This is a genomic window from Cognatilysobacter segetis, from assembly GCF_004359965.1.
In the GTDB taxonomy this organism is placed as follows: domain Bacteria; phylum Pseudomonadota; class Gammaproteobacteria; order Xanthomonadales; family Xanthomonadaceae; genus Cognatilysobacter; species Cognatilysobacter segetis.
Genome location: NZ_SMRQ01000005.1, coordinates 1 through 55,343, shown reverse-complemented (window position 1 = coordinate 55,343; position 55,343 = coordinate 1). Strand labels below are relative to the sequence as shown.

Sequence of the window (55,343 nt, the reverse complement as noted above, 5' to 3'; positions counted from 1 at the left end):
TCGACTTCCGCATCGCTCAGCACGCGCACCTTCTTCGCCGGGTTGCCGAGCCACAGCTCGCGCTCGCCGACCACCTTGCCCGGCGGCACCACCGCGCCGGCGCCGACGAAGCCGTGCTGCTTCACGACCGCGCCGTCGAGCACGATCGCGCCCATGCCGATCAGCACCGCGTCCTCGATCGTGCAGGCGTGCACGATGGCCTTGTGGCCGATGGTGACGTCGCTGCCGATGCGCGTGGCGAAGCCGCCGAGCTTGGCGTGCGGGCCGTCGTGGCTCACGTGCACCACGGTGCCGTCCTGGATGTTGGTGCGGTCGCCGATGCGGATGAAGTTGACGTCGCCGCGGATGACCGTGCCGGGCCAGACGGACACGTCGTCGCCGAGCACCACGTCGCCGATCACGTTGGCCGCGTCGTCGACATAGGCGCGCGCGCCGAGGGTCGGGAGATGGGTGAGATAGGGTCGGATCGCCATGCACGGATTGTAGGCTGTGCGCCTCGATGGCCCGGCCGCGCGCATGAACACGCTGAATCCCGATCTGGTCGCCACGCATGCGCGCCTGCAGGCCGCCTGGCGCGCGCGCAAGCCCGACCTCGCCCAGCGCGCCGCCGACCTGCGCCGCCTGCGTGATGCGTTCCGCGCCCGGCAGCCGGAGATGGACGCCGCGATCCGCGCCGACTTCGGCCATCGCTCGACGCACGAGAACCTGATTGCCGAAACGCTGATCGTGCTGGCGGAGATCGGCGAGGCGCTCGCGCACCTGCGGCGGTGGTCGCGGCCGCGCCGCGCGGCGGTCGGCTGGCGGCTGTGGCCGGCGCGCGCGAAGGTGCGGCCGATGCCGGTCGGCGTGGTCGGCGTGATCGCGCCGTGGAACTACCCGGTGAACCTCGCGCTGGTGCCGCTGGTGAGCGCGATCGCGGCGGGCAACCACGTCTACCTGAAACCGTCGGAACACACGCAGCGCACCAGCGCGTGGCTGCGCGATCTGCTGGCCGACGTGTTCCCGCCCGAGCGCGTGGCGGTCGCGCTCGGCGGCGCGGACGTCGGCGCCGCGTTCGCGTCGCTGCCGTTCGACCACCTGCTGTTCACCGGCTCCACCGCGGTCGGCCGCAAGGTGATGGCCGCAGCGGCGCCGAACCTCACGCCGGTCACGCTCGAGCTCGGCGGCAAGGCGCCGGCGATCGTCTGCCCCGATTACGAGCTCGACACGGCGGCCGCGCGCATCGCCACCGGCAAGTGGTTCAACGCGGGCCAGACCTGCATCGGCGTCGATTACGCGCTGGTCGACCGCCCGCGTCGCGACGCGTTCGTCGAGGCGCTCGTTTCGCAGTTGCGCGAGCGCTACGGCGACATCGCGGACAACCCCGACTACACCCGCATCATCAACGACGCGCAGTTCGCGCGGCTTTCCGGTTACATCGCCGAAGCGCGCGCCGCGGGCGCGACGGTGATCGCGCCGTTCGGCGACGGCGACGCGGCCACGCGACTGCTGCCACCGATGCTCGTGCTCGATCCGCCGGACACACTGCGCGTGATGCAGGACGAGATCTTCGGGCCGATCCTGCCGGTGCTGGCCTACGACACGCTCGACCACGCGATCGCGCACATCGCCACGCTCGAACGCCCGCTGGCGATGTATCCCTTCAGCCATGCGCGCGCGAACGTCGACCGGCTGGTCGACGGCACGCTCGCCGGCGGCGTCACCGTCAACGACACGCTGCTGCACTTCGGTGCCCAAGGTCTACCGTTCGGCGGGATCGGCCCGAGCGGCATGGGCGCGATCCACGGCAAGGCGGGCTTCGACACCTTCAGCAAGCTGCTGCCGGTGTTCCAGCAGCGACGCTTCGCGGTGACCGACCAGCTGCGGCCGCCGTACCGGCGGCTCGACCGCGTGATCCGCTGGCTGGCGCGCTAGCGCCGCAACGCGCCCGGTCGTACGGCGCCGGCGTCAGGCAGTGGCGAAGTCGCGGAACGCCCCGACGGTGCGTGCCACGCCGTCGTCGTCGACGTCCAGGTGCATGACCAGCCGGATCGTCGGCAGGTAGCCGGTCGAGATCGCCACGCCGCGTTGGTGCAGGTGCGCCTTCAGCGCGGCCTGCTGCTCCACCGGCGTGTCGACGAACACCATGTTGGTATGCGCGACCGCCGGCAGGCCGAGCGCGGCGAGCTCACTTGCCAGCGTGGCGGCGCGGCGGTGATCGTCAGCCAGGCGCGCGACGTGGTGGTCGAGCGCATGCAACGCGCCGGCGGCCAGCAGGCCCGCCTGGCGCATGCCGCCACCGCAGACCTTGCGCCAGCGCCTGGCGCGGTCGATGAACCCGCGCGAGCCCGCGAGCACCGATCCGACCGGCGCGCCGAGGCCCTTCGACAGGCAGACCGACACGCTGTCGAAATGCACGGCGATGTCGCGCGCCGGCACGCCGAGCGCGACCGCGGCGTTGTACAGCCGCGCGCCGTCCAGGTGAAGGCGCAGGCCGTGGTGGTCGCAGAGCTCGCGCGCATCGCGCAGGTAGGCCATCGGCAGCACGCGGCCGTGCCAGGTGTTCTCCAGCGCGAGCAGCGTCGTGCGCGCGAAATGCGGATCGACCGGCTTGATCGCGCGCTCCACGGCGTCGAGCGGCAGCGTGCCGTCGGCGGCGTGCGGGATCGGCTGCGGCTGGATCGAGCCCAGCACCGCCGCGCCGCCGCCCTCGAACTTGTAGGTGTGCGCGTCCATGCCGACGATGTATTCGTCGCCACGCGCGCAGTGCGCCATCAGGCCGATCAGGTTCGCCTGCGTGCCGCTCGGGGTGAACAGCGCGGCCTCGAAGCCGAGGTCGGCCGCCACGCGCTGCTGCAGCGCATTCACCGTCGGGTCCTCGCCGTAGACGTCGTCGCCTACCTCGGCGCGCAGCATCGCCTCGCGCATCGCGGCGGTCGGGCGGGTCACGGTGTCGCTGCGCAGGTCGATCGGGGTCATGGCGTCGGGCATCGGGAGGCGAGGCGCGATGATGCCAGCGCATGCGCGCCCTGCGGCTAGACTCCCGTCATGAAGATCGCCAGCTGGAACGTCAACTCACTGAACGTGCGCCTGCCGCACCTGGAGCAGTGGCTCGCCGCCGCCCGTCCCGACGTGGTCGCGCTGCAGGAGACCAAGCTCGAGGACGCGCGCTTTCCCGACACCGCGATCGCCGCCGCCGGCTACCGCAGCGTGTTCTCCGGGCAGAAGACCTACAACGGCGTGGCGATCCTCGCGCGCATGGATTCGCCGGGCGGCGGCGTCATCGACGACGTGCAGGCGGGCATCCCCGGCTTCGAGGACGAGCAGAAGCGCGTGCTCGCGGCGACCGTCAATGGCGTGCGCATCGTCGACGTCTACGTCGTGAACGGGCAGGCGGTCGGCAGCGACAAGTACGCCTACAAGCTGCGCTGGCTCGACGCGCTGCACCGCTGGCTGGAGGATGAGTTGCGCCGGCATCCCCGCCTGGTGCTGCTGGGCGATTTCAACATCGCGCCTGACGAGCGCGACGTGCACGATCCGGTGCAGTGGAACGAGGACCACATCCTGACCTCGCGCGCCGAGCGCGATGCGCTGGACCGGCTGCTGGCGCTCGGGCTGCACGATGCGTTCCGCGCGTTGAACCCGGACGAACGCATGGTCAGCTGGTGGGATTACCGCCAGTTCGCGCTGCGCCGCAACCTCGGCCTGCGCATCGACCTGACGCTCGTCTCCGAAGCCTTGCGTCCGCACTGTGTCGCGGCCGGTGTCGACAAGGAGCCGCGGTTGTGGGAGCGGCCGAGCGACCACGCGCCGGCCTGGGTGCACCTCGCACCCGCCGGTGGGTGAACGGCGCAAATGAAAAAGGCCCGGGGAACCGGGCCTTTTTCATCGAAGCATCAGCCTGCGATTAGCGCACGCGGCCACGGCGGAACATGTTCACGATGGCGAGCAGGACGACGGCGCCCAGCAGCGACATCAGCAGGCCCGACAGCGAGAAGTCACCGCTGTTGATGCTGCCGCCGTCGCCGAGGAGCATGCCACCCAGCCAACCACCGAGGACCGCGCCGACGATGCCGACGACGATGTTCATGAGCGCGCCCTGCTGAGCGTCGGTTTTCATGATCATGCTGGCGACCCAACCGATGATGCCGCCGACGATCAGCCAAATGATGAAGCCCATGGTTTTCTCCTTTCCAGTCAGAGGGTGAATTCGGCACCCCTGCGTTTGGGGGCGAGCTCAGTCTGGAAAGCACGTCGTGACGGCTGTGTATGAATACAGCCGCTTTCCCGCACCGTTCATCCGGCAGTTGTGGGCGATGCGTGAAGCACGCGCGAGCGCATCATCCCTGCAACAGTGCCAGTACCTGGTCGCGCGGAAGCTTGCCCGTTTCGTTGCGCGGCAATGATGCGACGCAACGCAGTCGACGCGGCAGGAACACCGGATCCATCTGCGTGCGCAAGGCCTGCAGGATGGCCTCGGGCGACAACGTCGGCGCCACGGCGAGCGCCGCGATGCGACGCACGCCGTTGGCTTCGGCATCGAGCTGCACGACCACGCCGTCGACCACGCCGGGCACCGCTAGCAGCTTGCGCGTGAGGTCGCCGAGCGAGGCGCGCTTGCCGGCGATCTCGAGCAGGTCGGCATTGCGGCCGCACAGGCGGAAGCGCCCGTCCGGCAGCAGCTCCACGATGTCGGCGAGCGTCACCGGGACGGCGAGGTGCGGCGCATCGACGAGCGTGCCGTCCGGCTGCGGCGACAGACGCACGCCCGGCAGCAGCGTCCAGGCCTCGTCGATCGCCGTGCGGCGGCGCGCGACGATGCAGGTCTCGGTCGAGCCGAACATCTCGCGCACCTCGCAGCCGAACGCGACTTCGGCCGACTGCGCGAGTTCGCGCGGCAGCGGCGCGGTGGCCGAGACGATGCCCGCCAGCGGCGGCATCGCGAAGGTCCGGTCGTCGTCGCGCGCCTGCACCAGCGCGCGCAGGTGGACGGGCGTGCTGACCAGCAACGCCGGCCGCGGACAGTCGGCGACGGCGCGCGCGACGTCCTGCGGGAAGAACGGGCGCGCGGCGTGCACGGCCACGTCGGCCAGCAGCGGCAGCATCACCGACGTCTCGATGCCGTACATGTGCTGCGGCGGCACGGTGGCCACCACCGGCGTGGTCGCGTCGTCGGCCAGTAGCCCGGCCATCGCCGCGACGTTCTGCGCGGTGCTGGTGACGAAGCTCGCCAGCGTCTTGCGGTTGGCCGTGGGGCGCCCGGTGCTGCCGGAGGTGAAGCCGATCAGCAGCGCGGCATCGGCGTCGATCTCCAGCGGCGCGCCGTCGCGTTCGCCAAGCGTGTCGGGCAGTCGCCAGAACGCGGGCGGCGCCGGCAGCAGGTCGCCGTCGCCGATGCAGACCGCGTCGGGGTGCTCGGCGAGCACGGCGTCGACCACGGCCGGCGCACGCGAGGGCGGCAGCAGCGTCACCTGTCCGCGCGCGGCGGCGGCCGCCAGCACGACGATGAAGCGGTAGCGGTCCTCGCAGAGGTTCACGGCGTACGCGGCCGGCGGCAGCGCGGCGGCGACGGCGCGCACGTGGCGCTCGAAGACCTCGCGGGTGATGGCGACGCCCCGCTCCCACGCGACGATGCGCGTCGGCGCACCGGTGGCCAGCGCCTGCCGGCGCGGCACCGCTTCCAGACCCGTTTCCACCACCGCCGACATGCGCAGGACCCACCGCGATTCCCCGCCCGTACTTTACGCTGCGGGACCTGCCCGGTCAGCCGCCATGCCCCACGCCCCCAGCGCCCGCTCCTCCGGCCCGGTCGAGGTCGCCGTCCTGCCGCATCCGGCGGGCGTGCCGGCCGAGGCGCTGGCCCGCGACTGGCTGGCGTCGGCCCTGGGCCTGGCGCCGGCGCGGATCGGCTTCGCGCGCGCGCCCCACGGCCGTCCGACGCTGCAGGTCGACGACCGCGACAGCGACTGGGACTGCAACTGGAGCCACAGCGGCGGACGGCTGGCGATCGCGCTCGGCGTCGGGCTGCGGGTGGGCATCGACATCGAGCGGCCGCGCGCCCGGCCCCGGGCGGTGGAACTCGCCCGCCGCTTCTTCACGCCGGCCGAGGCCGAGGCCCTGGCGGCGCTGCCCGAACCGGCCCGCGAGCCGGCCTTCCTGCGGCTGTGGTGCGCCAAGGAGGCGGTGCTGAAGGCGCATGGACGCGGGCTCGCGTTCGGGCTCGACCGGCTGCGCTTCGAGGGACTGGCGTCGACCCCGCGGCTGGTAGCGGCCGATGCGACGCTGGGCCGGCCCGCGGCCTGGACCATCGAGGCGGTGCCGGCCGACGGCCTCGTCGGCATGCTGGCCTGGTGCGACCGCGCCGCGCTGCCCTAGCCGGCCTGCGCTCGCCCGACCACCACCAGATGCCGTTCGGCGTCGAGCCCCGGCACCGTCAGCGCATGGCTTTCGCGCAGCGCCCAGCCGGGCGGCAGCTGCGCCAGCTCGTCGGCGGGATGGACGCCCTTCATGGCGAGCAGCACCCCGTCCGGCGCCAGCAGGTGGCCGCCGAGCTCGAGGATCAGCGGGATCGTCGCCAGCGCCCGCGCGGTGATCGCGGCGTAGGCGCCCGGCTCGTCGAGCGCCTCGATGCGCGACTCGGCCACGCGCGCATCAGCCAGCCCGAGTTCGCGGATCGCCTGGCGCATGAAGCGCGCCTTCTTGCCGGCGCTCTCGACCAGCGTGACCCGCAGGCCCGGCTTGACGATCGCCAGCGGGATGCCGGGCAGGCCGGCGCCGGTGCCGAGGTCGGCCAGCGCGCCGCCCGAGGCGACCAGCGGGTCGACGAACGGATGCATCGCCAGCGAGTCGAGCAGGTGCTTGGCCACCATCTCGCGCGGGTGGCGGATCGCCGTGAGGTTGTAGGTCGCATTCCAGCGCACCAGCAGCGCCAGGTAGGCCAGCAGCCGCGGGGCGTGCGCGGTGTCGAGCCCGAGCGCGGTCAGGCCGGACTCGAGCATCGGCCGAAGGTCGGGGGGCAGGTCGGTCGCCATCGCGACAGTATGACGGGCGGCGCGGTCCCGACCCGCATGGTGCGGTGCCCGCGCGGTTATCCTTGCCGGTCCGGACCGCCCCGATCGACCGGCGCTCCGGCGTCGGCCGCGTGTCCGACTCTGCAGTCCACCCAGTCGCATCCAGGGGAACGAGCCGAATGGCCCGCATCATCGCGATCGCCAACCAGAAAGGCGGCGTCGGCAAGACGACCACGGCCGTGAACCTCGCCGCCGGGCTCGCCCGCGCGCCGCAGAAGGTGCTGCTGGTCGACCTCGACCCGCAGGGCAACGCGACGATGGGCTCGGGCGTGGACAAGCGCGCGATCGAGGCGTCGATCACCGAGGTGCTGCTGGGCGAGGCCGACGCGAAGAGCGCCATCGTGCGCACCGCCGAGGACTTCGACCTGCTGCCCGGCAACATCGACCTGACTGCCGCCGAGATCCAGCTCATGGACCGCAGCGATCGCGAGCAGCAGCTCAAGGCCGTGCTCGAGCCGCTGCGCGCCGACTACGACTTCATCCTGATCGACTGCCCGCCCGCGCTCTCGCTGCTCACGCTGAACGCGCTGACCGCGGCGGATTCGGTGATCGTGCCGATGCAGTGCGAGTACTACGCGCTCGAAGGCATCAGCGCGCTGGTCGAGACGATCGAGGCCATCCGCGCGCGGCTCAATCCGGGCCTCGAGATCGAGGGCGTGCTGCGCACCATGTTCGACGTGCGCAACAACCTCGCCAACGCGGTGTCGGCCGAACTCATCAACCATTTCGGCGACAAGGTCTTCCGCACCATCGTGCCGCGCAACGTGCGCCTGGCCGAGGCGCCGAGCCACGGCCAGTCGATCGTCGGCTACGACCGCGCGAGCCGCGGCGGCGTGGCGTACCTGGGCCTCGCGGGTGAGGTCGTGCGGCGTACCCGCGAACGCGAACAGGCGGCGAAGAAGAAGGAGGCCGCGGCATGAGCACGGCGAAGAAGCGCGGCCTCGGTCGCGGACTGGAAGCGCTGCTCGGCCCGAAGGCCGCCGCGGAAGCGCCGCAGATCGTCGAGGCGCAGCCCGGCGACACGCTGCGCCAGCTGCCGGTCGACGCTCTGGTGGCGGGCAAGTACCAGCCGCGCCGGCACTGGGACGAGGCCAAGCTCGCCGAACTGGCCGAGTCGATCCGCGCGCAGGGCGTGATCCAGCCGATCGTGGTGCGCGAGATCCGCGACCACGGCGGCAAGACCTACGAGATCATCGCCGGCGAGCGCCGCTGGCGCGCGTCCAAGCTCGCGGGGCTGCCGGAGATCCCGGTGGTGGTGCGCGAGGTCGACGACCGCACCGTGGTCGCGATGGCGCTGATCGAGAACATCCAGCGCGAGGACCTCAATCCGCTGGAAGAGGCGCAGGCGCTGCAGCGCCTGATCGACGAATTCGACCTCACCCATGCGCAGGCCGCCGAGGCCGTGGGCCGCTCGCGCGCGGCGGTGTCGAACCTGCTGCGCCTGCTGGAGCTGCCGCCCGAGATCCGCGTGCTCGTGGAGACGCGCGCGATCGAGATGGGCCATGCGCGTGCGCTGCTGCCGCTGCAGCCGCAGGCCGCGGTCGCGCTGGCCAAGCAGGCGGCGGAGCTGGGCTGGTCGGTGCGCGAGGTCGAGCACCGCGTGCAGCAGCTGATGGCCGGCCAGGTGCCCGGCACGGCCAAGGCGCGCGCCGCCAAGGCCAAGCCGCAGGCCGACATCGTGGCGCTGGAGCGCGAGCTCGCCGAGACGCTGGGCACCAAGGTGAGCGTGCTGAACGGGCGCGGCAACAAGGGCCGGCTGGTCATCCATTACAGCGACCTCGAATCGCTCGACGGCGTGCTCGAGCGCCTGCGCGGCCCCCGCGACGAATAAGCCGCGGCCGGCCGCGCGCCGCCACACCGCGCCGTCCCGTCACGGACATCGGCCGCTGCCGGAACTATCGGCGACAATGCCGCTCCAAACGGGCGCCGCGCCCGGCCGCACGGACGTGGCGAGCCCTCCATCGAGATGCCCATGACGCCTGCCCTGCCGTTGTCCGTCGTCGTTCCCGTCTACAACGAGGAAGGCAACGTCGCGCCGCTCGTGCGCGAGATCGTCGCCGCGCTGCGCGGCGTCACCGACTTCGAGATCGTCTACGTCGACGACTGCTCGAAGGACGGCACGGTCGAGGCGCTGCAGGCGCTGAAGGCCGAGGTGCCGGAGCTGCGCGTCGTCCGCCACGTCACCAACAGCGGGCAGAGCACGGCCACGCGCACCGGCGTGAAAGCCGCGCGCGGGGCGTGGATCGCCACGCTCGACGGCGACGGCCAGAACGATCCCGCCGACATCCCGAAACTGCTGGAAAAGCGCGATGCGGCGGCGGCGGACGTAAAGCTGTTCGCCGGCTGGCGCGTCAACCGCCAGGACACCGGCAGCAAGCGCTGGGCGTCGAAGATCGCCAACGCGATCCGCTCGCGCATGCTGCGCGATTCCACGCCCGACACCGGCTGCGGCATCAAGCTGTTCGAGCGCGAGGCCTTTCTCGACCTGCCCTATTTCGACCACATGCACCGCTACCTGCCCGCGCTGATGCAGCGCGCCGGCTGGAAGACGGTGAGCGTGCCGGTGAACCACCGGCATCGTGCCAGCGGCGTGTCCAAGTACAACAATCTCAACCGCGCGCTGGTCGGCATCCGCGACCTGCGCGGCGTGTCGTGGCTGATCACGCGTTCGCGCCTGACGCGCACCGAAGAGGTCTGAGCCATGGCCTACGACGTGATGAACAGCCCGATCCCGTGGCTGGCCTGGACGGGCCTGCATGCCTCGCCGTGGAAGGTCATCGGGCTGGTCGGCGCGGCGATGTTCGGCGGGCGCTGGCTGGTGCAGTTCGTCGCCTCCCGGCGCGCCGGCAAGCCGGTCATCCCGCGCCTGTTCTGGTACATGAGCGTGGTCGGCAGTCTGATGACGCTCAGCTACTTCCTGTTCTCGCAGAAGCAGGACTCGGTCGGCGTCATCCAGAACCTGTTCCCCGCGTTCACCGCGCTCTACTCGCTCTATCTCGACATCCGCCATCGCGGCTGGCACCGGGACCGGGCCTCGCACTGAAGCCGCCGCCGGGTCGCACCCGGCGCGCGCTGGATCGGGACACCCCGGCTGCCGCGGCGTCCGGCCCGGCTCCCTGAACGCGGTCGACCCTTCCTCCGACCCGTAAGTGCTTGCCCGCAAAGGGATCGGCCGCCATAATGCGCGGCTCGCTGCGTCCACCGGCCCTGCCGGCACCGGACGTCGACCGGAAAGCGCGTTTTCCGCGTCCAGCGAATGCCTGCCCCGCGCAGGTCCCGCCCGTATCGCGCGATGCCCGGATGTCCGGTGCGTCGGGGCCGCCGCCTCCCTGGCCAAGGGAAGCTCAATACCTTTCGAGGTGCGTATGTCCAAGGTCTGCCAGGTCACCGGCAAGCGTACGGTGACGGGTAACAACGTCTCCCACGCCAACAACAAGACGCGTCGCCGCTTCCAGCCGAACCTCCACGAGCGCCGTTTCTGGGTCGCGTCGGAGAACCGCTGGGTCAAGCTGCGTATTTCCGCCAATGCCCTGCGCACCATCGACAAGAACGGCATCGACGCCGTGCTCGCCGATCTCCGCGCCCGTGGCGAGAAGATCTGAGGAGTAGACGACGATGGCTTCCAAGCGCGACAAGATCCGCCTGATTTCCTCCGCCTGATTTCCTCCGCCGGCACCGGTCATTTCTACACGACCGACAAGAACAAGAAGAACACCCCCGGCAAGATGGAAATCAAGAAGTACGACCCGGTGGTGCGCAAGCACGTGCCGTACAAGGAAGGCAAGATCAAGTAAGCCGACAGGCCGAACGATCCGACGTTCCGCGAAGAACCCGCCGCAAGGCGGGTTTTTTGTTGCGGTCGGCGGCGGTCGGCGCGGTTCGACCGATGACTGCGGCCCATTGCCGCGACGTCCGGATCGGTCGTGCCACGGGTGCGTCTCGGGAAACGCGCGTCCGAGCCGTACATCGGACGCCTAGTCCGTCGTCGTCAGCGCTTGCCGGCGCGCCCGCCGCTCAGTGTTTGCGCGGCCCCTTGCGGCGCTCGGCGAACTCCGGGAGCACCTTGTCCGCCGGGCTCAGCGGCGTGACGCTCATGCGCAGCCCGGCCGCGCCCAGCGCGCTCTTCACCTCGTGGAACGTCGCCCACTCCGGCATGTCGCGCAGCGCGCTCTCGACCAGCGCCATGTCGCCGGTCTGCTTGCAGGTGCGGAAATACTCGGTGAGGTCGGCGGTCGAGCGCAGGTAGTCAGCGATGCGTCGGCTCTCGTCCATGGCGGTACCGGGGGGCGGGCGTCGTTCCACGCTACGCCGGCCGCGTCGTGGCGGCGTCGACGCGCCGCGCTCAGTACTGGCGGAGCATTGCCTCGGCGTTGCGCTGGTCGAGCAGGACGGGCTGGCCGGCCTCGGGCAGCGCGGGCGGCTCGTACAGCGTGACGCGGTTGCGCCCGCCCACCTTCGAGCGGTACATCGCCGCGTCCGCGTGCGCGATCAGCGACTCGTAGTCGTAGCCGACCTGGCGCGTGCCCACCACGCCCACGCTGGCCGAGACCGGCAGGCAGCAGCCGGCGGCCTCGGCATCGATGGAGGCGATCGCGCGACGGCAGGCCTCGGCGATGCCGACCGCCTCGTGGACTTCGCAGTCCATCAGCGCCATCGCGAACTCCTCGCCGCCGATCCGGCCGAACAGGTCGGTCTCGCGGCAATGCAGCCGCCCGACCCGCGCGACCTCCCGCAGCACCCAGTCCCCCGACGCGTGGCCGCACTGGTCGTTGATCTGCTTGAAGTGGTCCAGGTCGAACAGCAGCACGGCCACCGGCCGCTGCCGCTGCGCGCACTGCGTGAGCACCGCCTCCGAACTCGCGCGGAAGTGGCGGCGATTCGCCAGCCCGGTCAGCCCGTCCGTTTCCGCCAGCGTGCGGAGCGAGCCGTGCATGCGGCGCGCGCGCCAGCCCCAGTAACCGACCGAGGCGACGAGCACAAGAAGCAGCGCGATCGCGAGGCGCGTGTTCCAGGCGGACGCGGTCGCGGCCTGTTGCTTGAGTTGCAGCAGCCGGTTCTGGCTCTGCAGCAGCAGGATCGACTGGTTCTTCTGGTTGAGCTCGTGCCGGCTGAGCTGGAACGCGTACTCGCGCGCCTTGACGTCATCCAGGCGTGCCTTGTCGGCGTCCGCGTATTGCCGGTATTCGTCAAGCGCGGTTCGATAGTCACCGCGCTTGAGTGCGAGTTCGTAGAGGACATGGTGCGCCGTGACATTCGGCAGCCAACGCGCGTCCTGCCCCTTGATCCGCGCGACCGCGCGCGCATCGCGCTCCGCGGCAGCGAGGTCGCCGACGTCGAGCCTGAGCTGCGCGAGCAGGCCGTGGATCTCGCCGATCAGCCGGGTATAGCCCGTGGCCTCCACCTCCGGCAGGCTCGCATCGAGCAACGCGATGGCCTGGCGCTGCTTGCCTTCCTGCGCCCACCGCTGCGCGAGGATGCTGCGGATGAGGTTGGTCGCGATCGGCTCGTGCGCTTCGGTGCACCGGGAAATCGCGGCTTGCACGTCGGCCGTTTCGTCGATCGGGCGCCCGAGCCCATGCAGCGCTTCGATCTGCAGTTGCTGGGCGAAACATGCGCTGCGCGGTTCGGGCCGCGCTTCGGCGAGCGCACGCGCGTTCTGCAGCCCGAGCTCGTACTGGCCGTACTGGTTGTAGAGGATCGCTGCGACCGTGTATCCGTAATTGCGAACGCCGGCGTCCGAGATGCGCGGCTGGAGCGCGAGCGACTGCTCGAGGTAACGGAGGCCGAGGGAGAAGTCGCGGGTGATCGCCGCGGCGTTGGCAATCAGCAACCCGGCGCGGAACTTGATGTCGGTCTCGGGAGCCTGGTCATACAACGCGACCGCGTCGCCCACCGCTTCGCCGTACTCGCCCTGGATGACGCGCCGGTAATCCTGCAGGTAGCGCAGCCAACGCGATTCGCGCGGCGATAGCTTGGCCGCGTTCGCCTCAAGACGCGACAGGCCCGCGTTGAACGCGACCGTGTCGGAGGAACGCAGGCGCTCGACGCGCGCGAGCTCGTCGCTGAATTTCGAAACGGAGGCGATGCACGTCGGGCTGATCGCCGACATGGCCACCAGGCACACCATCGCCAAACTCGAGCGCCACCGCATGTTGCGCCTCCGGGCCTCCGCCCAGTGTTGGGGCCCCGCACCCGCGGGGCCCCAAGCATAGCCTCAGGCCGCAGCCGCGTCCGGCGACTCCGGCACGTCGGAATCGGGCTCGGCGGGGGCTTCGGCCGGCTCCGGTTCGTTGTCGGGCGACGCCACCAGACAGCAACGCACGGGCTCGACGCCGGCGAGCGTGGCGACCGCAGCCGTGTCCCCGAGCCGCAAGGCACGGCGCATCGCCACCGGTAGTTCGAGAAACGCCGACTCCCCGTCGAGCGCGCCGCTTTCGCCGGCTTGGACCAGCACTTCGATGATGCGAGACATATCCCCCCCCCTGGGTCGTCCACACGATAGGCGCGGCCGTCATCGGCCGCGCCGCCCGAGAGTACGTCAGGAACGAGGCGGCGGACGAGCCGGTTCGCCCGCCGGCCGCCGGTCATGACCGTCTGTCGGTCCACCGCCCGGATCGCAGGCTTGCAGGCGGGTCGAAGTCCAGGTCGCGTTGTCGCGCGACAGGGTCCAGCCGACTTCGCCGGGTCGAAGCCCCGGAACGCGGCGGAATCCGAACGGCGCGAACATCGCGTCGATGACGTGGACGAATCGGCCATCGGGGCGCGAAGCGTCGACGTGCATGAGCCGCATGTCCCCGAACGCATGCGGCAGCAGCGCGGCGATCGTGGCGCCGGCGATTCCACGCCGCTGCGCCGCGGGCAGCAACATGATCCCGAACTCGGCACGCACGCCGTCCCGCAGCAATGCCGTCAGCCCCACCGGCTTCGCCGCGTCGCGCGGTATGACGGCCCAGGCGCGATGCCCCGGCCGTTGACTGCGGTTGTGCCGCAGCACGCGTCCGAAACGCGCGTCGATCGCGTCGGCGTCGAGCGGCGGACCGATGGCGCGCATCACCTCGCGACTGGAATGCAGCGCGTGATAAAGCGCGCGGTCACCCTCGTCCAGCAGCCGGAGGCTGAGCGTGGCCGCGTGCAGTTCCGCGTCACGGCTGGACGCGGCCGTTTCGATGGCCCGCGAGCCGCCGGTCGAGCGAGCCGACGGATGGGCAACGTCAGTCATCGCGCTCGCGGTTTACGTCGCGGACCAGCTCCAGGCGCGGCCGGACGCGTGGGCGCGGCGACGGACCCGCGTCCAGCGCATCGAGCGCATCGAGCGCGGCCCGCATGGCGAGGTCGACGCGCAGCGGCCGCGCGGGCCCGACCGCCAGCGTCGTATGCATGTTCAGTCGCGCGTCCGCGAGCCGTCCCAGCGGCAGGCGCTCGATGCGCGGCGAACCGGTCGCGATCGTGGGCGCTTCATAGAGCACCACTTCGTACTGCGGCGCGTAGACGCGCGCGAGCTTGTCGACCAGCAGCTGGCGATAGCCACGGCCGGTCGCATTGCGGGCGAAGCTGCGATCTCCGACCGACGCCACCTGCCACAGCACGAGCCACGCCGCGGTGTCGACCTGGCGATCGCAGCACAGGAACTGCGTCGCCTCGAAGTGCTGGCAGCCGGTGCGGCCGGGGTCGATGCCGATGTCGGCGTAGAGGCAGTCCTCGGCGGAGATGCCGGGCTCCATCCGGGCGTCGATGCCCTCGCCGCGCACCCGTTCGATCGCCTCGTGCGCGACCTGCGCGAACACGCCCGGATGACCGTAGAACGCCGCGCAGACGCGTCGGCCCGCGCGGACCTCGGCGACGATCGCGCCGACCATCTCCGCGTACGTCGCGCGCCGCGACCTGCCCTCCGAGTAGTAGGGCTGGAGGCTGCGGACGTCGGGATGCATCTCCTCGACCCAACGCTCGACCAGGCCGTCGGACGCGAGCACGAACACGACGTCGGCGTGCTCGATGGTGTGGCGCGAGCGCGGCGTCAGGTGCGCGCCGAGCATCATTCCGAGCCCCACGCAGGCGAGGCTGCCCTGTCGTTCGCTGTGCATGGTCCGCGGCTCCCCTCCGCCCGGCGGACCGTAGCACCGCGGTCAGGCGGCGTCGACGAGCGTGTCGGCGTCCGGCGTTTCGACCACCAGAACGCGCGCCTCGCCCTGGGGCAGGGCGCGGTGCGCGATGCCCGCGCCGCCGCGCCACACGTCGCCGGCCACCAGCCGGGCGCTGCGCTCGATGCCGTCCTCGCGCCACTGCATCTCCACCGCGCCGGCGAGCACGACGAACAGCTCGTCGCCGTCGTTGACGTGCCAGGGGTAGGCGGCATTGGTCCAGTGCAGGTTCGCGGTGAGGCCCCCGAACGCGGCGACGGTGCGCGCGCCCCAGGGACGGTCGGCGGTGAACGCGGCGCCGCGGACGACCGCGACGCTCACCGGCAGGTCGCCGCGGCCGGAGCGCGCGCGGCGCAGCGGCCGGCGGCGTCGCGCGGCGGCGCCTTGCAGCGCGCCTCGGTCGGCAGGCCGTCGATGGGCAAAGGGCCGACGGCATGGGTGCCGGCGAGCAGGCCGGCGAGTGTCCTGAAGAACGCGGAACGGCACATGGCGGAACCTCCTTGGAAGGGAGGCGCAGTGTGTGCCGGCCACGCGGAGGTGATAATCCACCTGTCCGTGGCTTCTTTGTTTCCGCATGCATCCCAATGCCGACCTGCGCCTGACCGAGCGCCTCGCCGACATGGCGGTCTTCGCCGCGGTGCTCGACGCCGGCGGCTTCACCGCCGCCGGGCGCCGGCTCGGCCTGACCAAGGGCGCGGTCAGCAAGGCGGTGGGCCGGCTGGAGCGCCACCTCGGCACGCGCCTGCTGCTGCGCACCACGCGCCGGGTCAGCGCGACCGAGGCGGGCGATGCGCTGCTCGCCTACTGCCGCGAGGTGGTGCAGCAGGCCGACGCCGCGGAGCAGCACCTCGGCCGCCTGCGCGACGTGCCGCGCGGCCTGCTGCGCATCACCGCCACGGTGAGCTTCGGGGTCGCGCGCGTGGCGCCGCTGCTCGCGGGGCTCGCCGAACGGCATCCGCAGCTGCAGGTCGCGCTGCGCCTGGACGATGCCGTGGCCGACCTCGTCGGCGATCGCTACGACCTCGCGATCCGCATCGGCCGGCTGCCCGACTCGGGGCTGATCGCGCGCCGGCTCGGCACGATCCGCGGCTCGATCGTCGCGTCGCCCGCGTATCTCGCACGCCGCGGCGTGCCGCAGTCGATCGACGACCTGCGCGAGCACGACTGCCTGCGCTACGACGAGCACGCGCGCACCTGGTCGGTGCCCGGGCTGGAGCTGCCGATCGGCGCCGGCATCGCGGTGAACAGCACGCTCGGCCAGCTGCAGGTCGCACTGGCCGGCGGCGGCCTCGCGTTGCTGGCGGATTACCTCGCCGATCCGCACGTCGAGCGCGGCGACCTCGTACGCGTGCTGCCCGACCAGGCGACGTCACGCATCGACGTGCACGCGGTGCATCCCTATGCGCGCCACGTGCCGCCGAAAGTCGCCGCGGCGATCGCGTATTTCGCCGAGCACCTCGGCGACGACGTGGTAGTGGGCTGAGGCGCGACGTCAGGGCTTCGGCGGCGTGGCATGCGTGCGCGCGCCGTCCACCAGCGAATCCACCACGCCGGGGTCGGCGAGCGTCGAGGTATCGCCGAGCTGGTCCGGCGTGCCCTCGGCGATCTTGCGCAGGATGCGCCGCATGATCTTGCCCGAGCGTGTCTTGGGCAGCGACGGCGCCCACTGGATGCGATCGGGCGTGGCGATCGCGCCGATCGCGCTGCGCACCGCCTGCACGAGTTCGCTGCGCAGCGCCTCGCTGGGCTCGCGGTCGGCCACCAGCGTCACGTAGGCATGGATGCCCTGGCCCTTGATGTCGTGCGGATAGCCGACCACCGCGGCCTCCGCGACATGCGCATGCGCGACCAGCGCGCTCTCCACTTCCGCGGTGCCGATGCGATGGCCGCTGACATTGATGACGTCGTCGACGCGGCCGGTGATCCAGTAGTAGCCGTCGGCATCGCGCCGGCAGCCGTCGCCGGTGAAGTACATGCCGGGATACGTCGAGAAATACGTCTCGATGAAGCGCGCATGGTCGCCGTAGACCGTGCGCATCTGGCCGGGCCAGGAATCGAGCAGCACGAGGTTGCCCTCGGCCTCGCCCTCGAGCACGCGGCCCTCGGGGTCGACCAGCGCGGGCCGCACGCCGGGCAGCGGCAGCGTCGCCGAGCCGGGCTTGGCCGCGACCGCGCCCGGCAACGGCGCGATCAGGATGCCGCCGGTCTCGGTCTGCCACCACGTATCGACCACCGGACAGCGCGCATCGCCCACGACGTCGTGATACCAGCGCCACGCCTCCGGATTGATCGGCTCGCCGACGGTGCCCAGCAGGCGCAGCGACGCGCGCGAGGTGCGCCTGACCGGCGCGTCGCCCTCGCGCATCAGCGCGCGGATCGCGGTAGGCGCGGTGTAGAAGATCGTGACGCGATGGCGATCGATCACGTTCCAGAAGCGCGAGCTGTCGGGGAAGTTCGGCACGCCCTCGAACACCACCTGCGTGGCGCCGTTGGCGAGCGGGCCGTAGACCACGTAGCTGTGCCCGGTGATCCAGCCGACGTCGGCCGTGCACCAGTAGACGTCGTCCTCGCGCAGGTCGAACACCGCCTCGTGCGTCCAGCTCGCCCAGGCGAGGTAGCCGCCCGTGGTGTGCAGCACGCCCTTCGGCTTGCCGGTGCTGCCGGAGGTGTAGAGGATGAACAGCGGATCCTCCGCGCCCATCGCCTCGGGCTCGCAGGTGTCGGGCTGGATGTCGGTGACGGCATGGAACCAGCGGTCGCGCGGCATCTGCATGTCGATGCCCGCACCGGTATGACGCACGACCAGCACCGTCTCCACCGAATTCGGACCGGGCAGCTTCAACGCCGCATCGACGTTCGCCTTCAGCGGGATGCGCTTGCCGCCGCGCAGGCCCTCGTCGGCGGTGATGACCAGCTTGCTGCCGCAGTCGGCGATGCGGTCGGCGATCGACTGCGGCGCGAAGCCGCCGAACACCACCGAATGCACGGCGCCGATGCGCGCGCAGGCGAGCATGGCCACCACCGCGTCGACGATCATCGGCAGGTAGATGGTGACGCGGTCGCCGCGCCGCACGCCGAGGTTGCGCAAGGCGTTGCCGAGCCGGCAGACGCGGGCATGCAGCTCGCGGTAGGTCACCGACTGCGCGGGCGCGCCCGGATCGTCGGCCTCGAACAGCAGCGCGACCTTGTCGCCGCGCGTGGCGAGGTGCCGGTCCAGGCAGTTCACGCTCGCATTGAGCACGCCGTCGGCGTACCAGCGGATGTGGAAGTCGTCCCGCTCGAAGCTCGTGTCCTTCAGCTGCGTGGGACCACGCTGCCAATCGAGCCGATCGGCCAGGCGCCGCCAGAACGCATCGGGATCGTGCGCGGCCTCCGCGTCGAGTGCCGCGCGCGCGGCGGCGTCGATGCGCGTGCGGGCGGCGAAGGCGGTCGGGACGGGCAGCGTCTCGGGCGTGGACATGCGGGGCTCCTCGCGAATGGCGGGGAGTGTGCCGCAGCGGCCGCGACGGTTACAGCGCGGCGGTCGCGCGACGCGCGCGCAGCAGCTCCAGCACCGAGGGCAACAGGCCGAGCAGCAGCGACGTCGCCACCACGGTCGCGACCACCGCGGGCGGGAAGGCGGGATCGCGCAGGCGCCAGCGCCAGTCCGCGTCGCCCGGCCCGACCAGCCCGCGCAGCACGGGTGCGTAGAGCATCGCCAGCAGCGCCAGCGCGACCCACGGGATGGCGTCCAGCGCCACGTGGATCTTCTGCTCGCCCGGGCCGATGTGGCGCACGCGGTCGGCGAAGCGCGAGTCGCGCCAGGACGTCCACCCGTGCACCAGCACGGCGGCCGCGGCGATCAGGAACACCGGCGCCGTGACCTCGAGGAACAGCACCAGCAGCACCGGGATGCCCATCTGCACGCACATGGCGACGTGCATCCACGACTCGTGCGTGCCGGTATGCAGCTCGATGCGGTCGCGACGGTGCACCCAGACGTCGGCGACGCCCGCCAGCAGCCACAGCGGGTACACGACTGCGCCGAGCAGCGTCCAGAGCATTGCGGGGGTGATGGCGGCCTGCATGCGCACAGCCTCCGCGCCGGCGGGTGAAGCGTCGGTGGCGACGGCTACACGCCGACCGGATAGGTGTCGGGCACACCGCCCGCGTGCGGCCCTTCGAGCGCATCCAGGGCGCGGGTGTGCTCGAACCAGACGTAGGCGTCGAACTGCGCCGGCAGCGACACCTCGGCGTAGTGGCTCCAGCGCTCCGTGTCGGGGCGGTAGATCACCCCGATGAAGCGCTCCTGCCGCTCGGCGGCCAGTGCCGTGTTCAGTCCGGCATCGGCGCCGCGCAGGTGCAGCACGCCGCGCGGCTCGCCCGCGTCGACGAACAGCCGCTCCACGCTGCCCGCCATCGACGGGTTGACCGGCATCACGCGCATCGGCGCGTCCCAGTCGCTGGCGGCGGCGACGGTGCCCGTGTGCGTGCCGAAGCCGATCAGCGCGGCGTCGCGACCGAACTGCTCGCGGCAGAGCTGGCCGAGGTTGAACTCGCCGCGCGTGCGGCCCATCTCGGTGAAGCGCGCGTCGCCGATGTGCGAGTTGTGCGCCCACACCACCGCGCGCGAAGACTCGCCGCGGGCGCGCAGCACCTGCAGCAGCGTCTCGGCCATGTGCGCGTCGCGGACGTTCCACGACTCGGCCGCCCCACGGTACATCGCGCGGTAGTAGTTCTCGGCGTTCGCGACCAGGCGCGCGTTCTGCTCGGCCTCGAACCACTCGGCGCCGTCGCGCTGCGCGAGCTCGACGCGCTTTTCGAGCATTTCCCGCAGCATCGCCAGCACCGCGTCCTCGCACTTCGCGTGGCCGTACGTGAGCGCGGCCAGGCCGTAGTGCGCGGGGTCCTTGACCCACGGCATCAGGCAGCCGTAGCGCTCGCGCGCGATCACGGCGGTTTCAGGGTCGCGCTCGTCGAGGTAGTCGATGACCGCGCGGATCGACGCGTTCAGGCTGTACAGGTCGAGTCCGTAGACGCCCGCGCGGTCGTGCGCGGCGCGCGTCTCGTTGAACCGGCGCATCCAGCGGAACAGCGCGGCGACCTCCGCGTTGCGCCACATCCAGGTCGGGAAGCGCGTGAACGGCGGCTCGGCGTCCTCGTTGGCCGCGCGGTGGCGCACGTGGCGGTCGATCACCGCCGCGTCGGGCCAGTCGGCTTCGAGCGCGACGATGCGGAAGCCGTGCCGCTCGACCAGCCGCTTCGTGATCGCCGCGCGCGCGCGATAGAACTCCGACGTGCCGTGGCTCGCCTCGCCGAGCAGCACGACGCGGCAGTCGGCATAGCGGTCGAAAGTCTCCGCGAACGCGGGATCGTCGATGTCGGGCAGGGGCTCGATGGCCTCGCGCAGCCGCTCGGGAAGCCCGGGTTTCGCGGCGCGCGGCGCGATGTCGGGCGGCGTGGGCGTGCGTGCAAGTGGCGCGGTGTCGGTCTGGCGATGCATGGCGGGTCCTCCACCACCGATGCTCGACCCCGCGATGTCGCGCCGCGATCAATGCGCGCGCGCCAGCGGCCGCAACGCTGCGTCCGTCGCGCGGCACGGCCGGCTTCACGGCGCGCGCCTACGATGCCGGCTCGCCACCGGAGCCGCGCCATGCTCGACCTCTATTACTGGGCCACGCCCAACGGCTACAAGATCCGCCTGTTCCTCGAGGAAACCGGCCTCGAGCACCGCATCCTGCCGGTCGACATCCGCGCCGGCGAGCAGTTCCGGCCCGAATTCCTCGCGATCGCACCGAACAACCGCATTCCCGCGATCGTCGACCACGCGCCGGCCGACGGCGGCGGGCCGCTGTCGTTGTTCGAATCCGGCGCGATCCTGCTTTATCTGGCGGAGAAGACCGGCCGCTTCATCCCGCTGGACCTGCGCGGCCGCGTCGACGTGCTGCAGTGGCTGTTCTGGCAGATGGGGGGCCTTGGCCCGATGGCCGGGCAGAACGGCCATTTCAACGTCTACGCGCCCGAGAAGGTGCCGTACGCGATCGACCGCTACACGCGCGAGACCGCGCGGCTCTATGGCGTGCTCGACAGGCGACTGGCCGACCGCGAGTACGTCGCGGGCGACGCGTATTCCATCGCCGACATGGCGATCTATCCCTGGATCGTGCCGCACGAGGCGCACAAGCAGAACCTCGACGACACGCCGAACCTCAAGCGCTGGTTCGCGCAGGTGGGCGAACGCGAGGCTACGAAGCGCGTGTACGCCGATGCGCAGGCGTCGTACGCGAAGCCGATGACGGACGAGGAGCGGAAGGTGCTGTTCGGGGCGCCGGCGAAGTAAGTCGTGCGCAAGGGCTTCTTGCAGTCTCGCCCAAAGCGAGATCAGATCGGCGCCCGCTTTCCAGTGCTTTGAAGCGCGACGGCAATCGTAGAGACCCCGAAGGGGCGGCCGACACGATGTCGGCCGTCGCCACCCGAGCCATGGATGGCGAGTGTGGCGATCGCGGGGAGCCCGCACGTTGCGGGCTGTAGATCCGTCGAGAAGGGTGCTTTCTTTGGTTACCTTTCTTTGCACCAGCAAAGAAAGTAACTCGGCCGCGTCAGCGGACGAAACTGCGTTGATCGCCGCGAACCGCAGCGACTAGAGAGACAACAAGCTCCCGAACACGCGCCGCCGCCCGCTCAGCGGATCATCAAACCCGATCGACCGTGCAAGAAGCGCAAGCGGCGCACCGTCGCCCGCGACTACTTCCCCATACAACCGATCATGCGCGATCGGCGCCCCCAGCGCCGCCATATGCACGCGCAGCTGGTGCTTGCGCCCCGTGGCCGGCTCGAGCGCGTAACGCCATAAGGTTTCGCTGCGCTCGAGAACATCGATGCGACTGCAACTGTTCGCCATGCCGTCGACCTCGCGCATCGCGGGAAACCGCGCGCCGGGCTCGACGCGACTGCGGCGTTCGAGTGGAAACACGAGATGCGGAAGCGGCGGCGCGATCGCCTCGTAGCGCTTGTCGATCGCGCGACTGCGAAACAGTTCGAGGTAGGCGTCGCGCGTGGCGGCCCGCAGCGAGAACATGACGAGCCCCGCCGTGTCGCGATCGATCCGATGCAGCGGCGCGATGTCGTCGATGCCGAGCCTGCGGACGAGCCGCGCGAGCAACGTGTCGTGGACGAAGCGTCCGGCCGGCATCACCGCGAGCCCGTGCGGCTTGTCCACCACCGCGATGTCGGCGTCGACGTGCAGCAGCGTTTCGATGCCGCTGCACGCCTCCTCGTCCGGCACTTCGCGGTAGTAGAAGACGTCGCCGCCGCGGACGAGCACGGTCGATGCGTCCAACGCGATGCCCTGCGCATCGAGCACGCGGCCGCGCGCGAAGCGCGACGCCCACGCGTCGCGATCGACCGACGGAAAGCGCGCGCACAGCGCATCGAGCACCGTCACGCCATCACCCGGCCGCAGCTGCACGCGGCTCGCGCCGACGCCGTCGATCGCCGGCGGCTTCATTCAGCGCTGCGGCGGCGCGGCGAGTTCGCGCGCGTCGAGCACGCCGTCGTGGTTGACGTCCTGCTTCGCGAATCGTGCCGCGAGTGCGGCGCGATGCTCCGTCAGCGAAATGGGCTTGCCGCGACCGCCCGGCAGTTCGGCCTGCGACACGCTGCCGTCGTGGTTCACGTCCATGCGCTCGAACGCATAGCCCATCCAGGCCTGGAACTCGGCCAGCGACACGCGGCGGTCGCCGTCGGTGTCCATGCGCGCGAGGTAGTCGCCGCTCGACGTCACCGGCCCCGCGGCGAGCGCCGCAAACGACGGGGCCGCGCAGATCAGCGCGGCCCCGAGGTGGCGGATGCCCATGCGCATGTCAGTGCGCGGTGGCGAGCGCGTAGCCCTTCAGGCGCGCGCTGAACTGCTGCAGCGAGGCGATGCCGCTGGCTTCCGCCTCCTGGCACCAGGCATGCAGGCGCGCCAGCGTGGCCTTCGCGTCGTGCGAGCGGTCGTCGAGCACCTGCGCGAGGCGCGCGCGGTACTCGGCGACGGTCGCGAGCTTCGGGCGCTCGGCGAGGAACGCGGCGAGCCGCGCCTTCTTGTCGTCGTCGAGCCAGCGGCCGCCGTCGGCCAGGCCCTTGCGCAGCTTGGACGGCAGCAGGTGGCGCGCCTTCGCGCCGACCGCCGCGGCTTCCTCGCGCAGCGCCGGCAGCGTGACGCCGCGGTAGTAGTCGGTCATCGCCTGGAAGCGGATCGCGAGCAGCGCCTTGAGCGTCTCGCCGTCCGGCATCGCGATGTTCGGGCGCACGTCCAGGCTCGGCGCGACGCGCAGCACCTTGGCCAGGCGCACCGCCTCGAGCGACCTGATCGCCGCCCAGCCGATGTCGAATTCCCACTTGCGCAGCGCGAACTTCGCGCTCGACGGGAACGCGTGGTGGTTGTTGTGCAGCTCCTCGCCGCCGATCCAGACCGCCCACGGCACGAGGTTGGTCGCGGTGTCGGTGGTCTCGAAGTTGCGGTAGCCCCACCAGTGGCCGAGGCCGTTGACGACGCCGGCGGCCCAGAACGGGATCCACGCCATCTGGATCGCCCACACGGCGATGCCCTTGAAGCCGAACAGCGCGAACGACAGGAACAGCAGCAGCGTCGGCCCGAAGGTGGCGAACGGCGTGTAGAGCTTGCGCTCGATCCAGTCGTCCGGGCAGCCCTTGCCGTACTTCTCGATGTCCTCGCGCTGCGCGCGCGCGTCGCGGTAGAGCTCGACGCCGCGCCAGAAGACGGTCTTGATGCCCTTGATCTGCGGGCTGTGCGGATCCTCTTCGGTCTCGCACTTGGCGTGGTGCTTGCGATGGATCGCCGCCCACTCCTTGGTGATCATCGAGGTGGTGAGCCAGCACCAGAAACGGAAGAAATGCGCCAGCACCGGGTGGAAATCCACCGCGCGGTGCGCCTGCGAACGGTGCAGGTAGAGGGTGACGGTGAAGATGGTCAGCTGCGTCGCCACCAGCAGGTAGAGCAGCATCGATCCCCAACCGAACTGCAGCAGCCCGCCGGTCAGGAAATCAATCAGGGAAGAAGACATCGAACACTCCAGGGGGAAGCGGCCGTACAGGCCGTGTCGCGCCAGCGACAGAGCCATCATGCCATCCGCATATGCACGGCAGCCCACCGCAAAATGAGCAGGGGCCAACGATTCACGCATGCGCGGGCGTGAAGGCGGCCGGTGCCTTGCGCGACGCGGCCGGCGTCGCCACCTTGCAGGCGAGCCCCGCCGGATGCCGCGATGCCCGAACTGCCCGAAGTCGAGACCACGCGCCGCGGCCTGGCGCCGCACGTCGAGGGCCGGCGCGTGGTCCACGTGACGCTGCGTCGCCCGGACCTGCGCTGGCCGATCCCGCCCGAGGTCTCGAACCTGCTGCCGGGCCAGCGCATCGAGGCCGTGCGGCGCCGCGCAAAGTACCTGCTGGTCGACACCGCGGCCGGCAGCGCGCTGCTGCACCTCGGCATGTCGGGCAGCCTGCGCGTGCTGCCGGCCGATACGCCGTTGCGCGCGCACGACCACGTCGACCTCGCGCTCGATTCCGGCCGCGTCCTGCGCTTCAACGACCCCCGCCGCTTCGGCTGCCTGCTGTGGCAGCCGGTCGGCGAGACGCACGAACTGCTGGCCGGGCTCGGCCCCGAGCCGCTCTCGGACGCGTTCGACGGCGATTACCTGTACCGGCTGTCACGCGGCCGGCGCGCGTCGGTGAAGACCTTCCTGATGGACCAGGCGGTCGTCGTGGGCGTCGGCAACATCTACGCCGCCGAGGCCCTGTTCACCGCGGGCATCTCGCCGCTGCGCGAGGCGGGCAAGGTGTCGCGCGAGCGCTATCGCCGCCTGGCCGAGGCGGTGAAGGCCATCCTCGGCTACGCCATCACCCGGGGTGGCACCACGCTGCGCGATTTCATCAGCCCCGATGGCGCGCCCGGCTATTTCGAGCAGGAGCTCGCGGTCTACGGGCGCGACGGCCAGCCCTGCCGCGCCTGCGGCCGCGCGCTGCGGCTTTCGACGGTCGGACAACGCGCAAGCGTGTGGTGCCCGGCCTGCCAACGCTGACCGCCCGTCGAACGGGCCCGACCGGCCATGCCTTCCGGGCCACGGCCGGCACGGGACGGCGGCGTATAGTCCGGCCGGAAGGAGCCCTACGTCATGACGGACAGCGCCGAGATCACCCAATGGCTGGACGCCGCGCGCGGAGGCAACCGCGAGGCGCTCGATCGCGTGCTCGGCACCCTCTACGACGAGCTGCACGCCATGGCGCGCCGCCAGCTCGCCGGCCAGCAGGAACAGACGCTCGACGCCACCGCGCTGGTCCACGAGGCCTACCTCAAGCTCATCGGCAACCACGGCGCCGAGTTCGGCGACCGCGCCCACTTCTTCGCCTACGCCTCCACCGCCATGCGCAGCGTGGTGGTCGACCACGTGCGCCAGCGCCTCGCGCAGAAGCGCGGCGGCGACATGGAGCGCGTGACGTCGATTCCCGAGGATGGCGAAGGCGCGATCCGCCTCGACGAGGAGCTGTTGGCGCTCGACGGCGCGCTCGACAAGCTGGCGGCGGTCGACCCGCGGCTGGCGCAGGTGGTCGAGCTGCGCTACTTCGGCGGCCTGTCGGAGCTGGAGATCGCCGCGCTGCAGGACCGCTCCGAACGCAGCATCCGCCGCGACTGGCAGAAGGCGCGGCTGTTCCTGCTGGCCAGCCTGGAAGGCGACGAGCAGGCCGCCTGAGCTTGGCCGTGCGCGGTCGCTGAGCCATGGATCCCGCACGCTGGCTGCGCCTGTCGCCGCACCTCGACGAACTGCTCGAGCTCGACCCGTCCGAGCGCGGCGCGCGGCTCGCCGAAATCGCCGGCGACGACGCCGAGCTCGCGACCGAGCTCACCAAGATGCTCGCACTGGAGACCGGGCGCGACGACTTCCTCGCCGAACCGATCGTCGTGCCGAAGGCCCTGCTGCGCGAGGGCAGCGAGATCGGGCCGTACCGTCTGGAGGAGCTGCTCGGTGAAGGCGGCATGGGCCAGGTCTGGCGCGCGGTGCGCGCCGACGGGCTCTACCAGCGCCGCGTCGCGCTCAAGCTGCTGCGCCCGGGCCTGACCGACCAGAACCTGCGCCTGCGCTTCGCGCGCGAGCGGCAGATCCTCGCGCGGCTCGCGCATCCGCACATCGCCGGCCTGCTGGACGCGGGCGTCAGTGCCGAGGGCGTGCCCTACCTCGCGCTCGAATACGTCGAGGGCGAGCCGATCACGCGCTACTGGAAGCGGCTCGACGTGCCGCTGGACGCGCGCCTGCGCATGTTCCGCCAGGTCTGCGCGGCGGTCAGCCATGCGCATGCCAACCTCGTGGTCCACTGCGACCTCAAGCCGTCGAACATCCTGGTCACGCGCGACGGCCAGGTGCGCCTGCTCGACTTCGGCATCGCCAAGCTGCTCGAGGCCGGTGCGCCGCGCGTCGACCACACGCGCACCGGCGCGCGCGCGTTCACCCTGCACTACGCGGCGCCCGAGCAGATCCGCGGCGCGCCGGTCACGACGATGACCGACGTGTACTCGCTCGGCGTCGTGCTCTATGAGCTGCTCACCGGCACGAAGCCCTATCGCCTCAAGCGCCAGAGCGACGCCGAGTGGGAGGAAGCGATCCTCAGCGTCGACCCGGTGCGCCCGTCGCAGATGCTGGTGCGGCAGGCCGAGCTCGAGTCCGACCGCTTCCAGCGCCAGCAGCTGCGCCGCCGCGCGCGCCGCCTGGCCGGCGACCTCGACAACATCGTGATGCGCACGCTGTGCAAGGAGCCCGACGCGCGTTATCCGTCGGTGGAGGCGCTCAGCGAGGACCTCGCGCGCCACCTCGACGGCCGCCCGGTGCAGGCGCGCTCGCAGGGCCTGCTGTACGTCGCGCGCAAGTTCCTGCGGCGCCACCGCTGGGCACTCGCCGGCAGCACGGCGGCCGTCGTGTTCACCGCGGTGGCGGTGGGCGTGACCTGGCGGCAGAGCCGCGAGGCGATGGACGAGGCGCGCCGCACGCAGGCCATGCGCGACTTCATCGCCAGCGTGTTCGAGAAGGCCGCAGAGACGCGCGCCGGCAGCGCGGTGGACCTGCGCAGCCTGCTCGATGCCGCGGTGGAGCGCGGCGACCGCGAACTCTCGCGCGAGCCCGCTGCGCAGGCCGAACTGTTCGGCCAGGTCGCGCGGCTGCGCATGGGCCTGGGCGACTATGGGCAGGCGCTGACGCTGCTCGAACGCCAGCGACGCCTGATCGAGCGCAATGCCGACGTCCCCGAGAGCCTGCGCATCGAGGCCGGCGCGCTGCGTGGCGACGTGCTGCGCCGCACCGGCGATGCGCGCGCCTGCACCGCCGGCATGCGCCCGCTGATCGCGCTCGCGGAGCGTCGCCAGGCGACGCTGCCGTCGCCGACCGCGGAATTCTTCTCGCAGCTCGGCCGCTGCGAACGCGCGCTGGGCGACGTCGCGCGGGCGCGCATGCTGTTCGCGCGCGCGCTCGCGCTGCGGCAGTCGGTGGACACCCCGGGCGCGGCGGTGGCGGAGATCGAGAGCCGCCTCGACCTCGCCACGCTGCAGGTCGACCAGGGCGAGTTCGACGACGCGCTGCGCACGTACCGCGAAGCGCGCGCCCGGCTCGACGCGGAAGTCGGGCCGAAGCATCCGCTGCAGGTCGACATCGGCCGGCAGATCGCCACGGTGGAACGCCGCCTCGGCCACCCCGGCCGCGCCGAACGCGAGCTGGTCGACACGCTCACCGTCGCGCAGGACGTGCACGGGCCGCAGCATCCGATCACGCTCGCGGTGCGTCGCGAACTGGCCGATGCGCTGATCGACCAGTCGCGCTGGCGCGACGCCGCGCTGCCGCTGCGCACGCGGCATGCGGAACTCACCGTGCGCCTGCCGGCCAACAGTCCCTACCTGCGCGACAGCCACCTCGTGCTGGCGCGCGTGGAATGGCAGCTGGGGCGGCTGCCGGCGGCGCTGTCGTCGCTGCAGAGCGCGCTGTCGATCGACCGCCATCGCGGCGATCCCGATGCGATCGCCGAAAGCCTCGCCGCGCAGGCGCAGGTGCTGCACGAGGCCGGCCGCAGCGCCGAAGCGCGCCCGCTTCTGGACGAGGCGCGTGCGCTGCGCGTCGACCGCCATGGCGCGGCCGACGGCACGGTCGCCGACGTGGACCGGCTGATGGGCGAGATCGACGCCGCGCTCGGCGAACCGCGCGCGGTGCCGGAGCTGACCCGCGCGCTGCATTTCCTGCGGCTCGCGTACGGCATGAAGGATCCGCGCACGCGGCAGGCGCAGCTCGCGCTCGCGCGCGTGCAGGCCGCCCAGGGCGATCCGGTCGCGCTGCGCCTGCTCGACGTCATCGCGGCGTCGGCGCGGCACTCCGGGCGCGCGGAGCCGACCGCGTGGCGCGCGGCCGGGTATGCGGATGCGATCCGCTGCGCGGGGCGGCCGCGCTCGAGCGCCACGCGCCACCTCGCGCGCCTGCTCGACGCCGTGCGCGACGCGCAGCCGGACGGCGGCGTCGTGGTACGGGAACTCGAGCGGCTGCAGCACCAGTGCCAGCGCCCGAGCGTGCAGATCGCGATGCGCGACGCCGCGTCGGGGCCGTGACCGGCGCGATCGTTACGTCCGTTCCAGGGGCAATGGCGCCTGCATCGGATCGATCCGGCCCTCGCCCGCGGTGACCGCCTTGAACTGCGCCCGCGAGACCGAGACGTAGCGTTCGTTGCCGCCGATCTCGACCTGCGGACCGTCCTGCACGGCGCGGCCGTGCTCATCCACGCGCACGGTCATCGTCGCCTTCTTGCCCGTGTGGCAGATCGTCTTGATTTCGTCGATCTCGTCGGCCCACGCGAGCAGGTATTGCGAGCCCTCGAACAGTTCGCCGCGGAAATCCGTGCGCAGTCCGTAGCAGAGCACCGGAATGCGCAGGCGGTCGACGATCTCGGTGAGCTGCCAGACCTGCGCGCGGGTGAGGAACTGCGCCTCGTCCACCAGCACGCAGTGCAGCGGCCCGTGCGCGGCGATGTCGCGCTCGATGCAGCGCTGCAGGTCGTCGTCGCGCGAGAACGCGGTCGCCTGCGAGGACAGCCCGATGCGCGAGGCCACCACGCCGCGCCCGGCGCGGTCGTCGAGCGCGGGCGTGAGGATGTGCGTGCGCATGCCGCGCTCGGCGTAGTTGTGCGCCGACTGCAGCAGCGTGGTGGTCTTACCGGCGTTCATCGCCGAGTAGTAGAAGTACAGCTTCGCCATGCGGGGAGTTTACGCAGCGCCGATGCGGCCGCGAAGCGCGGCCGCCGGCATACCGCCGTGCGCTGGTCAGCGGCGGTCGCCGGCCTTCGGGTTGGCGGGCGCGGGTGCCGCGCCGGGGCGCGTGCGCACGTCCTGCAGGTCGCCGGCGTCGACGCGGCCGCCCGGGTTCTTCCACAGCGCGTCCTGCATGGCCCAGTACTTCTTCGGATCCCAGTAGCTGAAGCTGCGCAATTGCGCGGCATCGAGGGTCTGGTCGCCGAAGCTGCTCGGGATCGTCACCTTCACGTTGCCGGAGAAACCGGTACGGCTCCCGACGCCTTCCTTCGAGGCCCTGCGCAGCTGGTCGGCGAAACGCGGCTTGGCCGCCGCATCGCCGAACTCGGCGTAGATCGCCTGGCCTTCGGTCACGGCGCGCGCGCGATCGGCTTCGGTCATGCGCGCCCAGTAGCGCTCGCGGCGGATGACGAAATCCCTGTATCCGCGTTCGGCGGCGAGATCCATCCACGCATATGCCATCGCCATGTCCGCTGGCACGCCCTGGCCCGCGGCGTACATCTCCGCGATCAGGCCCTGCGACGGCTTGTCGCCGAAGCGCGCGGCGCGGCGCAGCAGCGTCATCGCCTCGTCGTACTGGCCCCGGCGGAAGCGGTCCACGCCGAACAACCGGTACTGGAGGTCCGGATGGCCGCGGAACGCGAATTCGTACTCGAGCGAGCGCGCGTCGGTCGGCGGCGCGGGCTTGGCATCGGATGCGGCGGCGGCGAAGGGCACGATCAAGGCGATCGCGGCGGAGAGCGTCAGTGCGAAGCGGCGCATGGCCATCCAGGGCAGTCGGAACGCGCGCAGTCTAGGGCGACGATCGGGCCTACGACAGCCAACTCATGGGCTAGCCGCGCCGCGTTCACGTTGGCGTTCAGTGCCGCGGCGTGCTGCGACGTCGGGCGCTTACCATGCGCGTCCCCCGGCACCGACCGACCGATGCACGGCCTCAATCCCCAACAGCGCGCCGCCGTCGAGCACTGCGACGGCCCCCTCCTCGTGCTCGCCGGCGCGGGCAGCGGCAAGACGCGCGTGATCGTCGAGAAGATTGCGCACCTGATCGCGACGGGCCGCATGCCGGCCAAGCGGATCGCAGCGATCACGTTCACCAACAAGGCCGCGAAGGAGATGCGCGAGCGCGTCGCCAAGCGCATCCGCGGCGACGCGGCGGAAGGCCTGACGATCTGCACCTTCCATGCGCTGGGACTGAAGTTCCTGCAGATCGAGCACGCGAAGGCGGGCCTGCGGCGCGGCTTCTCGATCTTCGATTCCGACGACAGCGCCGCGCAGATCAAGGACCTGCTGCCCGCCGGCAGCAAGCCCGACGTGATCGACGGCGTGCGCGGGCTGATCTCGCGCGCGAAGAACGCCGGCCTGTCGCCCGAGGAAGCGATGCGCGAGGCGCGCAGCCCGCGCGAGATCGAGGCGGCGACCGTCTACGACCTCTACCAGCAGCGCCTGTCGAGCTTCAACGCGGTCGACTTCGACGACCTGATCCGCCTGCCCGTGCAATTGCTCGAAGCCGACGAGGACATGTGCCTCGCCTGGCGCGAGCGCATCGGCTACCTGCTCGTCGACGAGTGCCAGGACACCAACGACGCGCAGTACCGCCTGCTGAAATCGCTGGCCGGCCCGCGCGGCCTGTTCACCTGCGTGGGCGACGACGACCAGTCGATCTACGCCTGGCGCGGCGCGAACCCCGACAACCTGCTGCAGCTCGGCAGCGACTACCCGACGCTGCGCATCGTCAAGCTGGAGCAGAACTACCGCTGCAGCAACCGCGTGCTGCGCGCGGCGAACACGCTGATCGCGAACAATCCGCACGAGCACCTGAAGACGCTGTGGTCGGACCAGCCCGACGGCGAGCGCATCCGCATCTGGGAATGCCGCGACGCCGCGCACGAGGCGGAGAAGGTGGCGGCGGAGATCCAGTTCATCGCGGCCAGCACGCGCGCGCCGTGGAGCGATTTCTGCCTGCTGTTCCGCGGCAACTTCCAGAGCCGCGCACTCGAGAAGGCGCTGCAGCTGCAGCGCGTGCCGTACCACCTCTCGGGCGGCACCGCGTTCCTCGATCGCGGCGAGGTCAAGGACGTGCTGAGCTGGCTGCGCCTGCTGGCCAACCCCGACGACGACGCGGCCTTCCTGCGCGCGGTGCAGGCGCCCAAGCGCGAGGTCGGCGCGGGCACGCTGGCCAGGCTCGCCGAACTGGCGCAGCACGCGCACATGCCGATGGCGCGGGCGATCGACAACGTCGGCGCGCTCAAGCAGTTGCCGCCGCGCGCGGCGAACGCACTCGACAGCTTCGGCACGCTGGTGCGCCAGCTGCGCGCGAAGTCGCAGCACGCGACGCCGGCCGAACTCGTCGGCGAGGTCGCCGAGCGCAGCGGGCTGCTGGCCAGCGTGCGTGCGCAGTGCAAGGACGAGGCGAGCTTCCAGCGTCGCAAGGCGAACATCGACGAGCTCGCCGGCTGGTTCGAGGGCGCGCGCAATGCGGGCCCGGGCGAACTCGCCGCGCAGCTCGCGCTACTCTCGCATGCCGACAAGGGCGAGGCCGGCAATCAGGTGCGGCTGATGAGCCTGCATGCCGCCAAGGGCCTGGAGTTCCGCTACGTCTTCATCGTCGGCATGGAAGACGGCACGCTGCCGCACGAGGCGAGCCTCGACGAAGGCCGTCTGGACGAGGAGCGACGCCTGCTCTACGTCGGCATCACCCGCGCGAAGGAACGGCTCTGGCTGTCGTATTCGAAACGCGCCGAGCGCTGGGGCGAAGTGCTGCGGCTCAAGCCAAGCCGCTTCCTCGACGAACTGCCGGCCTCGGAGATCCAGCGCGACGGCGCGGACCCCGTTGCGGACGCGGAGAACAAGAAGGCGCGCGCCGACGCCGGCTTCGCGGCGATCCGCGCGCTGCTGGACGGTTGACGTCCCGCGACGCGGCGGGCGTTGACCGCGGGCAAAAGAAAAGGCGGCCCGGAGGCCGCCTTTTCCATCGACGCATCCCTGCGTCGGACTGCATCAGAACTGCACGGAGATCCGCGCGTTGGCACCGTGGTCGCGCGCCTCGTCCGAGTACTGGCCGCTGTAGCCCAGCTCGAGCAGCGTGCGCGGGCTCAGCCACGCGCCGAGGCCGAGGTCGGCCGTCCACGCGTTGTCGGCCAGCGTCGCGCCTTCGACGGTGAACGTGCCGCCGCCTGCCCACATCGCGCGGGTCGGGGACGCCAGATCGCCCGACGCGTGGCGGTAGCCGGCGCCGGCGCGCAGCTGCAGCCAGCCCGGCGTCTGGCCCTGGCCGCCGAGATCCACGGCGAAGCGCGCGCCCGCCGTCGACAGGTTCACGTGGGTCGCGTCGCCTTCCACCGTGAGCGCGGCGCTGCCGCCCTGCTCGGCGAAGCGGTCCGCGTCCACGCGCACGTGCGCGAACTGCGCGTACGGCTCGACCGACCAGTGGCCGCCGTCGAAGCGCCAGCTGCCCTCGACGAAGCCCTGCAGCGTCTTGGCGTCGTGCGTCGAGGTCAGCGTCTGGTCCAGGCCCGGGAACGCGACGCGGCGACGCATGTCGATGTCGTGCGTCGCGTACGCCAGCCCGCCCTTCACGCCGAAGCCGCCGAGGCGGCCGCCGCCGTACACGGCGAGGTGGCGATCCTGCGAGTCGCCGCGGCTGCCGCGGTCGGCCACCGCGAGGTCGTTGCGCGCGCTGCCGAGCAGGCCGCCGACGGTCCAGCCGCCCGCGAACGCGTGGTCGACGCCGACGAACAGGCCGCTGCCCTGCGCCTCGATGCGCGCGGCGTTGCCGTCCGCATTGACGTGGCCACCGGTCGAGAGGCCCTCGGCCCAGACCGACGTGGTGCCGTCGGCATGCGCGTCGGGCGCGGCCTGCGTGAAGCTGCGCGCGAGCGCGGCCTCGCGCACGTGGCGGCTGGTATCGACCAGCACGCCGCGCGTGCTCGCATGCGCCTCGCCGCCGAGCTGGTCGAACGCGACCTGCGCCTGCGCCGGGAACAGCTGGGTCAGCGTGTTGAGCAGCGGCGTGCCGGCGGTCATCGCGTCGGCGGCCGCGCCCACGGCGCGCTGGTTGGCGGTGGTGCCGGCGGCGGCGAAGGCCATGCCGCGGCTGACCGCCAGGCTGAGCGCGTTCGCGCCGTAGCCGAGGTCGAACTTCAGGAACGGCGAGAACGCGCTGCGGTCGAGCGACTGGAACTGGCCGGTCAGGCCGCCCGCGGCGGTGAGCAGCGTGTAGTTCTGGCCGACGAGGTACACGCCCGGCGTGCCGTAGAGGCGCACCGTGCCGCCCTGCAGCTGCGCGGTGCCGGCGACCGCGATGCGGTCGGAGGCGCCGTTCGCACCGAGTTCGGCCTCGAAGACCGAGCCCGCGCCCTGCACGTAGTTGCCGCTGACGTGGAGCGTGCCGATGCTGTTGCCCGGCGCGATCGTGCCGTACACGGCGAGGTCGGCCAGCGTGCCGTGGCCGCTCAGGCGGCCGCCCGCGTTGATGCGCGTCGCCGCGCCCGCCACGGTGCCGTCGACGGTCGCGATGCCGCCGTTGTTCACGGTCAGCGCGCTGCCGCGCAGGCTGCCGCCGACGATCAGCACACCGCCGTCCACGTTGGTCGCGGCCGAAAGCGCGTTGTCGCCGGTCAGTTCGAGCACGCCCTGCTTCACGGTGGCGCCGGCGAAACGGTTGTCGCCCGACAGGCGCAGCCAGCCGATGCCCGACTTGGTCAGGCGACCGGGGCCGCCGATGTCGTTGGTCCAGTCGTCCCAGGCCAGGCCCGACCAGGTCTTGATGCCGCCCGCCATGCGGTTCATGACGACGTCGGTATCGACGCGCAGCAGGCCCGGGCCTTCGATCGCCTTCTTGAGGTCGATCAGGCCCCAGCCGTAGATCTCGTCCACGCCCGCCTCGCCGAGGTCCGTGGCGGTGGTGAGCAGGATGTCGCGGATCTGCGGGTTGTCGAGGTACGGGAAGCGCTCCATCAGCAGTGCGAGCGCGCCGGTGACGTGCGGCGCCGCCATCGACGTGCCGGTCATGTAGCCGTAGCCGTACTCCGGGTGTTCGGCGGTGACGTCGAGGCCGATGACGTTGCCGTCGGCATCGCGCTGCACGGTGCCCTCGATCTCGCCGCCGACGACGGTGGAGGCGATGTCGGTGCCCGGCGCGGTGACGCACCAGTCCTTGCTCAGGCCGCAGATGCTCGAGCTCTCGTCGATCTCGCCGGTGTCGTTGATGTTGACGACGCTCAGCCAGTACTTGTCGAGGCCCTCGACCCAGCGCGGCAGCGTGGCGTAGATGCCCGCGATCGCGCCGTAGTTGTTGCCCGCGGCGAAGACCTGGAGCATGTGGTCGTTGAGCGACGGATCGGCGTAGGTCTGGAAGTACTCCGGCACGCCTTCGAGGTTGTACAGCGCGTCCATGTCGGCCGCGTTGTCCGGTTCCTGGCTCAGGCCCCAGCTGTGGTTGATGGCGCGCACGCCCTGCGCGGCCATCTGCTCATACATGCTCTGCACGGCGCTGCTGTCCGGGCCGATGGCGTAGTTCTGGCCACCCTGCACGCCGAGCAGCGAGTAGAGGTCCTGGTACGTGTTCGAGAACAGGCGGGCCGCGCTGAAGTCGGCGCCGAACGCCACGCCCTGCGTGCCCTGGCCGTCGCGGTTGCCGGCCATGGTGCCGGCGACGTGCGTGCCGTGCGTGCCGTAATGGAAGCCGGCCAGTGACTCGAGGTACTCGGGCACCCAGTCGTAGAAGTAGCCGATGTCCGTGAGGTACTGGACCAGCGCGCGGTCTTCGTCGGTGTACTCGAAGTAGTCCACCGCGACCTGCCCGCCGTTCGAGCGGAAGCACGCGTCGTCGCCGGTGAGTGCGGTGGTGTTGGTGCACAGGCTGCCGTCGCGCAGCAGGTCGGCGATGGTGATGCCGCGCGTCTGCTTGCCGGCGAACTCGTCGTGGCCGAGCGCGACGCCGCTGTCGAAGATGCCGAGGCGGATGCCCTTGCCGGTCAGGCCGCGGGCATAGGCGTACTGCGCATTGATGGCGGCCAGGCCCCAGTCGGCCTGGAATTCGCCGGTCATCCAGCTGTCCGGAGTGCCGGCCTTGCCGGGATCGGCCTGCTGGGCGCCGGCGACCGGCATGAAGCCGAGGGCGAGCGTGGCGGCGACGGCGCCGGAAAGCAGCGAGCGCGCGAGGCCGCCGCGGGCGGTGCGCGTGGTACAGGTCTTCATGGTTTTCCCCTGGTCGTGAAAGCCGGTGGCCGCCGTCCTGGCGTCACCGCGCCGCGGCGTATCCCGCGGTGTCGGCTGTATACGTGGCGCTGACGGGGGCTGTCGAGTGGAATGCGTGACTTGCGGCGCAGTTTCGGTTTCTGGTAGGTCGCGGAGTGGCCGCTCCTCCGAGTGCTTTGCGTTGGAGGGCATTGGAAGGGACAGTGCCGGCTGCTCCAAAGATTCAAGCACTTAGCGTTACTTCCGCCGCTATTGCTTTAGGAATAACGATTTATTAAGCTGTTCGCGTCCGGTTCGACCGGCACTGTCCAATCGTTGTTGTCCCCCTGGCTCCGGCCGGGTTTGGAGGAGGCCTCGCGGCCTCCTTTTTCTTTGCCCGCCGTCCGCCGCGTCCCGGCTGTGGCCTGCGTCCGGGACGCATGAACCCGCTTGGGCATAATGCCGGCGATGGCCCAGCAGACGCCCCTGCCGGTCCCGGACGCGCCCCCACCGCCGCCGCAGCACGACACGACGCCCCCCGACACGCCCGCGGCATCGGCCGTAGAGCCCCCCATGCCGCAACCCGATCCCGCCCAGCCCGATCTTCCCATGCCCGGCGCCACGCCCGCCGACGCGCTGCTGGCGTCCCCGCCGCCGCCACGTCCGCCCCGCGGCGACGCGTCGGCGCGCCCGCTGTGGGCTCGCGTGCTCGGGCGCCTGCTCGCGCCCTGGGTCGCGCTCAAGATCGAGCCGGCCGCACCGGCCGAGCACGTGCCCGAGTGGCAGGGCCGCCCGGTCTGCTACGTGCTCGAGGACTACGGCCTGTCGAACGCACTGATCCTCGACCGCGCCTGCCTCGAGGCCGGCCTGCCGTCGCCGCTCAAGCCGCTGCCCGGCGATCCCACCGGCCGCGGGCGCGCGTACGTCGCGCTGTCGCGCCGCAACGTCGGGCCGATCGCGCCGATCCCGAACATCCCCGGCGTGATCGAGCGGCCGGCGATGCCGAACGGCAAGTCGCACTCCGAATCGCTGGCGCGGCTGATCCAGGCGCACCGCGCCGATCCCACGCTCGACATCGCGCTGGTGCCGGTGTCGATCTTCGTCGGCCGCGCGCCGGAGAAGTCGAGCGGCTGGTTCTCGGTGCTGTTCTCGGAAAACTGGCAGCTGGTCGGCCGCTTCCGCCGCCTGCTGTCGATCGCCCTCAACGGCCGCGAAACCTACGTGCGCTTCGCGCCGCCGGTGAGCCTGCGCGCCATCGCCGACGAGGGCCTGCCGCCCGAGCGCACGGTGCGCAAGCTCTCGCGCGTGCTGCGCACGCACTTCCGCCGTATCCGCACTGCGGTGATCGGGCCGGACCTATCGACGCGGCGCCTGCTGGTCGACCAGGTGCTCGGCTCGCCCAGCGTGCGCGACGCGATCGCCGACCAGGCGCGTCGCGACGGCACCAGCGCCGCCGAGGCCTGGAAGAAGGCGCATGCCTATGCGTACGAGATCGCGGCGGACTATTCGCATCCGGTGGTGCGCTCGGCGAGCTTCCTGCTGCAGCCGGTGTGGAACCGCATCTACCGCGGCGTGCTGGTGCACCACCTCGACAAGCTCAAGGAGGACGCGCCCGGCAACGAGGTGGTCTACGTGCCCTCGCACCGCAGCCACATGGATTACCTGCTGCTGAGCTACCTGCTCTACACGCGCGGCATCGTGCCGCCGCACATCTTCGCGGGCGTCAACCTCAACCTGCCGGTGGTGGGCACGTTCCTTCGCAAGGGCGGCGCGTTCTTCGCGCGGCGCAGTTTCCGCGGCAACGCGCTGTATTCGGCGGTGTTCCGCGAGTACATGGCGCAGCTGGTGGCCGGCGGCTACTCGATCGAGTACTTCATCGAGGGCGGCCGTTCGCGCACGGGCCGACTGCTGCAGCCCAAGGGCGGCTCGCTGGCGATGACGCTTCGCGCCTACCTGCGCGCGCCCACCCGCCCCGTGCTGTTTCAGCCGATCTACATCGGCTACGAGAAGCTGATGGAAGGCCGCAGCTACCTCGACGAGCTGTCGGGCAAGCCGAAGGAAAAGGAATCGATCTGGTCGCTGCTCATGGGCATCCCGAAGGTGCTGAGCAGCAACTACGGCCAGGTGGTGGTGAACTTCGGCGAGCCGATCCGGCTTGGCGACGTGCTCGCGGAGAAGGCCCCCGAATGGGACGGCCGCCCGGTGCCGGAGGACGCCAAGCCCGCGTGGCTGGCGGAGACGGTCGACGCACTGGCGCAGAAGATCCAGGTCAACATCAACCGAGCCGCGGACGTGAACCCCATCTGCCTGCTCGCGCTCGCGCTGCTGTCGACGCCGAAGCACGCGATGAGCGAGGCCGACCTGCTGGCGCAGATCGCGCTGTCCAAGAAGCTGCTGGCGCAGTTGCCGTACTCCGACCGCGTCACCGTGACGCCGCACACGCCGGAGGAAATCGTCGCGCACGGCGAGGAGATCGGCGTGCTGATGCGCGTCAAGCATCCGCTCGGCGACGTGCTGGAGGTCGAGGAGGAAATGGCGGTCCTGCTCAGCTACTTCCGCAACAACGTGCTGCACCTGTTCACCGCGGCCGGCTGGGTGGCGTGCTGCTTCCAGCACAACCGCCGCATGAACCTGTCGGCGGTTCTGCGCCTGGGTCGCAGTGTGTATCCCTTCCTGCAGTCCGAGCTGTTCCTGCCGTGGACCGAGGACGAGTTCGTCGAACGCCTGCGCGCGACGGTCGACGTGTTCGAGGCCGAAGGCCTGCTGCGCCGGCGCGACGACGACGACGGCGAGCAGCTCTCGCGCAGTGCGAGCCAGTCGGACGAGGTGTTCCGCCTACGCGCCATCGGCCACTCGCTGCAGCAGGCGTTCGAGCGCTATTACATCGCCATCAGCGTGCTGGTGAAGAACGGCGCCGGCACGCTCAGCGCGGGCGAGCTCGAGACGCTCTGCCACCTCGCGGCGCAACGCCTGTCGCTGCTGTACGCGCCGGCCGCGCCGGAGTTCTTCGACAAGTCGCTGTTCCGCGGCTTCATCGCCAAGCTGCGGGAGCTGCGGCTGGTGTGGGCGGACGAGAACGGCAAGCTCACCTTCGACGAGCGCCTCGACGCGTGGGCGAAGGACGCGAAGTTCATCCTCGGCCGCGAGCTGCGGCATTCGATCGAGAAGGTGAGCCCCGAGGCGGCGAGCCGGCCGGACCCGGCGCCGGCGCCCTGAGCCCGCTCAGGCCGGCTCGTCGGGAATCAGCGACGACTCCAGCCGCGCGATGCAGTCCTTGAGCTGCAGCCGGCGCTTCTTGAGCCGCGTGAGGGCCAGTTCGTCGCGCACCGGCGCGTGCTTGAGCCCGTCGACGGCGAGGTCGAGGTCGCGGTGCTGCTGGCGCAGGTCGGCCAGCTGGCGGGCGATGTCGGCGGGGTCGCGGCCGTCGTTCATGCCGCGAGCTTAGCGCGCGGGCGGTGGCGGTCGCGAGCAGCCCGGCGACTGAACGCGCTCAGGCCGCGCGACGGCCGCCCCGTAGAATGCACGGCATGAGCACCGTCGCACTGCCCGTCATTCCCCTCGCCGAACCCCTGCCGCCGCGCGCCCGGCGCGCGCAGCACGAGGCCAACAAGCTCGCCAAGCGCCTCCGTCACCAGGTCGGCCGCGCGATCGCCGACTTCGGCATGATCGAGGACGGCGACAAGGTCATGGTCTGCCTGTCCGGCGGCAAGGACAGCTACACGATGCTGGACATCCTTCTGCAGCTGCAGAAGAAGGCGCCGGTGAACTTCGAGCTGGTCGCGGTCAATCTCGACCAGAAGCAGCCCGACTTCCCGGAGCACGTGCTGCCTGCGTATCTCGAATCGATCGGGGTGAAGTACCACATCCTCGAGCAGGACACGTATTCGGTGGTGACGCGCGTCGTGCCCGAGGGCAAGACGATGTGCTCGCTGTGCTCGCGCCTGCGGCGCGGTGCGCTGTACACGTACGCCGAGCAGGAAGGCTTCACCAAGATCGCGCTCGGCCATCACCGCGACGACCTGATCGCCACGTTCTTCCTCAACCTGTTCTTCCACGCCAAGCTGTCGGGCATGCCGCCGAAGCTGCAGAGCGACGACGGCAGGCACGTGGTGATCCGCCCGCTCGCCTACGTCAAGGAAGACGACATCGCCGCGTACGCCGAGGCGAAGGGCTTCCCGATCATCCCGTGCAACCTCTGCGGCTCGCAGGAAAACCTGCAGCGCAAGCAGGTGCAGCGGATGATGGACGCCTGGGAGCGCGAATCGCCCGGCCGCATCGAGACGATCGCGCGTGCGCTCGGCGACATCCGGCCCTCGCAGCTGAGCGACCCGAAGCTCTTCGACTTCCTCGCCCTCGGCCGGAGTGGCGACGCCCCGATGCCGGATGCGCATGCATGGCTCGCCGGCGCGCCCGAGGAGGGCGAAGCCTGACGCAGACCGCTTTTCCAATCTCCGACCGGTGACACCCTCACCGGCCCGAAGGCGGCGCACATGGATGTGCGCCGCGGTCGGCCGAGGCAGGATGCCGAGTCCGACCGCCGGCGATCGTCGATCCGATCGCGACGCTGTAGACCTGATCGGGGAAGGCACTTTCTTTTGGTTACTTTTCTTTGTGCCAGCAAAGAAAAGTGACTCGGGCGCGCCAGCGCACGAAACGCAGTTGATTCGATCCCAAGCGCGTAACCCGCAACGCGTTTCGACCACACGAGAAAACCCCACGCATGTTCTTCCGCAACGTCACCCTCTTCCGCTTCCCCACCACCCTGCAGCTCGAGGCCTTCGACGCCGGCCTCGCCGAATGCGCGCTGCGCCCGGTCGGCCCGATGGAACTCTCCACGCGCGGTTTCATCTCGCCCTTCGGCCGCGACACCGAAGGCCTCAAGCACATGCTCGACGAGGCCTACTGGCTCGCCGTCGGTGGCGAGGACCGCCTGCTGCCGGGCGCGGTCGTCAACGACCTGCTGCAGAAGAAGCTCGATGAGATCGAACAGAAGGAAGGGCGCCGCCCCGGCGGCCGCACGCGCAAGCGCCTGAAGGACGAGCTGGTGACCGAGCTTCTGCCGCGCGCGTTCGTGCGCCCGACCCGCACCGACGCGATCCTCGACATGAAGCAGGGCATCGTCGCCATCGACACGTCGAGCAAGAAGTCCGGCGAGAGCGTGGTCAGCGAGATCCGCAAGGCGCTCGGCAGTTTCCCCGCGCTGCCGCTCAATGCCGAGGTCGCGCCGCGCTCGGTGCTGACCGGCTGGCTGGCCGGCGAAGCGCTGCCGGACGGCCTGTCGATGGGCGATGAATGCGAGCTGCGCGACGCACTCGACCAAGGCGCGGTGGTGAAGTGCCAGCGAATGGAGCTAGAGAAGAACGCCGAGATCGACAAGCACCTGCAGAGCGGCAAGCAGGTCACGCGGCTCGCGCTCAACCTCGACGACCACGTCAGCTTCGTGCTCGGCGAGGATCTCGTCATCCGCAAGTTCAAGCTGCTCGATGGTGCGGTCGATTCGCTGGAAAACACCGAGCGCGAGGACCTGCGCGCCGAGCTCGAGGCGCGCTTCGCGCTGATGAGCCACGAGCTGCGCCGGCTGTTCAGCGTGCTGGAGCCCGCGCTGAAGCTGTCGAAGGTGGAGGCGTAACCGCGCGATGTTCTTCCGCGCACGGCCGCCCCGCGTCGCCACGCCCGCGCCCGTGCGCGCGGCGGTGCTGCCGCTCGCGCTGCCGGACGGCCGCGTGGTCGAAGTGCGCCGCGTCGACAACGCGCGCGTGCGTGGCCTGCGCTTGGCGGTGACCGAGCGCGGCGTCCGCGTGACCGCGCCGCCGCGCGCGAGCGACCGTCGCGTGCGTGCGTTCGTCGAGGAACACGCGGCCTGGCTCGCGGGTCAGGTCCATCACACCTTCGGGGAGGTGCAGCCGCTGCGCGTCGGTGAAAGCAGCACGCTGCCGCTTCGCGGCGTCGACGTGCCGCTGCAGTGGATCGACGGCCGCTTCCTGCGCGTGCAGGCGGGCGATGGCGGCATCGCGGTGACGCTGCCATCCGCCGCGTCGGATGCGTCCGTGCGCAAGGCGATCGGCGACTTCTACCTCGCCGAGGCACGCGCCGACGTCGGCCGCTGGTTGCCGACGTACCTGCCGTCGCTGCCGCGCGCGCCGGCGTCGATCCAGATCCGGCCGCTGACGTCGCTCTGGGGCTCGCTGGCGGCCGACGACCGCATGCGGCTGGACCTCGCGCTCGTGCTCGCGCCGCCGGCGGCCTTCGAGTACGTGCTCGTGCACGAGCTCTGCCACCTCATCCAGGCCAATCACTCCGCCGCGTTCTGGGCGGAAGTCGAGCAGCGCTTTCCGGACTGGAAGGCGCAGCGCGACCTGCTGCGCGCGCGCGGCCGGCCGATCAAGGCCGCGCTGCGGGTGATCCGCGACGCATCGGCGCTGCCGGCGGGGTGAGAGACCCGGCCACCGGACTGACGGTCGCGCGCGACCGGACATGCACCGCAGGCAGTCGAAAGCATGCCGACTGCCGTTGTTCGTAAGCGACCGTCTTCCGCACACGTGCGTCGCTGCGCCTGCGTCCGGCATTTCAGCGGCCTGCGCGCGTGTTGCGTGTCGTTGGTCGGCGCATTCGGCGTTCGTACCGCTGCCGGCCGGCAAATTTGTCCGAAGCGGCGCAGCGATTTCCCGCTGCGCGACGCAAGGACGAACGCAACGATTCAGCTGCGCGCGCGGAAACGTTCATTTGGCGGCAAGCTCGGCCTTTTGTGACGACGGTCACGTGTTGGCACGCGATATGCGAGGAGGGCGTTGCGTCCGCGAAGGGCGCTTTCCTCCCCAGCTTTTCGCTACCTCCAGGAGAACCGCACATGCGCAAGACACTCATTGCCGCTTCGATCGCCGTGGCCTTCGGCTTCGCCGCGCCGGCCTTCGCCCAGGACGCGACCGATTCGTTCAACACGGACAACTCGGCCCACCGGTCGTTCAACACCGACAACTCGATGAACGACTCGCAGAACGACTATTCCGACAACTCCACCAACGACAACTCCGACAACTCGGCGAACGACTCGTTCAACACCGACATGTCGGCGCATCACTCCTTCAACACCGACCAGTCGCTGCACGACTCGTTCAACGACAACTCGACGACGGTGAACACGGTCGTCGCCACCACCGCGCTGGACGGCACGGTGAGCGGCAACGGCTTCGGCTATGTCGGCAACAGCGCCTATAACGAGGGCGACGCCAACGGCGGCCGTGGCGGCCGTGGCGGCAGTGCGTACTCGGACTCGTATGGCAAGGGCTACGGCTCCGGCGGTGAGGCCGAAGGCGCCAACGGCCGCGGCGGCTCCGCCCGCGGTGCGCGCGGCGGCGACGACGGCGGCTCGTATGCCGCCGGCGGCACCAGCAGCGACGACTCCGATAACAGCGCCGTCGGTGGCGGCGACACCACCGCGTCGGTCGGCGGCGCCGGCGGCGCGGGCGGCGGGAACACGGGCGGCGCGGGCACGGGCGGCGGGAACACGGGCGGCGCGGGCTCGGGCGCGGGGACCAGCACCGCCTCGGCGGCGGGCGGCGACGGCGCCGCGGGCGGCATCGGCGGCGTGGCCTCGGCCGACGCGGGTGCGTTCGACATGTCCAACCAGATGAACGGCTCGTCCAATGCGGCCGCCGGCATCATGGTGGTCGGCCAGAACAGCGGTGCGATGTCGCTGATCCAGCAGGGCGTGACGGTGCAGGCCAACCTGAACCTGGGCCACTGAGACCGGGCGTGGATGCGCCGCTCCGGCGGCGCATCGCTTCGGTTCCTTGTCACCGGCGGGGCTTCGGCCCCGCCGGTTCCGTCCGCCGACCGGTGGACACGTTCCCACAGGGAGACAGCCCATGCGGATGTCCACGCCCGCGGTCCTCGCGATCGCCGCCATCAACCTGCTCGCGCTTCCCGCTGCGGCGCAGTCGCTTCCATCGGTGCCGTTCGTGGCCGTCGACGTGCCCGTGCCGACGGTCGACGCCGGCGTCCCCGCGGATGATGCGGTCACCCGCGACGCCACGCTCGGCACCGCCGTGCCCGGCGACGCGCTGGACGACATGCGCGGCGGCACCGAGACCAAGACCACGATCACCAACGTATCCGACGTCAACGGCAACGTCGACGGCAATGCCGCCATCAATACGATCAGCGGCGGCAACCTCATGGATGGCGGCGCGTTCGGCAACGCCGCGGGCCTGTCGACGGTGATCCAGAACAGCGGCAACAACGTGCTGATCCAGAACAGCACCGTGGTCAGCGTGCTGTTCTCGCCCACGCCATGAGGCCGATCCTGCCGCTGCTGCTCCTGCTCGCCTGCGGGGCGCCCGCCACGACGGCGGCCAGCAACCTCGAGTTGCGCGCACCGGGCGCGACCTACTCGGTGCCGGTGACCAGCCTCAAGGAAGCGCGCTTCAGGACGACCGTGCGCCAGCGGTTCGACTTCAGCTGCGGCTCCGCGGCCACCGCCACGCTGCTGACGTACCAGTACGGCCTGCCGGTGTCGGAAGCCGACGTCTTCCGCGACATGTTCGCCAAGGGCAACGTGCAGAAGATCCGTCGCGAAGGCTTCTCGCTGCTCGACATGCGGCGCTACCTCGCGTCGAAGGGCTTCCAGGCCGACGGCTTCAAGCTGCCGCTCGAGAAGCTCGCCGAGGAAGGCCTGCCGGCCATCGTGCTGCTCAACGACAAGGGCTATCGCCACTTCGTGGTGGTGAAGGGCCTGCGCGGCGATCGCGTGCTGGTGGGCGACCCGGCCCGCGGTACGCGCGCGCTGCCGCGACGCCAGTTCGAACGCCTGTGGGACAACCGCCTGCTCTTCGTGGTGCACAACCGCCGCGAGCTGGCCCAGTTCAACCACCCCGCCGACTGGCGCACCGCGCCGCCGGCGCCGCTGGACGTCGGCATCCAGCGCCAGGGGTTGCAGAACATCGTCATGCCGAAACGTGGACCGGGAGACTTCTGATGCGCCTGCCCGCCCTGCTCGCCCCTTTCCTCTTCACCGTGCTCGTGTTCGCGACGCCCGCCCGGGCCGGCGACCTGGGCACGCCCGTCCCCGTCGAACACCTCGACGCACTGCGCGGTGGCTACGCGCTGCCCGGCGGCATGTCGATCGCGTTCGGCCTCGAGCGCACGGTCGCCGTCAACGGCCAGCTGATCGTGTCGCAGCGGATCGACATCCCCGACCTGTCGCGGATGACCGCCGACCAGGCGCAGCAGCTCTCCGCGCTGACGCAGGGCCAGACGATCCAGGTCGGCGGCGGCACGTCGCTGCACCCGGGGGTCGGGTCGCTGGTGATCCAGAACGCGCTGGACGGCCAGCAGATCCAGGCGTCGACGACCCTTCACACGGCCGTGAATACGCTGACCCTGTTGCAGAACCTGAACTTCAACCAGACGTTGAGCGACGCGCTGCGTATCGGCGGGTCGCCGTGAGCCATCGATGAGGACGCCGATGCCGCAGTCGCTCCGCTGTCTCTCCCTCGCCGCCTCCGTTTCGCTCCTCTGCGCGGGCCACGCCCACGCGCAGGACGCGGCACCGGATCGCATCACCCAGCTCGAAAACCTCGTCAAGGCGCAGGCGGCCCAGCTGTCGACGCTGAAGCAGACGCTGGACGCGCAGTCGCAGGACATCGCCGAGCTGCGCGAGCAGTTGCACGAGCGCGAACTCGACGACCTGCGCGGCGAGGGCGCGCAGGCGCCGTCGCTGGCCGGCGCGGCCGCGACCGCGACCGGCGTGGTGTCGGCGGCGGCGACGCTCGATGCGATGTCGCCCGAACCGCAGACGACCGCCGGCGGCGGCAACCTGCCGACGATGAATCCGCAGGCGCAGACGCAGCCGACGCCGGTCGGTCGCGCGCCCACGGAGGAAAGCACGCGCCCGCAGCTCGCGCAGATCTTCGAGCAGCCGGGCGTGCTCACTCCGCGCGGCAGGTTCGTGCTCGAGCCGTCGCTGCAGGTGGGCTATTCGTCCAACGATCGCGTCGCGCTGATCGGCTACACGATCATCCCGGCGATCCTGATCGGCCTGATCGACGTGCGCCAGGTCAAGACCACCACCGCGACCGCCGCACTCACCGGCCGCTTCGGCATCACCAACCGTTTCGAACTCGAGGCGAAGGTGCCGTACGTGTACACGTACACCGACACCATCAGCCGCGAGATCTTCACCGGCAGCGCCACCGACAAGGTGTTCAACAGCGAAGGCAGCGGCATCGGCGACGTCGAGATGACCGCGCGCTTCCAGCTCAATCGCGGCGGCCCCGACAAGGCGTTCTGGGTCGGCTGGCTGCGCTACAAGGCGCGCACGGGCCGCGACCTGTTCGAGGTGACCACGGACTGCGTGACGCGCTGCGTCGAGAACGCGACCGGCACCGGGCTGCCGCTCGAGCTGCCGACCGGCAGCGGCTTCCAGTCGCTGCAGCCGGGCGTGACGTGGCTGTACGCGTCGGATCCGGTGGTGTTCTTCGGCAGCTTCAGCTATCTGCACAACTTCAAGCGCAGCAACGTGTCGCGCACGGTGCTGACCGGCGCCCCGGAAGGGTTCCCGCAGACCACCACCGAGCCGCTGGGCGACATCAAGGCCGGCGACATCCTCGGCTTCAACGTCGGCCTCGGCCTCGCGCTCAACGAGAAGGCGGCGATCTCGATCGGCTACGACCATTCGATCGTCGACCGCACCGAGCAGAACGGCGAGCCGCTGCCGGGCTCGGTGCGCGTCATGCTGGGCACGCTGCTGCTGGGCGGTTCGTACCGCTTCAACGACCGCATGAGCCTCAACGTATCGCTCGGCGTCGGCGTCACGCGCGACACGCCCGACACGACGCTGATGGTGCGGCTGCCGATCACGTTCTGATCGACACGCCCATACGGGCCCATGCGACGCGCGCTTGCCGTGCTGCGACCGACCGTCCGCATCGGCCGGGCCCGCGAGCGTCGGCGGGCCCGCGCCGACCTGATCCGACCAACGGACGAGACGATGAACCGGCCGATTCGGTGCGGCCGGGCGCCGGTCTTTTGCCGTCCGTTACGCGCAAAAACCGATAACGCATGCCGGGAAATCCGCGGTGCACGCTCGCAACGCATGCTCGCGCCGGCCGCTGCCGGGAATCGCCGGATCACCGTGGCTTCACTAAGGTGCATGTTCGCTTACCGACGATTACACTGCGAACGGGATCACAGTTTAGCTTCGCTGTCCGGCCATCTGAGGGGAGACATCCCATGCACGTTCTGATCACCGGAGGCGCAGGCTTCATCGGGTCGCATCTCGTCGACCTGCACCTCGCCAAGGGCGACCAGGTCCACGTCGTCGATGACCTTTCGACCGGCGTGTTCGCCAACGTCGAACCGCACCGGGACAACCCGCTCTTTCGTTTCGACCATGCCGACGTCCTGACCTGGGACCGGCTCGACCATGCGGTCGGCTGGGCCGATCGCATCTACCACATGGCCGCCGTCGTCGGCGTCTACCGCGTCATCGCCGAACCGACCAAGGTGCTCGCCACCAACATCGCCGGCTGCGAGCGCCTGCTGCGCGCCGCGCGCGACGGCGGCTGGAAGCCGCAGGTCGTGCTGGCCTCGAGCTCCGAGGTGTATGGCCACAACGACGAGCAGATCCTGCGCGAGGACCAGGACCTCACGGTCAGCTCGCGCGCCGGCACGCGCTGGGGCTACTCGGTCAGCAAGATCGCCGACGAGGCGCTGGGCATGTCGTATGCGCAGCGTTTCGGCATCCCCGCGGTCATCGCCCGCTTCTTCAACACGGTCGGTCCGCGCCAGGTCGGCCGCTACGGCATGGTGGTGCCGCGGTTCGTGCAGCAGGCGGTCAGCGGTGAGCCGATCACCGTGTTCGGCGGTGGCGACCAGACGCGCTCGTTCTGCGACGTGCGCGACACCGTCGTCGCGCTCGAGAGCCTCGCCACGCGCGCCGGCCGCGACACCGTCGTGGCCAACGTCGGCAACGACCGCGAGATCAGCATCCGCGACCTCGCCGAGCTGGTGATCCAGCGCTCGGGCAGCCGGTCGTCGATCAAGGACGTGCCGCTGCGCGAGGCGTACGGCGAGGACTTCGAGGACATCCGCCGCCGCCGCCCGGATCTCTCTCGCCTGCGCGCGCTCACCGGGTTCAAGCACCGCTACACGCTGGAAGACACGATCGACCACCTCGTGGCGCTCGCTCGCCAGGAGGCCCACAGCCACCACGCCGAGCAAAGGGGACACGATGGCGACCGCACCGTGGTTCGTAATCAGCCCGAATACGCTGCTTAGTGCCATCGGCCTCCTCAGGGGGCCGGACAAGGTCGTCCCCAATCCTGCTTTCGACTGGCGTACCGCCGTCGTGGACGTGGTGATTCCCGCCTATCGCGAAGAAGACAACATCGTGCACTGCCTCGCCTCGCTGGCGAGGCAGACACTCAGGCCGCGCAACATCATCCTCGTCGAGGACGGCGCGAAGGACCTCACCGTGCCGCGCGCACGCGAATACGCCGCGGCGGCGGGCCTCGACCTGACGGTGATCGAACGCCAGAAATCGATCGGCAAGACGCCGACGATCAAGCGGCAGTCGCGCGAGTTCGACTCGGACGTCGAGTTCATCCTCGACGGCGACACGTTCCTCGAATCGCCCGAGTACATCGAGCGCTGCGTAGAGGAGCTCTACCAGGGCGCCGGCATCGCCAGCGCCTGCGGCACCATCCTGCCGATGCGCGCCAAGGACCGGCATGCGCTGTCGGAAACCGACGCGTTCAAGCTCTGGCACGGCGCCCCGGCCTACGACGATCCGCATGCCCGGCGCGGCCTGCTGAACTCGATCTGGTGGGGCGTCACCAACATGTACCGCGACTGCCTGTACCAGTTCCTGCAGCGCTTCGTCTACAAGGGACAGATGGTGTTCTTCGGCACCATCACCAACCCGGTGGGCTGCGCGGTCGCGTACCGGCGCGAGTACATCAAGGACCTGTTCGACAAGTACGAGCCGCTGTTCGGCGACGACCTCACCAATTCCGAAGACATCTTCATCGGCTTCGCCCTCACCAACGAGGGCTACCGCAACATCCAGCTGCAGGACGTGCTCGCGCGCTCGGAGGAACCCGAGGTGCAGCGGCTGCCGCGGCAGACCTACCTGTGGTCGTCCTCGTTCCTGCAGAGCTGCTACTACTTCGACTCGCTGCTGCGAACGCCGTTCCGGGTGTTCCGGCGCGCGGCCACGCGCCGGCGCGACCGCGCGAGCGGCGAAGCGGAGCGGGTCGAGGACCTGCGCATCCACAAGGAGCAGTACCGCCAGCCGTTCGGCGACGCGTTCACCCAGCGCTACGGCCGCCCGATCGGCTGGACGATGTTCCTGTCCGCGTTCGAGAAGATCAGCTTCCCCACCGCGATCATCATCATGGCGATCCTGCGCATGTGGGAGCCGCTCGTGGTCACGATGGTCGCCGAGCTCGTCGTCTCGCTCGCGGTGCTGGTGTCGGTATCGAAGGGCGAGCGGCTGGCCGCCCTGGTCAAGGGCATCCTGGTGACGCCGCTGCGCTACCTGCTGATGCTGTGGGACATGGTGACGATCGGACGCTTCGCGACCGATCTCTGGATCACAGGGAACCGGAAATGGCGCAAGTGACTTCTACCCTCCGCATCCATTCCATCGCGACGGCCGCCGGGCTTCTGCTGGCCTTCGCGACATCGTCCGCATTCGCCCAGGACACCGCGCCGCCGGCCGGCCTGGACCAGCAGGCACGCGAGGCGGCCTGGGCCGGACGCACCGGCGAAGGCATCCGGCTGATGGACGCGTACCTCGCCACGCACCCGGACGATCGCGCCGCGCGGCTCGACCGGGCGCGCTTCCTCGCCTGGAGCGGCGATTACGCGGCGGCGATCGAGGCGCTCGACGCGATCGCGCCGGACTCGCCCGAAGCGCAGGCGCTGCGCGCGCGCATCTACGCGTGGGCGGGTCGACGCAACGCGTCGCTGGCGCTCAACGCCGCGGCGTACGGCGCCGATCCCGCCGACTACGACGCCGCCTACACGCAGGCGCTCGCCGCACGGCAGGGCGAATGGCCGCACGAGGCGCTGCCCGCGCTGGAGGCCGCAGAGGCCGCCAAGCCGGACGGCAAGGACACGCGCGACCTCGCGCGCGCGGTGCGCCTGCCGCTGTTCTCGAGCGTGGCGCTGCCGGTGTCGGTCTATCGCGATTCCGACGACATCGAGATCCGCAGCGTCGGCCTGCAGGCGGACGTGCGCGTCGGCGATCCGTGGCGGCTGCTCGCGGAGGTGACGTCGCGCGAGATCTCCGCCCCCATCGACGGCCCGTGGCGCCCGGTCACCGGCGGCGATTCGGTGGACGAACGCCGCGTGCTGGTCGGCGCGCGCTATGCCTTCTCGCCGGATGCCGCGCTCGAGGTCGAACTCGGCCGCTCCGACATCGATCCGGGCGACGGCGAGACGGTCGGCCACATCGAGTTCGGGCAGCAGGCCAGCGACGCGTTCGGCTGGCGCGTGCGTGCCGAGCGCGACCGCGTGCTGTCCTCGCCGCTCGCGGTCTCGCTGGGCGTGCTGCGCGAGGGCGTGACCCTCTCGGGCAACTGGCGCCCGACGCTGCGCGACAACCTGCGCGGCAACGCCACCTTCGAACACCTCACCGACGACAACCACCGCACCGCGCTCGACCTCGACTACCGCCACGCGGTGGTGCGCAACGGCCGGCTCAACCTGGACATCGGCGGCCAGGCCGAGTGGCAGTCGTACTCGCGCAATCCGGGCGACGGCTACTACAGCCCCGACCGCTACGAGCGCATCGCGCCGCTGGCCTCGGCCTACGTGAAGCTGGGCGACGACGCCGGGCTGTTCCTGCAGGGCGCGCTCGGCGTGCAGCGCGACGAGACCTTCGACAGCTGGAAGCGCGCCGCGGATTTCAGCGCGCAGTTCACCTTCGGCATCTTCAGCCACTGGCAGCTGGTCGCCAGCGTCGGCTACAGCCAGCGCCTGAACCAGTTCGGGCGCTACGAAGGCCGCAGCGTCGGGCTGGAGCTGCGTTACCGCTTCTGCGAGGCGCGGCGCGAGCGCTGCCCGGCCAACGCCGGGCCCTGAGCGGCATCGCGATGCGCGCGCGCCGGACTAGCCGCCCAGATGGCGACGCACGAACCCCGTGACGTGCTGGACGCCGGCTTCAAGGCGCCGCGCCGCGCGGTCCACCCCCGCGTCGTAACGGCCGCTACGCGCGGCCGCGACCAGCGCGAACAACGCCACCAGCAGCACCAGCGCGCCGCCGCGCTGGCGGGTCACGGCGAAACGGCGACGACGGCTGCGATCGTCCTGCTGCATCGGAAGGGCCCGGGCGCACACGGTGCGAAGCACGCAGCGTATCGCGACGGCCGGCACGGGCCGCAAACGAAACGGCCGCCGGAGTCACCGGCGGCCGCTGCGATAGAACGGGTTGGGGCGTGCCTGCCGTCAGCGCAGGCCGCCGGCGAGGGCGTTCACCAGCGAGGCCTGCGTGTCGTCGCCGCTGAAGTCCCAGAGGAACGCACCGGCCAGGCCCTGCACGCGCACGTAGGCGGTCTTGTCGGCGATCGTGGTCGGATCGTCGAAGTTCCAGAACGTCGTGCCGTTGTAGATCCAGTGCGACTTGCTCGAGCTGTCGGTGTACATCGGCCAGCCCAGCGCCTTCAGCACCGCGTAGCGCTCGATACCCGGCTCCAGGCTGCCCGCGGCCGCCGTGCCGGACTGGAACAGGCCGTGGTTGGTGGCGCCGACGTTGGTCCAGCCGCGGCCGTACGACGCGATGCCGATGTTGAGCTTCGTCGCCGGCACGCCGCGCGACAGGAACGCCTGCACCGCGTCGTTGGTGTTGAACAGCGCCGCATCGCCCGTGGCCGGGTCGCTGCTGGAGTTGAACAGCGCGGTGTGGAAGTTCGTCTTCGCGTCCCACGGGCCGTGGAAGTCGTACGTCATGAGGTTGATGGCGTCGAGGTACTGGTGGTACTGCTCCGGACGCGTCACGCGGATCTTGTCGATGCCGCCGCCGACCGCGACGGTCAGCTCAAGGCCGGGCCGGATCGCGTTGAGCTGCTTGCGGAACTCGGCGAGCAGGCCGGTGAAGTTGTCCGTGTCCTCGGGGCCGCCGCAGGTCACGCCGCAGGCCGCCGGGAACTCCCAGTCGATGTCGAAGCCGTCGAACACGCCGGCCGCCGCGCCCGCGCCGCCGGCGCCGTCGAAGGCCGGCAGGTTGCCGCGGAGGTAGGCGTCGATGCAGGAGGCCACGAACGCCTGGCGGTTCTCCGGGCGCGCCGCGCTGGCGAAGCCACGCGACCAGTTCCAGCCGCCCAGCGAGATCAGCACCTTCATGCCCGGGTGCTTGGCCTTGAGCTTCTTCAGCTGGTTCCAGTTGCCGCGCAGCGGGGCGCCGGCGACGTCGGCGACGCCATCCACGCTCTCGGCCGCGGCGTACACGCGCGAGTAGTCGGCGTAGGCGTCACCGCCCTCGCCCGTGCTCGCGTTGTTGGCCTTCAGAACGCCCACTTCGCACCGGTTGTTGCGCACGTTGCCGAACGCGTAGGTGAGGTGGGTGAGCTGCGCGGCCACGCCGGTGGTCTCGAGGTTGCGCGGCACGTACTTGTTGTAGATGCCCCACTGGGTGAAGTAGCCGTTGACGCGGTGCCACAGCGCGGCCGGCACGTTGGCGGCCGTCGTGCTCGCCACCAGTCCCGCGCTCTGCGCGGAGGCGTTGCCGGCGTTGTCCACCGCGCGCACGGTGTAGGTGTAGCCGGTCGAGGCCGCGAGCGCGCTGTCGGTGTAGGCGTTGGTGGTACTGCTGCCGACCGACGCGCCGTTGCGGAACACCTCGTAGCGCGCGAGGCCGCTGCCGCCGACGTTGTCGGCGGACGCCGTCCACTTGATCGAGATGCTGCTCTCGTTCTGCGCGGTCATGGCGAGGCCGGACGGCACGCCGGGCGCCACGGTGTCGGTGCTGCCGCCGGGCGTGGTGGCCGTGCCGACGCTGAAGCTCACCTTCGCCGACGTCGTGGTCGTCGAGCGGTCGTCCTTGGCGACGGCGTACACCGTGTGGCTGCCGGTCGTGGCGCGCGTCCAGTTGACGCCGAAGGGCGCGGAGGTGTCGTAGCCGACGCGCGAGCCGTCGACGAAGAAGTCGACGCGGCGGACGCGGCCGTCGACGTCGGACGCCGATGCGGCGAGGATGACGGTCTTGCCGGCCGGCAGGGAGGCGCCGGCGGTGGGGGACGAGATCGAGACGGTGGGAGGGGTGTTGGCGAGCTGGAGCGCCGCCTGGGCGGCGAGGATCACGCCGAGGCTGCCGGCCGCGATGGCCAGCGACTTACGGGAAATACGCATGTAGGGGAACGGGGGATAGCGCCTGCGGGGGAAGGCGGGAACGCGCAGAATCCCCAGCAGGAACAGATACTTGAGCGCACCCCGTCACATAACCGTCACGGCGGTCCGGTCGGTGGCCCGCACCGTGACCGGCTGCTCGAACGCAGCGGACGCGATCCGCGGAAAGGCGGCCGTTCCTTCACGAAACCGAACAGCCGTAGCGGGCCTGAACAGCGGTGCCCGCGCCGATTTGCGCCCAAGCGACCGCCCGCGGGCGCCTCGCGCCGGCTACGTTTTCACCGCCGCGCCCGCGCGTGGCCTGCCTTTGAAGTGAGGAAGCGATGCACAAGCTGGACACCGTGAGGATCGGCGTCGTGGGACTGGGCTACGTCGGGCTGCCGCTGGCGCTCGAGTTCGGCCGCGTGTTCGACACCGTCGGGTTCGACATCAATCCCTCGCGCATCCGCGCCCTGCGCGACGGCCAGGACGTCAACGGCGAGTCGACCGCGCAGGAATTCGCCGCCGCGAAGCATCTCTCGGTCACCGACGACGTCGCCGCGCTGGCCCAGCGCAACGTCTACATCGTCACCGTGCCCACGCCGGTGGACGGCGACAAGCGGCCGGACTTCAACCCGCTGATCGCCGCCAGCCGCCTGATCGGCGGCGTGCTCAAGCGCGGCGACACCGTGGTCTACGAATCGACGGTCTACCCAGGCGCGACCGAGGAGATCTGCGTGCCCGAACTCGAGAAGCGTTCGGGCCTGCGCTACAACGAGGACTTCACCGTCGGCTACAGCCCCGAGCGCATCAACCCGGGCGACCAGGAGCGGCGGCTCACCAACATCCTCAAGATCACCTCGGGGTCCACGCCGGAGGCGGCGGACTTCGTCGACGCGCTGTACCGCCGCATCATCACGGCCGGCACGCACCGCGCCTCCAGCCTCAAGGTGGCGGAGGCGGCCAAGGTCATCGAGAACACGCAGCGCGACGCGAACATCGCGCTGATGAACGAGTTCGCGCTGATCTTCCAGCGGCTGGGCATCGACACCCAGGACGTGCTGGCCGCGGCCGGCACCAAGTGGAATTTCCTGCCGTTCCGGCCCGGGCTTGTCGGCGGGCACTGCATCGGCGTCGATCCCTATTACCTGATCCAGCGCGCGCAGGCGGCCGGCTACTACCCGGACATCCTGCTGGCCTGCCGCCGCATCAACGACGCGATGGGCGAGCACGTGGTGACGCAGGTGGTGAAGGAGATGATCCGTCGCGGCAGCCCGGTGTCGGGCGCGCGGATCCTCATCCTCGGGCTGACGTTCAAGGAGAACTGCGCGGACCTGCGCAACACGCGCGTCGTGGACGTGGCGCGCCACTTCACCGAATACGGCGCGAAGGTCGACATCCACGATCCGTGGGCCGACGCGCACGAGGCGTTCGGCGAATACGGCATCTCGCTGGTGGCCGAACCGCCGACCGGTGCGTACGACGCGGTGATCCTCGCGGTCGCCCACCGGCAGTTCGCCGAGCTGGGCGCCGAGGGCGCGCGTGCCTACGGCAAGCCGGGCGCGCTGCTCTACGACATCAAGAGCCTCTATCCGCGCGACGCGGTGGACGGCCGGCTCTAGTCGCGCAGGAACGGCCCGAGCACGGCGGCGACCGCGCCGGGGATGTCCATGTGCAGGTGGTGGCCGCCGTCGAGGCCGACCACCTGCACGTCGCGCAGCAGCGCGGCGCGCGCGTCGCGCACGTCGGCCGGGAAGAAGCGGAATGCCGGCACCGCGTGCACCAGCCGCACCGGGCATTCGATCGCGCGGATCACGTCGCGCACCTGGCCCTCGGTCATGCGCACCGCGGTCGGCCGCGTCAGGCGCGCGTCGCTGCGCCAGACGTAGCCGCCGTCCGGCGCCGGCGCGAGGCCGCGCTCGACGATCGGCCGCGCGGCGGCCTCGTCCAGCCCGCCGGCGAGCAAGCGGGCGCGCACCGCGGTGGCGACGTCGGGAAACACGCGCCGCCGCGCCCCGGCGGGCTCGGCCAGCGCGGCGAACGCGTCCTGCAGGCGGCGCGCGGTGGCGTCCTCGGCTTCGACCAGTCCGCCCAACGCCTCGATCAGCGCGAGCCTGGCGACGCGCCCTGGCGCACCCGCGGCGACCAGCGTCGCCGTCGCCCCGCCCATCGAGTGCCCGAGCAGCGAGAAGCGCGACCAGCCCAGCGCGTCGGCCGCCGACAGCACCGCACGCGCGGCGTTGACCAGCGTGTACTCGGCCGACGGCGGCAGGTGCGCACTGGCGCCGTGGCCCGGCAGGTCGAGCGCGACCAGGTCGAGGCCGTCGAGGTGCGGCGCCAGCG

General features: G+C 70.9%; 53 protein-coding genes (1 of these 53 running past the window's edge). 28 read left to right on the top strand and 25 right to left on the bottom strand.

The features are described from left to right. Positions 1-473, bottom strand: partial view of a gamma carbonic anhydrase family protein gene (locus E4F61_RS02095; RefSeq protein ID WP_133477857.1) — the 5' portion only. Its footprint begins 64 nt before the window's first position; only the first 473 of its 537 coding nucleotides appear in the window; the start codon lies at positions 471-473; its stop codon lies off the left edge, out of view. Between the two features lie 43 nt (positions 474-516). Between E4F61_RS02095 and E4F61_RS02090 the strand changes: the two genes are divergently transcribed. After that, complete coding sequence (locus E4F61_RS02090) at positions 517-1,914, top strand: coniferyl aldehyde dehydrogenase (protein ID WP_133477855.1); 1,398 nt, start codon at positions 517-519, stop codon at positions 1,912-1,914. A 33-nt stretch (positions 1,915-1,947) separates the two neighbouring features. On the opposite strand, the gene ltaE is transcribed toward E4F61_RS02090, so the two are convergent. Continuing rightward, complete coding sequence (gene ltaE / locus E4F61_RS02085; protein WP_133477853.1) at positions 1,948-2,958, bottom strand: low-specificity L-threonine aldolase; 1,011 nt, start codon at positions 2,956-2,958, stop codon at positions 1,948-1,950. Positions 2,959-3,027: 69 nt separating this feature from the next. Between ltaE and xth the strand changes: the two genes are divergently transcribed. After that, on the top strand, positions 3,028-3,825 hold the full coding sequence (xth, locus tag E4F61_RS02080) for an exodeoxyribonuclease III (protein WP_133477851.1): 798 nt from the start codon (positions 3,028-3,030) through the stop codon (positions 3,823-3,825). Between the two features lie 61 nt (positions 3,826-3,886). On the opposite strand, the gene E4F61_RS02075 is transcribed toward xth, so the two are convergent. Continuing rightward, positions 3,887-4,159, bottom strand: a complete 273-nt coding sequence (locus tag E4F61_RS02075) for a GlsB/YeaQ/YmgE family stress response membrane protein (protein ID WP_133477849.1) — start codon at positions 4,157-4,159, stop codon at positions 3,887-3,889. A gap of 160 nt (positions 4,160-4,319) precedes the next feature. Then, the gene (locus tag E4F61_RS02070; RefSeq protein WP_133477847.1) at positions 4,320-5,687 is read right to left on the bottom strand and encodes an AMP-binding protein; all 1,368 of its coding nucleotides are present in this window, start codon (positions 5,685-5,687) and stop codon (positions 4,320-4,322) included. A 64-nt stretch (positions 5,688-5,751) separates the two neighbouring features. On the opposite strand from E4F61_RS02070, the gene E4F61_RS02065 reads away from it, so the two are divergent. Further along, positions 5,752-6,354 carry a 4'-phosphopantetheinyl transferase family protein gene (locus tag E4F61_RS02065; RefSeq protein WP_133477844.1) on the top strand — a complete coding sequence of 201 codons (603 nt, stop codon included), beginning with the start codon at positions 5,752-5,754 and terminating at the stop codon, positions 6,352-6,354. Here the strand turns inward: E4F61_RS02065 and rsmG are convergent. Further along, positions 6,351-7,010, bottom strand: coding sequence for a 16S rRNA (guanine(527)-N(7))-methyltransferase RsmG (gene rsmG / locus E4F61_RS02060; protein WP_133477842.1), 660 nt, complete (start codon positions 7,008-7,010; stop codon positions 6,351-6,353). The two genes, E4F61_RS02065 and rsmG, sit on opposite strands and share 4 nt — an antisense overlap. A gap of 158 nt (positions 7,011-7,168) precedes the next feature. Here rsmG and E4F61_RS02055 point away from each other — a divergent pair, with 158 nt between their 5' ends. From E4F61_RS02055 to rpmG, 6 genes are all read left to right on the top strand, one after another. Then, the gene (locus E4F61_RS02055; protein ID WP_133477840.1) at positions 7,169-7,969 is read left to right on the top strand and encodes a ParA family protein; all 801 of its coding nucleotides are present in this window, start codon (positions 7,169-7,171) and stop codon (positions 7,967-7,969) included. Then, positions 7,966-8,880: a ParB/RepB/Spo0J family partition protein gene (locus E4F61_RS02050; protein WP_133477838.1), complete on the top strand. Its 915-nt coding sequence runs from the start codon at positions 7,966-7,968 to the stop codon at positions 8,878-8,880. The genes E4F61_RS02055 and E4F61_RS02050 overlap by 4 nt, the downstream gene beginning before the upstream one ends. Positions 8,881-9,021: 141 nt before the next feature. After that, positions 9,022-9,747, top strand: a complete 726-nt coding sequence (locus E4F61_RS02045; protein ID WP_133477836.1) for a glycosyltransferase family 2 protein — start codon at positions 9,022-9,024, stop codon at positions 9,745-9,747. 3 nt (positions 9,748-9,750) lie between these two features. Next, complete coding sequence (locus E4F61_RS02040; RefSeq protein WP_133477834.1) at positions 9,751-10,092, top strand: lipid-A-disaccharide synthase N-terminal domain-containing protein; 342 nt, start codon at positions 9,751-9,753, stop codon at positions 10,090-10,092. A 322-nt stretch (positions 10,093-10,414) separates the two neighbouring features. Then, the gene (gene rpmB, locus E4F61_RS02035; RefSeq protein ID WP_133477832.1) at positions 10,415-10,651 is read left to right on the top strand and encodes a 50S ribosomal protein L28; all 237 of its coding nucleotides are present in this window, start codon (positions 10,415-10,417) and stop codon (positions 10,649-10,651) included. Positions 10,652-10,705: 54 nt separating this feature from the next. Continuing rightward, positions 10,706-10,843, top strand: coding sequence for a 50S ribosomal protein L33 (gene rpmG / locus E4F61_RS02030; protein WP_133477868.1), 138 nt, complete (start codon positions 10,706-10,708; stop codon positions 10,841-10,843). Between the two features lie 220 nt (positions 10,844-11,063). Here the strand turns inward: rpmG and E4F61_RS02025 are convergent, their stop codons facing one another. The 7 genes from E4F61_RS02025 to E4F61_RS14585 all read right to left on the bottom strand — a co-directional run bounded on the left by E4F61_RS02025 (position 11,064) and on the right by E4F61_RS14585 (position 15,675). Continuing rightward, positions 11,064-11,321: a hypothetical protein gene (locus tag E4F61_RS02025; protein ID WP_133477830.1), complete on the bottom strand. Its 258-nt coding sequence runs from the start codon at positions 11,319-11,321 to the stop codon at positions 11,064-11,066. Between the two features lie 70 nt (positions 11,322-11,391). Beyond that, positions 11,392-13,200: a sensor domain-containing diguanylate cyclase gene (locus tag E4F61_RS02020; protein WP_133477828.1), complete on the bottom strand. Its 1,809-nt coding sequence runs from the start codon at positions 13,198-13,200 to the stop codon at positions 11,392-11,394. A 63-nt stretch (positions 13,201-13,263) separates the two neighbouring features. Continuing rightward, positions 13,264-13,521, bottom strand: a complete 258-nt coding sequence (locus E4F61_RS02015) for a hypothetical protein (protein ID WP_133477826.1) — start codon at positions 13,519-13,521, stop codon at positions 13,264-13,266. 66 nt (positions 13,522-13,587) lie between these two features. Then, a complete protein-coding gene (locus E4F61_RS02010) occupies positions 13,588-14,268 on the bottom strand; it encodes a GNAT family N-acetyltransferase (RefSeq protein ID WP_133477824.1) in 681 nt (226 codons plus the stop codon). Then, positions 14,261-15,130, bottom strand: a complete 870-nt coding sequence (locus tag E4F61_RS02005) for an SAM-dependent methyltransferase (protein ID WP_202908923.1) — start codon at positions 15,128-15,130, stop codon at positions 14,261-14,263. Before E4F61_RS02005 ends, E4F61_RS02010 begins: the two co-directional genes overlap by 8 nt. A 42-nt stretch (positions 15,131-15,172) precedes the next feature. Then, on the bottom strand, positions 15,173-15,508 hold the full coding sequence (locus E4F61_RS02000) for a cupin domain-containing protein (protein WP_133477822.1): 336 nt from the start codon (positions 15,506-15,508) through the stop codon (positions 15,173-15,175). Then, on the bottom strand, positions 15,505-15,675 hold the full coding sequence (locus E4F61_RS14585) for a hypothetical protein (protein WP_162301364.1): 171 nt from the start codon (positions 15,673-15,675) through the stop codon (positions 15,505-15,507). The genes E4F61_RS02000 and E4F61_RS14585 overlap by 4 nt, the downstream gene beginning before the upstream one ends. An 86-nt stretch (positions 15,676-15,761) precedes the next feature. On the opposite strand from E4F61_RS14585, the gene E4F61_RS01995 reads away from it, so the two are divergent. Further along, positions 15,762-16,670 (top strand): LysR family transcriptional regulator, encoded by a 909-nt coding sequence (locus tag E4F61_RS01995; protein ID WP_133477820.1) that lies wholly within the window; start codon positions 15,762-15,764, stop codon positions 16,668-16,670. Between the two features lie 9 nt (positions 16,671-16,679). Here E4F61_RS01995 and acs read toward each other — a convergent pair whose 3' ends face one another. From acs to E4F61_RS01980, 3 genes are read right to left on the bottom strand one after another with little or no spacing between them, the layout of a single operon-like run. Continuing rightward, the gene (gene acs, locus E4F61_RS01990; RefSeq protein WP_133477818.1) at positions 16,680-18,647 is read right to left on the bottom strand and encodes an acetate--CoA ligase; all 1,968 of its coding nucleotides are present in this window, start codon (positions 18,645-18,647) and stop codon (positions 16,680-16,682) included. A 49-nt stretch (positions 18,648-18,696) separates the two neighbouring features. Beyond that, the gene (locus E4F61_RS01985; protein ID WP_133477816.1) at positions 18,697-19,254 is read right to left on the bottom strand and encodes a diguanylate cyclase; all 558 of its coding nucleotides are present in this window, start codon (positions 19,252-19,254) and stop codon (positions 18,697-18,699) included. Between the two features lie 44 nt (positions 19,255-19,298). Beyond that, positions 19,299-20,669: an erythromycin esterase family protein gene (locus E4F61_RS01980; protein WP_133477814.1), complete on the bottom strand. Its 1,371-nt coding sequence runs from the start codon at positions 20,667-20,669 to the stop codon at positions 19,299-19,301. A gap of 150 nt (positions 20,670-20,819) precedes the next feature. Here E4F61_RS01980 and E4F61_RS01975 point away from each other — a divergent pair, with 150 nt between their 5' ends. Then, on the top strand, positions 20,820-21,506 hold the full coding sequence (locus E4F61_RS01975) for a glutathione binding-like protein (protein ID WP_133477812.1): 687 nt from the start codon (positions 20,820-20,822) through the stop codon (positions 21,504-21,506). Between the two features lie 300 nt (positions 21,507-21,806). On the opposite strand, the gene E4F61_RS01970 is transcribed toward E4F61_RS01975, so the two are convergent. From E4F61_RS01970 to E4F61_RS01960, 3 genes are read right to left on the bottom strand one after another with little or no spacing between them, the layout of a single operon-like run. Next, a complete protein-coding gene (locus E4F61_RS01970; RefSeq protein ID WP_133477811.1) occupies positions 21,807-22,673 on the bottom strand; it encodes a pseudouridine synthase in 867 nt (288 codons plus the stop codon). Beyond that, positions 22,674-23,027: an EF-hand domain-containing protein gene (locus tag E4F61_RS01965; protein WP_133477809.1), complete on the bottom strand. Its 354-nt coding sequence runs from the start codon at positions 23,025-23,027 to the stop codon at positions 22,674-22,676. Between the two features lies 1 nt (position 23,028). After that, positions 23,029-24,234: a DesA family fatty acid desaturase gene (locus E4F61_RS01960; RefSeq protein ID WP_133477807.1), complete on the bottom strand. Its 1,206-nt coding sequence runs from the start codon at positions 24,232-24,234 to the stop codon at positions 23,029-23,031. 201 nt (positions 24,235-24,435) lie between these two features. Here E4F61_RS01960 and mutM point away from each other — a divergent pair, with 201 nt between their 5' ends. From mutM to E4F61_RS01945, 3 genes are all read left to right on the top strand, one after another. Next, complete coding sequence (gene mutM / locus E4F61_RS01955; RefSeq protein WP_133477804.1) at positions 24,436-25,248, top strand: bifunctional DNA-formamidopyrimidine glycosylase/DNA-(apurinic or apyrimidinic site) lyase; 813 nt, start codon at positions 24,436-24,438, stop codon at positions 25,246-25,248. Between the two features lie 93 nt (positions 25,249-25,341). Beyond that, positions 25,342-25,917 carry an ECF-type sigma factor gene (locus tag E4F61_RS01950; RefSeq protein ID WP_133477802.1) on the top strand — a complete coding sequence of 192 codons (576 nt, stop codon included), beginning with the start codon at positions 25,342-25,344 and terminating at the stop codon, positions 25,915-25,917. A 26-nt stretch (positions 25,918-25,943) separates the two neighbouring features. Continuing rightward, entirely contained in the window at positions 25,944-28,802 is a 2,859-nt protein-coding gene (locus E4F61_RS01945; protein ID WP_133477800.1) for a serine/threonine-protein kinase, read from the top strand. Positions 28,803-28,814: 12 nt separating this feature from the next. Here E4F61_RS01945 and E4F61_RS01940 read toward each other — a convergent pair whose 3' ends face one another. Continuing rightward, complete coding sequence (locus tag E4F61_RS01940) at positions 28,815-29,444, bottom strand: thymidine kinase (RefSeq protein WP_133477798.1); 630 nt, start codon at positions 29,442-29,444, stop codon at positions 28,815-28,817. 66 nt (positions 29,445-29,510) lie between these two features. Next, positions 29,511-30,260: a tetratricopeptide repeat protein gene (locus tag E4F61_RS01935; protein WP_133477796.1), complete on the bottom strand. Its 750-nt coding sequence runs from the start codon at positions 30,258-30,260 to the stop codon at positions 29,511-29,513. 162 nt (positions 30,261-30,422) lie between these two features. Here E4F61_RS01935 and E4F61_RS01930 point away from each other — a divergent pair, with 162 nt between their 5' ends. Beyond that, a complete protein-coding gene (locus E4F61_RS01930; RefSeq protein ID WP_133477794.1) occupies positions 30,423-32,402 on the top strand; it encodes a UvrD-helicase domain-containing protein in 1,980 nt (659 codons plus the stop codon). A 93-nt stretch (positions 32,403-32,495) separates the two neighbouring features. On the opposite strand, the gene E4F61_RS01925 is transcribed toward E4F61_RS01930, so the two are convergent. Further along, entirely contained in the window at positions 32,496-35,696 is a 3,201-nt protein-coding gene (locus E4F61_RS01925) for an autotransporter domain-containing protein (RefSeq protein ID WP_162301363.1), read from the bottom strand. Positions 35,697-36,134: 438 nt separating this feature from the next. Here E4F61_RS01925 and plsB point away from each other — a divergent pair, with 438 nt between their 5' ends. Next, a complete protein-coding gene (gene plsB / locus E4F61_RS01920) occupies positions 36,135-38,891 on the top strand; it encodes a glycerol-3-phosphate 1-O-acyltransferase PlsB (RefSeq protein ID WP_162301365.1) in 2,757 nt (918 codons plus the stop codon). A gap of 6 nt (positions 38,892-38,897) precedes the next feature. Here plsB and E4F61_RS01915 read toward each other — a convergent pair whose 3' ends face one another. Next, the gene (locus E4F61_RS01915) at positions 38,898-39,107 is read right to left on the bottom strand and encodes a YdcH family protein (RefSeq protein WP_133477788.1); all 210 of its coding nucleotides are present in this window, start codon (positions 39,105-39,107) and stop codon (positions 38,898-38,900) included. A gap of 86 nt (positions 39,108-39,193) precedes the next feature. On the opposite strand from E4F61_RS01915, the gene ttcA reads away from it, so the two are divergent. The 11 genes from ttcA to E4F61_RS01860 all read left to right on the top strand — a co-directional run bounded on the left by ttcA (position 39,194) and on the right by E4F61_RS01860 (position 50,762). Beyond that, entirely contained in the window at positions 39,194-40,105 is a 912-nt protein-coding gene (ttcA, locus tag E4F61_RS01910) for a tRNA 2-thiocytidine(32) synthetase TtcA (protein ID WP_425480092.1), read from the top strand. Between the two features lie 290 nt (positions 40,106-40,395). Next, positions 40,396-41,304, top strand: a complete 909-nt coding sequence (locus E4F61_RS01905) for a recombination-associated protein RdgC (protein WP_133477783.1) — start codon at positions 40,396-40,398, stop codon at positions 41,302-41,304. A gap of 7 nt (positions 41,305-41,311) precedes the next feature. Beyond that, complete coding sequence (locus E4F61_RS01900; RefSeq protein ID WP_133477781.1) at positions 41,312-42,109, top strand: M48 family metallopeptidase; 798 nt, start codon at positions 41,312-41,314, stop codon at positions 42,107-42,109. Positions 42,110-42,522: 413 nt separating this feature from the next. After that, positions 42,523-43,419 carry a hypothetical protein gene (locus E4F61_RS01895; RefSeq protein WP_133477779.1) on the top strand — a complete coding sequence of 299 codons (897 nt, stop codon included), beginning with the start codon at positions 42,523-42,525 and terminating at the stop codon, positions 43,417-43,419. A gap of 121 nt (positions 43,420-43,540) precedes the next feature. Further along, positions 43,541-43,969, top strand: a complete 429-nt coding sequence (locus E4F61_RS01890; protein ID WP_133477777.1) for a hypothetical protein — start codon at positions 43,541-43,543, stop codon at positions 43,967-43,969. Beyond that, positions 43,966-44,649: a C39 family peptidase gene (locus E4F61_RS01885; RefSeq protein WP_133477775.1), complete on the top strand. Its 684-nt coding sequence runs from the start codon at positions 43,966-43,968 to the stop codon at positions 44,647-44,649. The genes E4F61_RS01890 and E4F61_RS01885 overlap by 4 nt, the downstream gene beginning before the upstream one ends. Then, the gene (locus tag E4F61_RS01880) at positions 44,649-45,119 is read left to right on the top strand and encodes a hypothetical protein (RefSeq protein ID WP_133477773.1); all 471 of its coding nucleotides are present in this window, start codon (positions 44,649-44,651) and stop codon (positions 45,117-45,119) included. Before E4F61_RS01885 ends, E4F61_RS01880 begins: the two co-directional genes overlap by 1 nt. A 19-nt stretch (positions 45,120-45,138) precedes the next feature. After that, on the top strand, positions 45,139-46,539 hold the full coding sequence (locus E4F61_RS01875) for a tol-pal system YbgF family protein (protein ID WP_133477771.1): 1,401 nt from the start codon (positions 45,139-45,141) through the stop codon (positions 46,537-46,539). A gap of 365 nt (positions 46,540-46,904) precedes the next feature. Then, entirely contained in the window at positions 46,905-47,951 is a 1,047-nt protein-coding gene (locus tag E4F61_RS01870; protein WP_133477769.1) for an NAD-dependent epimerase/dehydratase family protein, read from the top strand. Beyond that, complete coding sequence (locus E4F61_RS01865; protein WP_133477767.1) at positions 47,905-49,296, top strand: glycosyltransferase; 1,392 nt, start codon at positions 47,905-47,907, stop codon at positions 49,294-49,296. Before E4F61_RS01870 ends, E4F61_RS01865 begins: the two co-directional genes overlap by 47 nt. Continuing rightward, complete coding sequence (locus E4F61_RS01860; RefSeq protein WP_425480091.1) at positions 49,284-50,762, top strand: tetratricopeptide repeat protein; 1,479 nt, start codon at positions 49,284-49,286, stop codon at positions 50,760-50,762. Before E4F61_RS01865 ends, E4F61_RS01860 begins: the two co-directional genes overlap by 13 nt. 27 nt (positions 50,763-50,789) lie before the next feature. Here the strand turns inward: E4F61_RS01860 and E4F61_RS01855 are convergent, their stop codons facing one another. Both E4F61_RS01855 and E4F61_RS01850 read right to left on the bottom strand, forming a co-directional pair. Next, entirely contained in the window at positions 50,790-50,996 is a 207-nt protein-coding gene (locus E4F61_RS01855) for a hypothetical protein (protein ID WP_133477764.1), read from the bottom strand. 129 nt (positions 50,997-51,125) lie between these two features. Further along, positions 51,126-53,024, bottom strand: coding sequence for a glycosyl hydrolase family 18 protein (locus tag E4F61_RS01850; RefSeq protein ID WP_133477762.1), 1,899 nt, complete (start codon positions 53,022-53,024; stop codon positions 51,126-51,128). A 320-nt stretch (positions 53,025-53,344) separates the two neighbouring features. Between E4F61_RS01850 and E4F61_RS01845 the strand changes: the two genes are divergently transcribed. Then, positions 53,345-54,622, top strand: coding sequence for a nucleotide sugar dehydrogenase (locus E4F61_RS01845; RefSeq protein ID WP_133477760.1), 1,278 nt, complete (start codon positions 53,345-53,347; stop codon positions 54,620-54,622). Here the strand turns inward: E4F61_RS01845 and E4F61_RS01840 are convergent. Continuing rightward, on the bottom strand, positions 54,619-55,343 hold a 725-nt coding region (locus tag E4F61_RS01840; RefSeq protein WP_162301361.1), incomplete at its 5' end, for an alpha/beta fold hydrolase. The genes E4F61_RS01845 and E4F61_RS01840 overlap by 4 nt on opposite strands.

Excerpts from the sequence above, each read along its gene's own strand:
- E4F61_RS02090 (WP_133477855.1), top strand. The coding sequence starts at position 517 with ATGAACACGCTGAATCCCGATCTGGTCGCCACGCATGCGCGCCTGCAG.
- ltaE (WP_133477853.1), bottom strand. The coding sequence starts at position 2,958 with ATGACCCCGATCGACCTGCGCAGCGACACCGTGACCCGCCCGACCGCC.
- xth (WP_133477851.1), top strand. The coding sequence starts at position 3,028 with ATGAAGATCGCCAGCTGGAACGTCAACTCACTGAACGTGCGCCTGCCG.
- E4F61_RS02075 (WP_133477849.1), bottom strand. The coding sequence starts at position 4,159 with ATGGGCTTCATCATTTGGCTGATCGTCGGCGGCATCATCGGTTGGGTC.
- E4F61_RS02070 (WP_133477847.1), bottom strand. The coding sequence starts at position 5,687 with ATGTCGGCGGTGGTGGAAACGGGTCTGGAAGCGGTGCCGCGCCGGCAG.
- E4F61_RS02065 (WP_133477844.1), top strand. The coding sequence starts at position 5,752 with ATGCCCCACGCCCCCAGCGCCCGCTCCTCCGGCCCGGTCGAGGTCGCC.
- rsmG (WP_133477842.1), bottom strand. The coding sequence starts at position 7,010 with ATGGCGACCGACCTGCCCCCCGACCTTCGGCCGATGCTCGAGTCCGGC.
- E4F61_RS02055 (WP_133477840.1), top strand. The coding sequence starts at position 7,169 with ATGGCCCGCATCATCGCGATCGCCAACCAGAAAGGCGGCGTCGGCAAG.
- E4F61_RS02050 (WP_133477838.1), top strand. The coding sequence starts at position 7,966 with ATGAGCACGGCGAAGAAGCGCGGCCTCGGTCGCGGACTGGAAGCGCTG.
- E4F61_RS02045 (WP_133477836.1), top strand. The coding sequence starts at position 9,022 with ATGACGCCTGCCCTGCCGTTGTCCGTCGTCGTTCCCGTCTACAACGAG.
- E4F61_RS02040 (WP_133477834.1), top strand. The coding sequence starts at position 9,751 with ATGGCCTACGACGTGATGAACAGCCCGATCCCGTGGCTGGCCTGGACG.
- rpmB (WP_133477832.1), top strand. The coding sequence starts at position 10,415 with ATGTCCAAGGTCTGCCAGGTCACCGGCAAGCGTACGGTGACGGGTAAC.
- E4F61_RS02025 (WP_133477830.1), bottom strand. The coding sequence starts at position 11,321 with ATGGACGAGAGCCGACGCATCGCTGACTACCTGCGCTCGACCGCCGAC.
- E4F61_RS02020 (WP_133477828.1), bottom strand. The coding sequence starts at position 13,200 with ATGCGGTGGCGCTCGAGTTTGGCGATGGTGTGCCTGGTGGCCATGTCG.
- E4F61_RS02015 (WP_133477826.1), bottom strand. The coding sequence starts at position 13,521 with ATGTCTCGCATCATCGAAGTGCTGGTCCAAGCCGGCGAAAGCGGCGCG.
- E4F61_RS02010 (WP_133477824.1), bottom strand. The coding sequence starts at position 14,268 with ATGACTGACGTTGCCCATCCGTCGGCTCGCTCGACCGGCGGCTCGCGG.
- E4F61_RS02005 (WP_202908923.1), bottom strand. The coding sequence starts at position 15,130 with ATGCACAGCGAACGACAGGGCAGCCTCGCCTGCGTGGGGCTCGGAATG.
- E4F61_RS14585 (WP_162301364.1), bottom strand. The coding sequence starts at position 15,675 with ATGTGCCGTTCCGCGTTCTTCAGGACACTCGCCGGCCTGCTCGCCGGC.
- E4F61_RS01995 (WP_133477820.1), top strand. The coding sequence starts at position 15,762 with ATGCATCCCAATGCCGACCTGCGCCTGACCGAGCGCCTCGCCGACATG.
- acs (WP_133477818.1), bottom strand. The coding sequence starts at position 18,647 with ATGTCCACGCCCGAGACGCTGCCCGTCCCGACCGCCTTCGCCGCCCGC.
- E4F61_RS01985 (WP_133477816.1), bottom strand. The coding sequence starts at position 19,254 with ATGCAGGCCGCCATCACCCCCGCAATGCTCTGGACGCTGCTCGGCGCA.
- E4F61_RS01980 (WP_133477814.1), bottom strand. The coding sequence starts at position 20,669 with ATGCATCGCCAGACCGACACCGCGCCACTTGCACGCACGCCCACGCCG.
- E4F61_RS01975 (WP_133477812.1), top strand. The coding sequence starts at position 20,820 with ATGCTCGACCTCTATTACTGGGCCACGCCCAACGGCTACAAGATCCGC.
- E4F61_RS01970 (WP_133477811.1), bottom strand. The coding sequence starts at position 22,673 with ATGAAGCCGCCGGCGATCGACGGCGTCGGCGCGAGCCGCGTGCAGCTG.
- E4F61_RS01965 (WP_133477809.1), bottom strand. The coding sequence starts at position 23,027 with ATGCGCATGGGCATCCGCCACCTCGGGGCCGCGCTGATCTGCGCGGCC.
- E4F61_RS01960 (WP_133477807.1), bottom strand. The coding sequence starts at position 24,234 with ATGTCTTCTTCCCTGATTGATTTCCTGACCGGCGGGCTGCTGCAGTTC.
- mutM (WP_133477804.1), top strand. The coding sequence starts at position 24,436 with ATGCCCGAACTGCCCGAAGTCGAGACCACGCGCCGCGGCCTGGCGCCG.
- E4F61_RS01950 (WP_133477802.1), top strand. The coding sequence starts at position 25,342 with ATGACGGACAGCGCCGAGATCACCCAATGGCTGGACGCCGCGCGCGGA.
- E4F61_RS01945 (WP_133477800.1), top strand. The coding sequence starts at position 25,944 with ATGGATCCCGCACGCTGGCTGCGCCTGTCGCCGCACCTCGACGAACTG.
- E4F61_RS01940 (WP_133477798.1), bottom strand. The coding sequence starts at position 29,444 with ATGGCGAAGCTGTACTTCTACTACTCGGCGATGAACGCCGGTAAGACC.
- E4F61_RS01935 (WP_133477796.1), bottom strand. The coding sequence starts at position 30,260 with ATGCGCCGCTTCGCACTGACGCTCTCCGCCGCGATCGCCTTGATCGTG.
- E4F61_RS01930 (WP_133477794.1), top strand. The coding sequence starts at position 30,423 with ATGCACGGCCTCAATCCCCAACAGCGCGCCGCCGTCGAGCACTGCGAC.
- E4F61_RS01925 (WP_162301363.1), bottom strand. The coding sequence starts at position 35,696 with ATGAAGACCTGTACCACGCGCACCGCCCGCGGCGGCCTCGCGCGCTCG.
- plsB (WP_162301365.1), top strand. The coding sequence starts at position 36,135 with ATGCCGGCGATGGCCCAGCAGACGCCCCTGCCGGTCCCGGACGCGCCC.
- E4F61_RS01915 (WP_133477788.1), bottom strand. The coding sequence starts at position 39,107 with ATGAACGACGGCCGCGACCCCGCCGACATCGCCCGCCAGCTGGCCGAC.
- ttcA (WP_425480092.1), top strand. The coding sequence starts at position 39,194 with ATGCACGGCATGAGCACCGTCGCACTGCCCGTCATTCCCCTCGCCGAA.
- E4F61_RS01905 (WP_133477783.1), top strand. The coding sequence starts at position 40,396 with ATGTTCTTCCGCAACGTCACCCTCTTCCGCTTCCCCACCACCCTGCAG.
- E4F61_RS01900 (WP_133477781.1), top strand. The coding sequence starts at position 41,312 with ATGTTCTTCCGCGCACGGCCGCCCCGCGTCGCCACGCCCGCGCCCGTG.
- E4F61_RS01895 (WP_133477779.1), top strand. The coding sequence starts at position 42,523 with ATGCGCAAGACACTCATTGCCGCTTCGATCGCCGTGGCCTTCGGCTTC.
- E4F61_RS01890 (WP_133477777.1), top strand. The coding sequence starts at position 43,541 with ATGCGGATGTCCACGCCCGCGGTCCTCGCGATCGCCGCCATCAACCTG.
- E4F61_RS01885 (WP_133477775.1), top strand. The coding sequence starts at position 43,966 with ATGAGGCCGATCCTGCCGCTGCTGCTCCTGCTCGCCTGCGGGGCGCCC.
- E4F61_RS01880 (WP_133477773.1), top strand. The coding sequence starts at position 44,649 with ATGCGCCTGCCCGCCCTGCTCGCCCCTTTCCTCTTCACCGTGCTCGTG.
- E4F61_RS01875 (WP_133477771.1), top strand. The coding sequence starts at position 45,139 with ATGCCGCAGTCGCTCCGCTGTCTCTCCCTCGCCGCCTCCGTTTCGCTC.
- E4F61_RS01870 (WP_133477769.1), top strand. The coding sequence starts at position 46,905 with ATGCACGTTCTGATCACCGGAGGCGCAGGCTTCATCGGGTCGCATCTC.
- E4F61_RS01865 (WP_133477767.1), top strand. The coding sequence starts at position 47,905 with ATGGCGACCGCACCGTGGTTCGTAATCAGCCCGAATACGCTGCTTAGT.
- E4F61_RS01860 (WP_425480091.1), top strand. The coding sequence starts at position 49,284 with ATGGCGCAAGTGACTTCTACCCTCCGCATCCATTCCATCGCGACGGCC.
- E4F61_RS01855 (WP_133477764.1), bottom strand. The coding sequence starts at position 50,996 with ATGCAGCAGGACGATCGCAGCCGTCGTCGCCGTTTCGCCGTGACCCGC.
- E4F61_RS01850 (WP_133477762.1), bottom strand. The coding sequence starts at position 53,024 with ATGCGTATTTCCCGTAAGTCGCTGGCCATCGCGGCCGGCAGCCTCGGC.
- E4F61_RS01845 (WP_133477760.1), top strand. The coding sequence starts at position 53,345 with ATGCACAAGCTGGACACCGTGAGGATCGGCGTCGTGGGACTGGGCTAC.